This window comes from Paenibacillus sp. VTT E-133280 (assembly GCF_002264385.1).
GTDB classification, from domain to species: Bacteria; Bacillota; Bacilli; order Paenibacillales; family Paenibacillaceae; genus Paenibacillus_AQ; species Paenibacillus_AQ nitricinens.
On the sequence record NZ_NFUX01000017.1, the window covers coordinates 1 to 57,671 of the forward strand.

A 57,671-nucleotide genomic window follows, 5' to 3' on the forward strand; every position below is an offset into this window, starting at 1 on the left:
AAGTTCGTGTTCCTCAGACCGGAGATTTGCCGCCGGTTTCCTTCAGATTCCACCTCACGGTGGACACCCTTGCCTTAGACTAATGGCTACTACTGCCTTCGCCATTCGGGACTTCAACCCTATAGATAGCGCCCATGCTGGGCGCACATAAAAAAAGAAATGCGCTAAGCGCATTTCTTTATGCCAAACTTTTAAGTTCTTCTGTAAGATTTCGGAAAGCTAATTTATCTCCTGTAGCCAGCGCCGTGTCAATCTCACGGTGCAAGATGTCGGAGCGACGCTTTCGCAGCGCTTCATCCCACACCATTTCTGCCGCAAGTCCTAGCATCACTTCGTACGTAGCCTTCATTTTGTCCATTCGATACACCTCCGCTGTTTAAGAGATCCTTATTGCTTTAATATTTTGATATCCATCAAGATGATTTTGTTTTCGTTTTCAAAAGTGACGGCACCTACTAAATCATATTCAACAATCCTGTCTACGTTCTACATATTTACCCATTCTGATCAATACTTCATTTATTGTCCTATCAACAACCAAAGTACAGTCCACATCTACATATGTAATCCCCATAAGCATTGGCTTGATGCCTCCATACTGCTATAGATGTTTAGACACGGCTATCTCCATCCCCCACGGCGTCATCATCACAGCGAGACCAGTGGTGGTCTCCCCTAATTTTAGCATCCCAAGGTGCACCATCATCCGAATAATTCGTTGCTCCAGAATAGAGGCAGCATTGTCATAATAGAAAGGTTTAATTAACCACCCTATACCATCCACTAATGAAGGTACGCTCACCCAATTCCCAGCACTAATGCTTACCCAATACACCAGTGAAGGCAGGTTTGGTACAGCCCCCTTATATAGTTTTAACCAAAAAGAGAATATCTGCATCAACGAGTCACATTTCCCATCGGCCAACACTGCCTCTCCTGTCGCCGTGAGCCTTAACCGAAAACCTTCTTCAGTGATCCAGCGGCGGTGACGAACATAATCATACAGGAGCGCTAATCTAGGTGGATAATGCTCACATGCCCTACCATAACCAAATCTCCAGCCGCCTTTGCTAAGCAGATCCTCCGGAATATGAAGTGCATTCATCACTCCTTGCTGATACCGCCTATACATTGCCCCTTCCTGATTAAGCTCTGGCTCATTTTCCTTGATATATCTCAGAAGCATAACCAGATCACTTAATAACAATTCTCCTTCATTTCGATACATGGCTGGTTCAGAGCTAACCGTAACCTTATCCTTGATATGTGCGCTCATCGTCTCACGAAAGCGCTCTTTCAAGTCTTTGGGCACTTGGAACAAATATCTCGTTTGCTGGGAAGAACCGCTAAAGAGCCAGCCTCCGCTTTTGAAACGAGAAACCATTTCTCGGAAACCCCCGGTCTTTCCTTCTTGGGTATCAAAAGAAGCTTGCCTAGCTACTGCCAACAAATCTTCCAGACTAAAGTAGCTGCGTTCATCAAAAAGTAATGTATTCAGAAACCGTAGATCCTCCGGAGCACATTCCCGGATATGAGACTCCATAAAACTTCTGCTTCCAAGCATAATCAAAATACTCTGGATCAAGTCATGTTTGGAATTCTGCTTGCATTCACACCGGTAGCGTCCCGCTATGGCGGTCAGCTGTCCAATATCTGCATAAGTGAGCATATCCGCCAGATTCATGTTTTATCGCCTCACCGTTTTACTACCATTATGGGAAATACAGCCCTTTTTATTCCCCTTTGCGCAAAAAAAATAACCCGATGCACGGGTTAACGCTGATTTTGCAGGATATGGCGAGTACAATTATAAAGAATAGGGTTCCATTCCCGTTCTTTCTTCTCCAAAATCGTCAGGGACAAATTCCCAATCCGCTCAGAATACTTATCTTTGTAAAATGCAGTATACAGTTGAGCGAGGAACCCTCCATGAGATATGACTAGTATGTTGCGATTGGGATGCTGCGCAGAAATATCCTCCATAAAGGCAAGTGCACGCGCTTGAAGCTGTTCGTCAGTTTCTTGACCAAGCGAAAGCTGACTCCAATCTTTCCCCCACTTCTCTTCACGCTCAGCGGCAGTAAGTCCTTCAACCTGTCCGTAGGCACGTTCCCGGATCCGATCATCCGGATCAAGTAACGGTACATTTAATTTATCTGCGATAATCCTACCTGTCTCTGCTGCCCGGGAAAGGTTACTTGTAATGCAATAATCCCAGCGATACGGCTCTTGTAATAAGCGGTCAGCAAGCATAGCAGCTTGCATCCGTCCTTCATCATTAAGCGGAATATCACTTTGCCCCTGTATCTTTCCAATTGCGTTCCAGTCCGTCAATCCATGGCGTATCAAGCCGATTAGCATATTGCCTCCCCCTTTTCACCCAAGTATTTGTCTCTTAATGTAACATGGATGAAATAAAAAGTCTTCTTTTATGCGTATTATAATACAAAAAATCCCCTTATCTTTACATAAAGGGACTCCTACATCGTTCTTAACACTATTATATACTGCAATAGCTAAGTCATACATCAATAGACCCTTTATGATCTGCGATATCGATTCAGCCGGGTTAACGAAAACACTGCAAAACCCACGCCAAGCATGGATAACATCATCCAATATTGAGGATGAGTAGGTCCCATATTTACCACAAGCGGTTCAATAATCCCACCTTCAGAGCCTAAAATGGGATAAGTGGATGTCCATTCCATAGAGCCAGCAACGCCTGTCTCTACAATTCCACTTTGAGCCACAGTGATATCAGCAGGTGTTCTAAACATAGTAAAGTAAAGAACACTGGACAAAAATACCGCCAGGAAGCAAGCGATCCAGAGACTAAGCCTATGACGAACAATGGCAGATGTCCCTGCGGATTTCCCATCCCCTGGCATTAACCAAGGACTCTCTAGATAAATCCGCTCCATAACTTTAACATTTATAACTTCTGCACGCTCTTCACTAATCTCTTCTTTCAAATCATGCATAAGCTGGCTACTCTCTTGCCACAGAGACCACTCAGCAGCGCAGTAAGGACAAGTTGCAATATGTTGTTCGAGCAAAATCCGCCTAGGATGTGTGGGGGGAGCGTCCCACAAGAGCGGAATACATTCTTGCGCTTCCCTGCAATTCATTCGCCTTACACCCTCTCAACCTGCTCTTCAACTTCAGGCTCATTGAAATAGGATTCGAGTTGAAGCTTCACACTACTTCTGGCACGAAACAACAATGATTTCACGGAGCTTACACTCTGATCTAAAATTTCTGCAATTTCTTGATAATCCATCTGATCGTATTCACGCAGGATTAGCGCAGAGCGTTGTTTCTCCGGAAGATTATTAATTGCCTCACGAACCAAGTTCATCCGTTCTTTACGCAATGCAGCCTGCTCAGGCGCTACTTCAAACGGTGCAACTGGAGTATATCCACTCTCTTCTAGGGATACATTTCCGGCACGATTCTTACGAAGCTCACTTAGCACGGTATTACGAGCAATAGTGTACAACCACGTTGAAAAGGAAGCATCTACCTCTCGAAAGGAATGCAAGCTACGGAATGCCTTGTAGAAAGTCTCCGAACAAAGGTCCTCTGCAATTAGCTCCATTTGTGAGTTTCTAAGCATATGATATACAAATGCCAATATTTTTCGTTGATAACGACGCATTAATTCTGAATATAATTCTGTGTTACCTTGTTTGATTTCCTGGATCAACTGGGAATCCGTCATGGTGAGATTGGCCCTCCTCGCCCTTGCACGTCTTTTCCCGTCCGGTCCGTACTTATTATACCGGTTTGGGCTTTAAAAGTTGCGCTGGTTTACTGCAACTTTTTAGTTTATTACAAGAAGAAACGATATTGTCGACCTTTTATGTAAGACAAACGTTCCTTGTGGGAATTTTAGGGAAAATATATGACGTGCAACTTATCCGTTCTTCAATTTTGAAATACACCTATGTATATTCAAACACCCAATAATTAAGGCATGATGATTGTGATGAATATAAAAAGAAAAATGGCATATTTCTTAGAGCATATAAATTTTATAACGAATCTAGAAATATACCAGATCTATTGTATCACAGATTCTCATAGGATGACATTAATAGACTTCAGAGCAGTAATCTCGTCAGCAAGACCTGACAACAGATTATAAACGAACATTAACTCCGTCAATAAGACTTTGATCACTGTAATATGACTTTAATCTCTTTTTAATAAACTGTTGACAAAATGTAAACGTATACATATAATAAAAGTACAGTATGGTTTCTCTCCACTCCTATCCAAATACTAGACGGTTCCAATTTATTGTGAACTGTAGCCGCTTACTTTGTAAGCGGTCTTTTTTTGTTCTGAAAGCGCTCTACCTTTTGTTAGATGATCTATAATAGGTTATTTACTATAGCCAGCGAATTAGCTTCCACAAATCCCCACAGTCATCTATTACCCCGTCTGCGTCCACTTGAAGAAGTATGGAAAAGAGTCAAGATAAACAATATACTAGCTATAAAGTTATTTGTTGAGGTGAATATGAAATGAATGAAATCGATGAATCAAAACAACTTGTACTACAAATCGGCGGTGCCTTGAAAAAGTACAGAAAAGAAAAAAACATGAACTTAGATGACTTAGCAGAATTAACGGGCGTAAGTAAACTTACTCTGGGGAATATCGAACGCGGTGAGACAAATCCAACTTTGGCGATTATATGGAAAATTTCAAAAGGCCTATCTTTACCCCTATTAGCTTTGTTCAAATCTGAAGACCCTGTTAGTTTGTATCGAGCAGGCGAAGGTCTTCGGTTTTCTAATGATCAAAAGAATTGGATCATTGAACCCGTCTTTAAAAACGTAAGCAACGATATTGAAATGTGTCGGGCTTACTTACAGCCAAATAGTTCATATCACCCTGAAGGTCATCATGTGAATACAACTGAAATTGCGACAGTAATGACTGGTTCCATTGAAATTCAAGTCAATGGTGAGATGTACATATTGAATCAATATGATACGATCAGTTTTCGTGCTGATCGCCCTCACTCTTATACCAATCATACGAATAGCGAAACAGTGCTCCATATCTCCTTAAAATATGGTTTCTAAAAGCCAAAAATTTTACTTATAAAATGCAACTCTGAGTTTCCATTATTTATGGAAACTCAGAGTTGTTTTTTTTACTAATATAAGCACTTCAAGTGATAGGATACTCTTCATAAAGTTAACTATAAAATACTTATTGTTAATTTTAGTATACTATAATATACTTTCATTGTCCGCGCGGATATTATTTCATAGCTTTCCAATCAGCAGAAAACCAATAGTACACATTAATTCTGGAAGGGGAAATGAAGAATGCCGAATAAAAAAATCTTATCATCATCAATAGGGCTGCTAATACTCGGCATTATTATTATTGCCGCAAATTTACGTGCTCCCTTAACCTCGGTCGGTCCTTTAGTGGGTCTTATAAGGGAAGACGTTCATATCTCCAATACTTTTGCAGGCCTGATAACAACGGTCCCTTTACTTACCTTTGCTTTATTATCGCCTGTAGTACCAAAACTAGGACGCAGGTATGGAGTAGAACTTTTAATTTTGTTTGCCCTGATCTTTTTGACTGTTGGTATTGTAATACGTTCTTTATCTGGCGCTGCAAATCTGTATATTGGAACTGCAATTCTTGGATTTGCAATTGCCGTTTGTAATGTATTAATGCCAAGTTTAATCAAACGTGATTTTCCTAATAAAATCGGTGCCATGACTGGTATCTTTGGAATTTCTATGAGTTTATCTGGAGCGATCGCATCGGGAATTAGTGTACCGCTAGCCGCAAACGTAGGTATAAAATGGCAGGGAGCGTTGGGAATATGGGGGATCCTAAGCTTTGTATCGATCCTCTGCTGGTTGCCTCAATTAAGGAAACATACGAAGCAAACAACCTCGACGAGTCAACAGATGGCCTGCAATAATGTTAATGTTTGGCGTTCCCCTCTCGCCTGGCAAGTAACCTTGTTTATGGGTATGCAGTCCATGATTTTCTATGTGCTGATCGCATGGTTGCCTGAAATTTTAAAGCAGCAAGGCATTGACTCAAGCCAATCAGGATGGTATCTCTCAATAATGCAGTTAGCGCTACTTCCCTTTACCTTTATTGTCCCCGTTATTGCTGGGCGAATGTCAAGTCAACGTTCGTTAGTGGTCATCACAACCCTTTTGCTTTTGACGGGAACGCTCGGACTGCTTTACGGAAGCTCCAATATCATTCTGTTGTGGATCATCATACTCGGAATTGGTGGAGGCTGCGCCTTTAGCTTGTCCATGATGTTTTTCGGTTTACGTACTAAAAATGCGCAGCAAGCGGCGGAACTGTCTGGTATGGCACAATCGATCGGATATCTGCTTGCCGCAATCGGTCCTGCCCTTATAGGATATCTCCATGATGCGACAAATAGTTGGAACCTGCCTCTTTTCATTCTAATTGGAGCTTCGGTCTTTCTCTTTTTAGTCGGTATAGGAGCAGCAAGAAATCGTTTTGTAGATAGCCGAAATAGTTACGACGAAATAAACTCAAGTTACATTGGCTAATACCCCTTTCTTTTCATCGTTGATCCAATAACATTTGGCACGTACGAAGACGCTATCGGACACAGTTGACCTTCAGCGCAGCATTATTCCACTTTTGGGATGTTAACGGACCGCATAGCAATTGGCAAGAAAAACACCCAATATTAACCTCTCCAAATGAAGTAGCGTCAGTGGAGTCCGAAAGACTGCTTCAAAGGTGGTACTGATGACGATACTGACCGCGGCATGTTGAAGCTAGCAACCAACAAGCCAGAATAACAAAACAGCGATTCTCTAATAACATGAGAATCGCTGTTTTTGCTGTTTATTACGATTTGAAAATGACCCGGAGCGAACCTTAATACTACACATATACGGTATAATCGTGCTGCTGCAGAAGCACCTTCGCACGTTCCATATCGTGCTCCTGACGAAAAGATAGGCGCATAATACCCGGCACATCTTCACGACTCTCGATGATTTGTACGTTGCTAAGGTTAATGCCTTGGTCCCCCAGCTCAGTAGCAATACGTCCGATAATCCCCGGATGATCCGGTACATCAATATGTAGGTCAAATAAAGGTGCTATCATGCCTTTACGCCGTTCAGGCAACTGACTGCGGAAGCCATTCGCTTCTTGGAAGGCCTCTTCAATTCCTACGCCATCTTCACTTTCCAGTAGACGAACAAAAGAAGAAACTTCCTCGTTCCAATCCTTCAATAAACGAAGCATTACGGAACGATTGTTCAGCAAAATGTCTCGCCAAATTATAGGATCACTGGAAGCAATCCGAGTGATATCCCGAAAGCCTCCTGCAGCTAGCGTACTATATAAGGAGTCAGTATCGTCATAGGCACGAATTTGATTTACCAAAGCAACAGCAATAATATGCGGTAAATGACTAATGGCACCTACAATCTCATCATGGCGTTCTGGATCAAGGCGTACAATCTGCGCTCTTGTGTGGTGTAGTAAAGACTCCAGTGCATGATAAGCCTCGTCTGGTACGCCTGGAGGAGGCGTCAACACATAATAGGCATTCTCAAATAGCAATGATGAAGCTGCCTCAACACCTGATCGCTCTGATCCTGCCATTGGGTGTCCGCCGATAAAATGTACTCCAGGAATTTCTAAGGAGACCGCACATGCGGCAATACTAGCTTTCGTGCTTCCTACATCTGTAATAATGCAGCCGGGTTTTAGAGGCAATTTACTTAATTGCTGCAGATAATCCTCTAACATCCCTACCGGTACACACAAAAAAATGAAATCAGCATCAAGTGCTGCTTCTTCAACAGAAAGCGTGGCATGGTCTACCACACCTCTGCTTATATATTTACTTACGAATTCAGGACGGTGGGCATGCCCTACGACGGTCAGGCCCTCCTTGCCTTTAAAGCAAAGGGCCAGTGAGCCTCCGATCAGACCGACACCGAATATAGCTATTTTTGTCGTCATGTTCTTTGAACTACCTGCCTTTTTTAGTCTAGTCATGCTGTTTACTACTAGGCGCGCACACCATACTCTATAAGAATTTGTTCCAGAGCGGTTATAAACGCTGTATTCTGCTCTGCCGACCCAACAGTAACACGAATATAAGTAGGGTAAACTTGATGACCTGCTCTTACTATGATTCCTTTACGCATCAAAGCATCGAAAACCTCTGTAGCTGGCTTACGAACATCTACCATAATGAAGTTCCCGTGTGCAGGGAAGGATTCTAGGCCCAGACGTTTGAATTCAGCTTGTAATTGGACAATACCCGCGCTATTAAGGCGACGGCATTCCTCTACGTATTCTTGGTCATTCAAGGCAGCCAGAGCCGCCGCTTGCGCAAGACGAGAGGTATTGAAAGGCTCGCGTACCTTGTTGATCAATGAAATAATTTCAGGACTAGCAACACCATAACCAATACGCAATGCAGCTAAGCCATAAATTTTGGAGAATGTGCGAAGCACAACCAGATTCGCATAACGATTTAATAATTGGATACCGTTTGAGTAAGAAAGATCTGTTACGTACTCACAGTACGCTTCATCAAGGACAACCATTACATGGGAAGGAACAGCATCAAGGAAAGAAATCAAGGCTTCCTCTGGTACAATTGTACCCGTTGGGTTATTTGGATTACAGATCCAGATAACCTTCGTACGGTCCGTAATACGGGCCAGCATCCCATCCAGATCATGTGTACCCTTTACAAGTGGTACCTCGATGGACACGGCACCTTCGATATCTGCGTTACTCTTATAAACAGAGAAGGTTTGATCAGCCATGAGTGTCTCATCACCCGGCAAGAAGAAAGCGCGAGCAATAAGTGCAATAATCTCATCAGAGCCACAGCCAAAAATAATATTATCGCTATTCACACCAAGACGGCTGGCAAGTGCTGCCGTCAACTCAACGGCCGATCCATCTGGATATAGATAAAGATTATCAAGCTCTGCTAGAATAGCTTCTTTAGCACTCGGGGAAGCTCCATACGGGTTCTCATTGGATGCAAGCTTAATAACCTCACTTAAGCCGAGCTCTTTCTTAACTTCGTCTATAGGTTTCCCTGGTTTGTAGACAGGGAGATTAACTATATTCGGTTTTGGATTCATGAATAGTCCTCGCTCTCCATAGTTGATTACTCCACTATACACAGGTCAAAATGACACTGTTATGGTCTTTTTAATTGTGCCACAAATTCTCGAATTTGCAACAGCCCTTCATTCCGTGTAGCGGGATTATCGAGCAACGGAATGACCTCTTCTATTTTGCGAACAATGGCACTACCTACCACCACACCATCGCAAATCTGAGCAAAACGGGCAACCTGTTCGCCAGTTGAGATCCCAAATCCTACAGCTACTGGCAGATCCGTTGCTTGACGCACGGAGTCTATAAATCCCTCTACATCAGCATGGAAAGTGGATCGTTCCCCTGTCACACCTAACGAGGATACACAATAGATAAACCCACTCGCACCTGAGACAATCTTCGCAATACGTTCACTTGAGGTCGGTGCAACTAGTGGAATGAGATTAACGCCAACCTCACTACTGCGGCGGCGCATCTCCTCTGATTCCTCGACAGGAAGATCTGGAATAATAAGTCCACTAATCTCATGAGCATTCAGTTCTGCGAAAAATGTATCCAGCCCCATTTGCAGGATAGGATTGTAATAGGAAAACAAAATAAAGGGCAAGCCGCTTCCGGCTTGACGAGCTTTTAACGCGGTCTCCATACAGGTACGCAGGTGAACCTCCCCCCGCAGAGCTCGTGCAGACGCTCGCTGAATAACAGGACCATCTGCTAGCGGATCAGAGTAAGGTACTCCTAGCTCCAGAATATCTGCACCTGCCGTCTCCAGTTCTGCGATGATGGCAAGCGTAGTCTCCAGATCAGGGTCTCCAACCGTCAGAAAAGGAATTAATGCCGTCCGCTCTTCAGCTTTAAGCTTCCGGAATACCAAATCCATTCGGTTTGTAGTTTCGGTTGTCATTCGTTTCCCTTCCCTTCTGTGTACGCCATGATCGATTCCACATCTTTGTCTCCCCGGCCTGACAGGCAGATAACAACAATATCATCCTTGGTAAGGGTTGGACCCATCTTCACAACATGGGCTATCGCATGTGCAGACTCCAAAGCTGGAATAATACCTTCCGTTACACATAGCAGCTTCAGTGCATCGAGCGCCTCTGCATCCGTAATCGGAACATATTTTGCGCGTTCGATATCTTTTAAATAGGAGTGTTCAGGACCTACACCAGGATAATCCAGACCTGCGGAGATGGAATGAGCCTCTGTTACTTGACCATGCTCATCCTGTAGTAGATAACTCATCGAACCCTGGAATACGCCATGAGTCCCTTTACTCATCGTCGCCGCATGAAATGGTGTATCAATTCCTTTGCCTGCTGCCTCAACACCAATCATACCGACGCCTTTATCCTCTACGAATGGATAGAACATACCGATAGCATTACTGCCGCCACCTACAGCAGCAACAAGCACATCCGGCAGTCTTCCTTCAGCCTCCAGAATCTGGCGCCGCGTTTCATCACCAATAACCCGCTGAAAGTTACGAACCATCATCGGATAAGGATGTGGGCCTACGGCAGAACCGAGAATGTAAAAAGTATCTTCCACATTGCTAACCCAGTAGCGAAGCGCTTCGTTGCCGGCATCTTTTAAGGTGCGCGATCCGGATGTAACCGGAATCACTTCAGCACCAAGCAGCTTCATACGGAATACATTGAGTGCCTGGCGACGAGTATCCTCTTCCCCCATAAACACCTTACATTCCATACCAAGTAGGGCTGCAACCGTAGCCGTAGCTACACCATGCTGACCAGCTCCAGTCTCAGCGATCACCTTGGTTTTACCCATCATTTTAGCCAGAATTCCCTGACCAATGGCATTGTTAATCTTATGAGCACCCGTATGATTCAAATCTTCACGCTTCAAATATATTTTTGCTTCTCCCAGATGTTTACTTAGGCGCTCCGCATAATACAGTGGGGTCTCCCGTCCGGAATATTGCTTTAAAAGATAATCTATTTCTTCTTGAAAAGCAGGGTCTGCCGAATACTTCTCATAGGCTTCCTCCAGCTCAATCAATGCAGTCATCAAAGTTTCGGGCACGAAGCGCCCTCCGAATGAACCGAAACGTCCATGCTGGTCCGGTACTTGTGTCATGATTGCTTCACCCTTTCCACAAAAGCTGTCATTTTAATAATATCTTTAACGCCTTCACTCTCTACTCCACTAGATACGTCTACTCCGTACGGAGAATAAGTATCTAGCAACTCTCCTACGTTATTAGGATGAAGTCCGCCAGCCACAAATAACGGCAAACCATTTCGTAGCGCGATTTCCTGATAATGAGGCAACCTCTCCCAAGCGAACGTGCGCCCTGAGCCGCCGCTCTGCTGAGGATCATAAGTATCTAACAATACAGCATCAACGAAGCCTGCGTATTGTTCCAATGTATATTTGTTATCAGCGTCATCACGCTCTTTATCAGCAACAGACAATGCCTTCCACACCTGAACCTGTGGGAAAGCTTGCCGAACCTTTTGACAAAAGGCTGGACTTTCCTCTCCATGTAGCTGAATGACATCTAGTGACACAACAGAGAGCAGTTCGCTCAGCTCATCCAGCTCTGGATTAACAAAAACCCCAGCAGCTTTAGGTTTTTCACTAGTCTTCCATTGCGGAAGTTCAGCGATCAGTACGGAAGCACGCTCCAGAGTAACCCTGCGACGACTAGGAGCGAATACAAATCCAATATAATCTAGTGGTAAGTGTAACATAGATTTTAGCACTTCAACGTCCTGAAGTCCACAGATTTTTACCAATGTCTCAGCCATGCCGGACACGGTCCTTTCCATTTGGAAGCATTCCTAGCAGTCCATTTACCGCTTCTTCTACATTTGCTTGACGCATTAGATATTCCCCTACGAGTACCCCGTGAGCGCCAGTCGTTCTTAAGTAGTCAATATCACTTGGCCCTGCAATTCCGCTTTCACTGATCACAGGAACCCCTTGAGGTACTAGTGCTGCCAGCTCTGCCGTTGTCTCTAGGGATGTCTCAAAGGTACGCAGATTACGATTATTAATACCCAGCAGAATATTAGGATGTGTTATCTTGTCTGTACTTAATACCACCGCAAGCTCATTCCGGTCATGGACTTCGATTAATACATCCATTCCAAGTCCAGTAGCTATTTCTATGAAATGAGACAGTTTATCCGGTGTCAAAATAGCAACGATTAACAACACCGCATCTGCTCCAAGAATACGCGCTTCATAAATCTGTTTCTCATCGATAATAAAATCTTTACGAAGCAGCGGCAGATTTACAGCTTCCTTCACTTGCTGCAAGTAAGCAGCGCTGCCCTGAAAATAATCCGTATCCGTCAAAACAGATAAACAATCAGCGCCGCCTGCTTCATAACCTTTTGCAATGGAAACAGGATCGAAATCTTCACGAATCAGCCCTTTTGAAGGGGATGCCTTCTTTACCTCTGCAATCAAACCCAAATCCCTGTTCTTCCCTTGGGTCAGAGCCTTACGAAAGCCTCTAGTCTGAGGGAGTGCTGCTATATCACGTTCAGCTTGAGCTAGAGAAAAACTATCACTGAGCGCCTCCACCTCTTTGATCTTTGTAGCGACAATTTTATCAAGATACATAATTAAGCTCCTCCGTCATCACAACAAGCTGTTTCAGCTTGGATAATGCCTTACCCGAATCCACTACTTCTTTAGCTTTCTCGACGCCTTCGGCCATGGTATCTGCCAGACCCGCAACATATATACATGCTCCTGCATTAGCTAACACGATATCTCGGTAGGGATTGATCTCACCTTGGAGCACAGAGGTAATAATTGCTGCGTTCTCAGCTGCGTCTCCACCCAAAATTGCTTCAAGTGGATGTCTGTTAAGACCTAATCCCTCCGGAGTAATTTCATAAGTGGTCACTACACCCTCTTTTAGTTCAGACACTAATGTAGAGGCTGAGATGCTGATCTCGTCCAGACCATCCGAACTGCTTACAACCATTGCACGCTTGGAACCCAGCTCCTTCAGTACATTAGCCACCGTCTCCGTCTTATTCCGGTCATAAATCCCTAGGAGCTGACGGTCAGCTCCAGCGGGGTTCGTAAGAGGACCCAGCATATTGAAGATCGTACGTACACCAAGCTCTTTACGAGGAGCTGCGGCATGCCGCATCGAAGGATGATAAATTTGGGCGAATAAAAAGCAAATCCCGATACGGTCCAGACATTCCCGGGCTTGGTCTGCATTCAGATGAATGTTTACGCCAAGGGCTTCAAGTACATCCGCACTTCCCGCTCTGCCTGAAGCAGAGCGATTTCCATGCTTGGCAACTCTTACAGAAGCCGCTGATGAAATAATCGCTGAGGCGGTTGAAATATTAAATTTATGGATGCCGGAACCGCCCGTACCACAAGTATCTAACAAGCGTGCGCGATCAGTCAGTACGGATGTGCCGAACCCTCTCATAGCTTCTGCAAAACCCGTAATCTCCTCCACGGTTTCTCCTTTAATTCGTAAAGCGGTCAGCAGTGAACCGATTTGCGCTTGTGAAGCATCTCCTTGCATTATAGCACCCATTATATCCCGTGCTTCTGTACGTGTAAGATTCTTGCCTTCGATTAGTCCGGCGATTCCTGATTGAATTAATTTCGCTCTATCCATAATGTTCTTCCTCCCAGCCTTAATGAGTTACTATATAAATCAAACCACTTGTTCAGGGGTATATTCGTACATATAATCTTGGTTGATAACTTGTTTCTCTTTCACTTCGGATGGAAACATAGCTTCTGCCATACGAATAGCTTTCAGCATGCCCTTCGCCTTATTCACCGTTTCTTCATACTCTTTCTCGGGAACCGAATCCCAAACGATACCTGCTCCGGCCTGTACGTACGCACGACCTTTCCGGAAGATGATGGTACGAATGGTGATACATGAATCCATATTTCCTGAGAATCCCAGATAGCCAATAGCCCCAGCGTAAGCACCACGTGCCTCTTGTTCAAGTTCAGCGATAATCTCCATGGCCCGCAGCTTAGGAGCACCTGAGACGGTACCGGCTGGCAGACAGGAGAGGAAAGCATCAAAGAAATCTTTATCCTCACTGAGCGTGCCTGACACATTCGAGACCATGTGCATGACATGGGAGTATCTTTCAATCTCCATAAAGGAATCACATTTTACTGAACCAAATTTGGATACTCTCCCTAGATCATTACGACCCAGATCAACAAGCATCAAATGTTCCGCACGTTCTTTTTCATCCTCCAAGAGCTCGGCAGCATACGCCCGGTCTGATGCTTCACTGTCACCCCTTGGTCTAGTTCCAGCAATCGGCCTTGTTTCCACACGATTTCCATCCACCTTTACGAGCGCTTCAGGTGATGTGCCAACAATAATCTCCTCGTCCATTTTCAAATAGTACATATAAGGAGAGGGGTTAAGAGTTCTGAGCATCCGGTATACATGCAATGGAGAAACTTCCGTTTCAATATGCAACCGCTGTGACAATACCACTTGAAAAATATCGCCTGAGCGAATATATTCTTTCGCCTGTTCTACATTGTTGATGTACTGCTCTTTAGTGAGGTTAGAATGAATCTCTCCAAGCTCGATATCCTGCGGAATGCTGCGGCGATTCACATTTTCCTTAGGGCCTTCTTTTTGCAGATCTTCGGCCATTGCCTCCAGCTTACGACTCAGGCTTTCATAATTGGATCGGATATCCGAATCTGTATCTCCGTCTTTTACATGCAGGTTACCAACAAGCAGAATCTGTTGCTTCACATGGTCAAAAACAATGATCCGATCGCAAAACATAAATCTTATATCATCCATTTGGAGATCATCCACAGGATGCTGAGGTAACTTCTCATAATACTGAAGCAGATCATATCCGAAAAATCCGATAGCCCCTCCAGTAAATGGAGGCATTTCGTCAAGCTTAGGACTACGGTATGAACGGAGTAACGCTTTAAGCTCCTCAATCGGCTTTCCGTATAGTTGCTTCTTCTCTCCGCCGACTTCTACGTTAATTGCACCCTTTTTACCGGATATCATCAAAAAGGGATCGCTACCGATGAACGAATACCGTGCCCATTGTTTTCCACCCTCTACACTTTCAAGCAAGAACGCGCGATCACGTTCAGCGAAACGTTGGAATAACCGGATAGGTGTTTCCATATCCGCGAGCAGTCGCTTTACAACAGGAATCAGATTATAATCCCGCGACAGCTTTACCACCTCTTGAACACTTGGATTCGTCATTGTTAGATGCCCCCTTAGATATATGAATGGTTCCGAAATACAAAAAAACCCTCTACCGAAGTAGAGGGTTTGTGTTAGTAAGTATATGTTTTTGAGCATTGATCAGCATTATTATGTAGTGTCTACAGACTTATCCCTAAATAAGATATTTCACTGATGATAAATGACTTCAGTGCATATCAAAATAAAGACTCTGCTTACACGGTACATGCTAATCTAAAAAAACTTCTCGCACTCTGCTCAACTATACTCATCTCAACTAAACTAAACTCTTCTATACTCGGCTAACTACACTATACATGATGACAAGGGTCATTGACAACCCACAACTACAATTTAAGACTTACTCTCTGATAAATCCGGACGTAGCTTCTGAGCCTCATTCAGATAAACGTGGCGAATCTCACGCTGCAATTTATCTGTATTAATCTGTACCATCAACCGGATACACATCGGCAAGCTTCCTTTAACCGGGATTTCCGTTGAACACATAAGTGGAACCATTTCCCAGCCCTCAATCTCACGAATCGCTCTTGCAGGAAATGTAGCATCCAGATCATTGGTCATCGTAATCCAGACATTGCTTATATTCTCAGCGATAACATCATTACGTTCTACGATCTCCCGCAGCAGTATAACGGTCTCACGTAAAATCTCTGCCTCTTCGTTCTTAGTCACGGTTGTTGCTCCGCGAATTCCTCGGTTTACCACGGTCTTCCCTCCTTCTTAAGCTCTGCGAGAACCTCTCGCACAAGCGACTCCTGCACATCGTTCACAATGCTTACAGAGCCTATGGCATCAGGCACGATAAAGGTCATCTTGCCTTCCTTGAATTTCTTATCATGCATCATAGCGTCCATCAGTTCATCTTCATCATACTCGGAAGGAAGCCGTACAGGCAGTGACAACGCGGTCAGCATAGATACAGTATCCTCATAAATAGAAGCATCCCGCCCAAGCTTCGCAGCCAATAGCGCTGAACCCGCCATCCCAATCGCAATCGCTTCTCCATGCAGAAACACACCGTACCCACCAACGGCTTCAATGGCATGTCCGATCGTATGTCCAAGGTTCAATATCGCCCGAAGTCCATGCTCACGCTCATCATTCGCCACTACATCTGCCTTAATTGCACAGCCACGCTCTAAAGCATAACCTAAGGCTTCGACATTCAGCGCTAGCAGCTCTTCGGCATGATCACGACACCAATAGGCGAACTCTTTGTCCACGAGGAGACCGTGCTTTACCACTTCAGCCAGACCAGATGAAACTTGCCGTGCTGGAAGAGTACGTAGTGTGTCCAAATCGTAGAGTACCATTGACGGTTGATAGAAGGCCCCTATCATATTTTTGGCTAATGGATGATTGACAGCCACTTTACCACCCACACTACTATCATGAGCTAGAATCGTCGTCGGAATTTGCAAAAAACCGATTCCACGCATATAGGTTGCTGCTACAAATCCTGCTAAATCGCCAACCACTCCGCCGCCTAAAGCTAAAACCGCTGAATTGCGGTCTAATCCAGCTTGAATCGCGGTTGTCATAACTTCTTCATACACGGCTAATGATTTAGAGGCTTCACCTGCCGTCATTATGTGACTAACCACTGTATAACCGTGAGAACGCAAAGCTTCCTCAAGAGCTGGCAGGTACCTTGGTGCTACTTCAGTATCACTCACTACTAACAGTGGACTACGCTCCGAAAATCCAGCCTCAGCACAATAATGGGCAATGTCCTTTAGTAATCCACTACCGATAAGAATAGGATACGAACGGTCACCTAAATCTACATTAATTGTACGCATAATTAGTAACTCTCCAGCTGTGATAGGTAATTTTCATAGTTCGCTTTAATTTCTTCCAGGGAGTCGCCACCGAACTTATCAAGGAATGCTTTTGCGATTTCCCAAGCCACTACGTTCTCCAGAACAACACATGCCGCTGGAACCGCACAAGCGTCCGAACGCTCGACTTGCGCTGTAAATGGTTCTTTGGTGTCGATATCCACACTTTGAAGCGGTTTATAAAGGGTAGGGATCGGCTTCATGACACCGCGAACTACAACAGGCATGCCGTTAGTCATACCACCTTCAAAACCACCTAAGCGATTACTTGCACGGTAGTATCCTTTAGAAGCTTCATACATAATTTCATCATGGACTTGCGATCCACGCAATTTGCCAGCTTCAAACCCAATGCCAATTTCAACGCCTTTGAATGCATTAATCGACATTACCGCCCCAGCGATTGCTCCGTCAAGCTTCCGGTCAGACTGTACATAACTGCCTAGTCCGACAGGAAGTCCTTCGACGATACATTCAACGATTCCACCGATGGAGTCGCCCTCTTCCTTAATCTGATCTATGTAAGCCTCCATCTTCTGTTCCGTTTCTTTGTCGACAACTCTGACAGAGGACTGTTCTGTCCGCTCAATCAGCTCATCGATAGGCAGATCGTTAGCAGGCGCTTCAATTTCACCGATACGAATAACTTGCCCTGCTACCTTCACGCCAAAAGCTGCAAGTAGCTGTCTCGCTACAGCGCCACATGCGACTCTGGCTGCTGTTTCGCGAGCACTGGAGCGTTCCAGTACGTTACGAAGATCCGTATGGTTGTACTTCAATCCGCCATTCAGGTCTGCATGGCCAGGACGCGGCCGATTTACGCGGCGTTTTTCTTCGTCACTGCCAGGAATAGGCTCGATATTCATGATGTTCTTCCAGTGAGTCCAGTCTTTATTCTCTACTATCAAGGCTACTGGAGCACCTGTAGTATAGCCATGACGCACTCCACCTACAATTTGTGCCGTATCTTTCTCAATCTGCATGCGACGTCCGCGTCCATAACCCTTTTGTCGACGCTGTAATTGAAAATTAAGCTCTTCAAAATCCAATGTCAAATTACTTGGCAATCCCTCAATAATGGCCGTAAGCTGGGGGCCGTGCGTTTCCCCCGCTGTTAAATAGCGCAAACTCATGCTGCGTTCCCCCTTTTATACTTTTAAACTGTAAACCGCTAAAATCCTAATGATCTTTGCTCATTATAGTATAGGCAATCCTCTTTGACAAGAAAGGGATCTTCCCAAAATGACTCCATCCGCGGCAAAATGAATGCGCTTTGACTTAAAGAAAAAGCGCCATTCATACTCAATAGAGTATAAATGGCGCTCCTCGGCACGGTCCGGCATTTGTTAGCTTCCGATCCGCTGACTTGTTGAAGGAAATGTAGACTTACGCTCTTCCAGTTGCAGAAGGCGCTTCAATTGCATTTCTTCTACACCGAGAATTTGCCCGCACTCACGAACGGTAATAAAGCCTCGTTTGTACGCGGCAATGACCTTGCTTTTGTCCATCAGTTTAACGATCCTTTCGCTTAGCTTACAGATTCTACTACCCAGTATCACTGAACGATAGCGAAAGTATACCTAAAAAAGTACACAGATGAAGGAGCAAGAAGTATTTATTTTTTACGATAGAAAAAGGTTTCCGTCGATTCAAAGCCATATTGCGCTGGCGTAAAGATCTGCTCTGTACTGCCTACAAACAAATACCCGCCTGGACGTAAACTAGCCGAAAACTTATGGTAGAGCTTATTCTTCGCCTCTTCAGTAAAATAGATCATTACATTGCGACAAATGATAAGATCAAAACCCTCATCGAACTTGTCCAGCAGTAGGTTCTGTTTACGGAAATCTATGTTTTTCTTAAGTGTGTCGCTAACCTTGAATAATGGACCCTCGGGTTTAAAATAACGCGCAGCAACATCATTAGGCACATCCTTCAAAGAACGTTCCAGATACAAACCTTGCTTTGCTTTAGAAAGCGCACCGTCGTCAATATCCGTAGCCAGAATGCCAGTCTGTCCCAATAAATTCTTATCCGATAAAATCATAGCCAGCGTATAGGGCTCTTCTCCAGTGGAACATGCAGCGCTCCACAGTTTCAATCTGCGGCCAGATTGTTGCAAATCAGGAAGAATGATATCTCGCAGTACTTCCCACCGATTCGGATTCCGCCAAAACTCGGAAACATTAATCGTCATTCGGTCCAAAAATTCATAAAATAATTCCTTGTCCTTCATCATTGCGGCAAAAAAATCACTAAAGGTTTGATATCCATTCTTCACACGAAGAGTCGTTAAACGCCGCTTCATCTGCGCTTCTTTATACTGAGCCAGATCAATTCCGGTGCTTTGCTTAACATGATGAATAAACCCGATGTAATCTGAATCTGCTGTTAATGCTGCAACATTACGATCAGACATGTTAATCCCCCGCCTCCCGCTTGGCTCCTACATCCAGACTGCGATCTCTTTGTTATAAAGATTCAATTCATCTGGAGTAAAGAAATTAGCAATTTCTCGTTCTGCACTTTCAGGCGAGTCAGATCCATGAATTAAATTAAGCGGTGTATGGCTGGCAAAGTCGCCTCGAATCGTACCCGGCAAGGCTTCTCCTACCTTCGTCTTACCAATGAGCGTACGGGATAATGCTACAACATCATCACCTTCCCACACCATTGCAAATACAGGACCTGAAGTTATAAAAGAAACCAACTCTGCAAAAAAGTCCTTGCCAGCATGCTCCGCATAATGTCTTTTTGCTTGGTCTTCACTGACTGTAATCAGCTTTGCAGCGACCAGCTTAAAGCCCTTATCTTCAAAGCGTGAGACAATACGCCCAATTAATCCACGTTGTACTCCATCCGGTTTGACCATCAGATACGTCTTTTCCATAGAGGCACTCTCCAATTTCCCATTAGCTGGGTTGTTTTGACGCTATCTTAACAGAAACCGCGCTTTCTGGAAACGTTTAATTTCACGATCACCAAAATACTAATAAGCTCTGCCTGTTACAAAAAAGGCAATATCGCGCAGATTACGCTTAGTCTTGTTGTTAGGCAACTGATCTAGCGCAGCAAGTGCCTTCGCGATATAACGCGAAGCCAACTCCTCAGAACGGGCAATTCCGTCTCCAGAAAGAATAAGATCAATAGCACGCCCTACTGTGCTGTGCCCTTCACGGATAGACTTCAACTCCTCAAGAAGCGGAGCTCGCAATCTTTCATCTTCCAGGCTATAAATGACAGGAAGGGTGATGTTCCCTTGCCGCATATCACTACCTGGAGGTTTACCGATTTGCTTCTCGGTGCCTGAGAGGTCAAGTAAATCATCCCGAATCTGGAAGGCCATCCCTACATTATATCCATAATTATAAAGTAGACGAGCCACCTCTGGTTCAGCTTCAGCAGCAAGTGCACCCAATTGGCAGCTGACTGCAATCAACAGCGCTGTTTTGCGGCGAATCCGCCGCAGGTAATGACGCACACTTTGCTCACTGTTGAAGAAGTCACGAATCTGCTCCATCTCTCCGATCGACATTTCAATCATGGCCTTGGACAAAATCTGATGAATTCGCAGATTCTTCAGCTCCGTCGTCATCACCAGTGCTTTCGCATATATGTAGTCACCGGTGTACATGGCAATTTTATCGCCCCATTTGGCCTTAACAGTAAGTTCACCTCGGCGCAGTTCTGCATCGTCAATGACATCATCGTGAACTAGTGAAGCGCTATGAATGAGTTCTAGCGGTATCGCCACACGTTTCAGCTTCTCAAGATCATACTTACCAAATTTCCCACCCATCAAAACGAATACGGGACGCAATCTTTTACCGCCAGCTTTTAATAAATGCAGAGAAGTCTCAGTTAGTAGGTCGTCATCACCCTGTACGCTACGGTACAAATCTTTTTCAATCTGATCCATGTCTCTGTTCAGTAATCCGAATATTTGCAGTCGTTTCATTCTTTCACCCGTGTCAACAGTTTATGACTCCAAATCTCCATCTTCACTGCCTGCGGCAGCAGACCCATCTCATAGGCATAGCGGAAATAGAGGTTCAGACCTTTCTGCTGCCTTTCTCCAAAATCATAGCATAAATTGCGAAAGTACCCTTCCCAATAAGACTTAGTCCCTCCAATTGTCGTACAGGCTGCAAGTACTATAGGATCTAAATCACTTAGCCCCCGCAGTTTACTCTCAGCAAAAGCTTCTGCAATCTCCGCAATGGCTTCCGGTTTATCATTCGCAGCTTTTCGATTCACTGCCCAGACTGCAAAGGTCATCCCTAAGCCCGTCCATTCTTTCCAAAGCTCCGCCAGATCCGTAACGATATACCCTTGATCCTGCCAAGAGGCTTTAATCGCATGATCACCAATGAGTAAGCAGGCATCTGCTTGATGCATCATGGCATCCAAATCAGGATTAGCACTAATATATTCTGGTTTATTGCCAAAAGCCTTTTCCATTAAAATTTTCAGCAAATTTACCGATGTTGCAGAAGTGTTCGTAACAGCAATCGTACCGGAACCTATCTGTGCAAGAGGCACCCGAGAAAAAAGAAATATTGACCTCACAGGACCGTCCGCACTTACCGATAAATCAGGTAACAGCAATAACTTATCGCTGGCTTCAGCATACGCAAAAGAGGATAATGCACCCACATGAATCGTTCCACGACTCATCCCCTGATTAAGAATGGCAGGTACCTCACTCACCATCTCTGCCGGATATTTCAGTGCAGAGGGATGAAAATTGTGAAATACCGGCCATGAGTTAGTATAGCTGATTTTGCCTATGATGGTGTGGCTGTTATTCTCCATCCTTTCAATCCCCCCATCTGCGAAATAATTGATGTTCAATATTAAAGCTGTCAAGCACTTTACCCACCATGAAATTAATCAGATCATCCATACTTTGTGGCCCAAAGTAAAACGCCGGCATTGCCGGAATGATCCGAACCCCCAGACGGGAAAGCTTCAACATATTCTCAAGATGAATAGCATGCAGAGGTGTCTCACGAGGAACAAGGACCAGCGGACGTCCTTCCTTAAGCATAACATCAGCAGCACGAGTCATCAGATTGTCGGAGGTTCCATTAGCAACCGCAGACAATGTTCCCATGGAACAAGGCATAATAATCATCCCTTCCACACGAAACGAACCGCTTGCAATAGATGCACCGATATCAGCGACAGGATGATAAAGTAGAGAACCGGGATAGCCTTTGAACTTTTCGTTCAAAAAGCCTTCCCGGTCTGATGCGATATAACCTAGTTCTTCTTTAAAAACGCGCCAGCCCGCATTACTTACGACCAAATGAACGGAGTAGCCCAGCGATAGCAACGTTTCGATCAGACGAATACCATAGATAGCACCGCTTGCCCCTGTAATTCCAACCACGAAGTTTTTCGGTTTAGTAAGCGTCATTTTTTGAAATGCACCACCAAGTCAATCAAAGTGAAAGAGAACACCACGATGCTCAGCACGCCGTTCATAGTGAAAAAAGCTGTCTGTAACCGACTGAGATCACTCGGAGATACGATATAATGCTCATAAAAAAGAATAATATAAGCGAGGATCATACCTGCTACATACCACCAGCTTAAATCCGTCAAAAACAACAGCGATACGAATCCAATCGCCGTGAGAATGTGAAACACGCGAGCAATAACTAGCGCGCCCTGGACCCCAAACCGCACCGGAATGGATTTCAAGCCCTCTTTAAGATCAAACTCAACATCCTGACAAGAGTATATAACATCAAAACCAGCGGTCCAAAACACTATTGTGAAGTAAAATACCATTGAAGTCCAATTCACACTACCGGTCACAGCTACCCAGCCGCCCAGCGGTGCAAGCGCAATGGTGAGGCCGAGGATAAGATGGCATGCCCATGTAAAGCGCTTAGTGAATGAATAGATAACAAGAAGGAATACAGCGATAGGTAACAGTTTAGCTGACAAAGGATTTAATTTAAAGGCTGCCCAAAAGAGCAAGAAAAACGAAATGCCTATAAAAATGACAACTTCACCGATCTTAAGTAACCCTGCAGGAATCGCTCTTCCCGCTGTGCGTGGATTCTTGGCATCACTGATTCGGTCTATCAATCGATTCAATCCCATAGCTGCACTGCGTGCTCCAAACATAGCGATTACAATCCAGCCAATTTGACTCCAGGATGGGAGGCTATCATTCATGACAACGGATCCCAGTAAAGCACCCATAAAGGCAAAGGGTAAAGCAAATACCGTATGTTCAAACTTAATCATTTGTAAAAAGATACCGATTTTCTTAAACATTCCCGTTCTCCTTGAGCCCAATATGTAATGCCGCGATGCCTCCGGTCAAGGGGAAGGATTCCACTTTTTGAAGTCCGGTTTCACGGAAAATAGTGGCCAGTTGCTCCCGGTCTGGGAACATTGCCAACGATTCTGGCAGCCATTTGTATTGCTCGTACCTTTTCGCGAATAACTTACCAAGCAATGGAAGCACACGCTGGAAATAAAAGAAATATACACCTTTAAACGGCTGTTTCATCGGCTTGGATAGCTCCAAACATACAACCATTCCACCAGGTTTTACTACCCGCTTCATTTCGTTAAGCACTTGAACAGGATCTGGCACATTGCGTAGTCCGAATCCAATCGTTGCATAATCAAATGCATTGTCTTCAAAAGGCAGTTCCATAGCATTGCCCTGCACCAAGGAAATACGATCCTGAAGCTTGCGCTCTTCCACTTTGCGGCGACCTACTTCAAGCATACCTGCGCTGAAATCCAGTCCGATTACATTGCCAGTCTGCGAGGCTTCCGCCAAAGCGATGCTCCAATCACAGGTTCCACAACATAGGTCAACGGCCGAATCCCCGCGCTTCATCCCCATCTTCTTCATCGTGAATTTACGCCATGCCTTGTGGCGGCGAAAGCTTAGGATGTCATTCATCAAATCGTATTTTCCAGCAATACTCTCAAATACGGAATGTACAAACTGCTCTTTTGGTTTGCTGTTGTCACCTACAGCAGTTGTCGTTTTTTCCATAGTCATCCCTTAACCCTCCACGGCTGCTTGTCCTGTGACCTTCATCTGCAGGAGAAAACGATCCAGCGCGATCTCTAGCTCTCTAAGTAAACTCTCGTCATTAACGCTTTGCAATAGTCCCTGAATAGACTGAAGCGATTGATGAAGCTTGTCCGTCAGTTGCGAATCACATTTATATTTCATTTTCAGCATCTTCCATTCCTTCTGATCAAGGTTCAGGTCTTGAAGTTGCTTGCGTTCTTCCTCCGTTGCAGTCTCCATCATCTTCCAGTAGCAATAACCATTCCCTGCATTCGCAGGATTATCACTACGAAGAAGCTCAATAGCAACGGTCTCACACTGACTGAATTCTGCCAGCAGTTTCTCCCACAACTCCACTAAGGAGTTCTCAATCATAGGCGTAAAAGAAAGGAACAGCCGCATATTCAGCTGTACCATGTGCCGCAAGTATTGTTCAGCCGAAAGACGTATGCCTCTCATCTTCACGTAGAGATTCGCTTTCAAGACATTGAAATCTGCAATCGCCTTACTCAAGATTCCAATCATCTCGATCTGATCACTCTTTGCAAGCAAATGGTAAAACCAGCTACTGAAGTAATCGCCAGCCAGTACCTTCAATTGACGGGAACGCATAGGGTCTCCCCCCCGTCTATCATTCGAACGGTCAATGACCTCATGCGTATCCAGACCTAGTTGAACAAGCGCTGTCACAAGCGTGTACAACTCTCCGGCACTTCCTTTTGCAGAAGAAGCATGATTTAGAAAAATATATAACAAATGACCCCGGCCATCAGAAAACGGCGGCAAATCCGTATGCTTCTGAATCATGTCGTAGTCGGTGTAGGGTTTAGCCAGTTGCGGTATGCAGTACGGTTTCATTTCAGCCTCCGAAGCCATTGACATAATAATAATTCGTTTGTTCACAATCTTGTCTATTATATCACATGTTTTTTTGTCACGCACTGTGGTACGCCTGAGTTTCTTTTAATCCATTCAAGGATAAATGAACTGTTTCTTCCAGAGCTCGGTTTCACTAATGCGGAAGCCCGTTTTGAGACGATCCGATATAGGATGATTACCCGCAGACTGAAGTTCATCTTGCAGCGTATAAGACCACTCAGAACGTCTGATATCCCCGGCTAACAGCAGCCGGCGGCTACCAAGCCATTTATCTTCTACCACAATGCGAAGTAGAAGTTGATCCACATTCGAGGTTTCTTGAATGGCAAAGGATATAGCCTGAGCCATATTTTGATAGAGTTCCTCAGGTTCATGATCGTTCCCGCTCACTTTCAGATCCAGTGACAGAACATGATCTTCCCAGCCTACGCTATCTATGGGTAAGGTCAACGGAAGAGCGCCCAGAACATCAACAAGATTGTCGTTGTCAAGCACTGTGTTATGGTTGCCGGTAAAAGTCTCCACTGTCCCATTTCTCTGCTGTACGGATGAGTCTAAGTCTGCCAGTTTCGGCAAAATAATAGCAGAGGTCGCAGTCAAGAGTAATACGGCACCAATCAACCAGGCTTTGTTCATGGACACGCCCCCCTTATCCATAGTACCCACTTTTTTGTGGATATGATCATTCACCCTTACTATATTTTGAAAAAAAGCAGGCTATGCCTGCTTTTCAGCTTTCGCTTTCCAATTGTCCGTGTTTCGTTAAAATCTCAGCTTTTCCGCGAATTTTCATTGCTGAGGTATGATCGGTAAACTGGGCAATCAACACCTCACCCTTGTCTAGCTTCTCTGTATGATGAAAGCGCGTATCCGTACCTCTAGTTAGCCCAATGACTTGAACGCCATTTTCTTTAGCCTTCACCACAATATAGTCGCTACCTGTCGGAAGCGGATTTTCGCTCGTATTTTTATCCGTCATCGCTGATCCTCCTCTAAACCTAATGTACAGCCCATGCTATTCCAAAAAACAAATGCCGCCTTGGAGGGCGGCATAGTTGTTACTTAAAAAGACTATGGGATTGATATGTAGAAATCTTTATTTGATTCCGTCTTTCAGCGCTTTACCAGGTTTGAATGCCGGTACCTTGCTTGCAGGAATTTCGATTTCTTCACCAGTTTGTGGGTTACGGCCTTTACGTGCGGAACGTTCGCGCACTTCAAAGTTTCCGAATCCAACCAGTTGTACTTTATCACCGCTTTGCAGCGCTTCTGTAATTGCTTCGAAAACCGCATCTACAGCTTTAGTAGCATCCTTCTTGGGAAGTTCAGTTGCTTCTGTAACTACATTGATCAAATCAGATTTATTCATGTTTTCTCACCTCCCTGAGTAAATTTCCGGTATCATACACTGTTTCCGTTTAAACGTAAAATATACGTGATAATCCCGTTTATTACTGAACACTGGCGCCCATAGACCTTGAAGCGCAACAAACTTATAGTAATACAGCCCATCCATAAATTCAAGCAGTTAGACAAAAAAGGAGTAGAAATTATCATCTACACTTGCATAAACATCCAATTGCTATCTAATTTTATAGACCTATAAGACCAGGTTAATTCTTCTTTTCAGAAATAAATTGAGTCAGATTCACCGTTATTATAGGAACTAGGAATCAAGTTTCATTATTTTTACGCATAAAAAGAGTGGGATCTCTCCCACTCTTCCAATCTGCTTAAATTTAAGTTAGAGAATAATTGCAATAAGCCCGCCTGAGCCTTCATTGATGATCCGGCCAAGCGTTTCTTGCAATTTGTAGCGTGCATTATCCGGCATCATCGCGATCTTGCCTTGTATACCTTCCCTCACAATGGAATGCAAGGAGCGCCCAAAAATATCGGATTCCCAAATCTTAATCGGGTCGTTCTCGAAATCCTGCATCAGATAACGAACCAACTCTTCACTTTGTTTCTCTGTACCAATGATTGGTGAGAATTCAGATTCAACATCAACACGAATCATATGAATTGATGGCGCGGTGGCCTTTAAGCGAACCCCGAAGCGAGAGCCTTGACGAATCAGCTCTGGTTCATCTAGCGCCATTTCAGCTAGCGAAGGAGCAGCAATACCATAACCGGTAGTCTTGACCATTTCTAAAGCTTCCGAGAAACGGTCGTACTCTCTTTTCGCGTGTGAGAATTCCTGCATCAGCTGGAGCAAGTGATCCTTACCGCGGATTTCAACCCCTACTACCTCCATCAGAACCTGATCATACAGCTCTTCTGGGGCATACAGATCGATCTCTGCTACACCCTGACCCATGTTCATACCACTTAGGCCAGCTTTATCGATAAAGTCATACTCTGTGAACTGAGATACGAGCCGGTCAACATCCCGCAAGCGGCGAATGTCTTTTACCGTATCGCGAACGGAGTTTTCATAGCTACTACGCAGCCAATGATTCTCTCCAAGCACCATGACCCAGCTCGGCAAGTTCACATTCACTTCATGAACAGGGAATTCGTATAATACTTCACGAAGTACACCGGTTACGTCCTCTTCAGTCATGTTTGCTGCGCTGAGCGTCATGACAGGGATATCGTATTTGATGGCTAGCTCACTGCGGAGCTGCTGTGCTTCCTCACTGCGTGGCCGAGTCGAGTTAATGACCAGCACAAATGGCTTACCCACTTCCTTCAGCTCTGCAATGACGCGTTCTTCAGAGTCCACGTACGAGTTCCGCGGAATTTCTGCAATCGTACCATCTGTTGTTACTACAACACCAAGCGTTGAATGCTCCTGGATGACCTTACGGGTCCCGATCTCTGCCGCTTCCTGAAAAGGAATTGGCTCCTCAAACCAAGGTGTAGAGATCATTCTTGGTCCATTCTCATCCTCGTAGCCTTTAGCGCCTTCTACAGCGTAACCCACACAGTCTACCAGTCGAACATTAACCTCAAGCCCTTCCGCAACCTTGATTTGGACTGCGCTGTTAGGCACGAACTTAGGTTCAGTGGTCATAATTGTTTTGCCTGCTGCGCTTTGCGGAAGCTCATCCACAGCTCTTACCCGATCTGCCTCATTCGTGATGTTAGGCAGGACAATTGTTTCCATGAAGCGCTTGATAAATGTCGATTTCCCCGTGCGAACCGCGCCGACGACGCCAAGATAAATGTCTCCGCCGGTACGCTCGGCAATGTCCTTGAAAATATCCACTTTTTCCAAAAGAGATCCCCTCCTCATATTACTCCGAAGAAAAAATGCCTGAAGAGCATCGACTTCGCGTTCCGCCGGTAATCTGACCCTTGCAGGACATCCACCGGACTTATCGTATGCCCGCCCGAAGCCTAGCTGCTTTCGACCGGGACGTACTGGCCCCGCGCTAAACTCCGAATGCTCGGACATGCATTTGGACTAGTATCATCATATGTATCCGGAACGAATTTATGACCCATAATCGCGCATTTTGCAATGTAATTTCTAAAAATCAGTTGTGCGCGCCGCAAGGCGTCTGACGCCCGGAAGCTTACTCATTCATCATATGAGGTAGGATTCATTGATAGAACTATTTTAGTGGATATGCATGAAGAAAATTATAGAATATTTGGAAGCTTAGAATGCTTTCATTCTACTCACTATTTCACTAGGGCAATACCAAAAGAAGATCCGGCATTCCCGGCAAATACAATATAGCCCTTCTCAGGCAGTACAACTTCATTTTTACTGCTTATGACCGTGTTATTTACGAGGGCTCCCGTTTCATCGTATACCATAAAAGCCCCTTTTGCCGGCATCTTGACTACCATTTTCTTTCCAGCTGCTGTTTCAGGAACGCTGAACCATCTAGCATAACCATCCGCCTGTATCGTAGTTATCGACGATTTGCCTTTATACAGCGGCATCACGCCGTCTTCACTCATATACAAGGTTCCAGCCGCATTAAAGAACTCTATGCCTTCTTTTGCATAGAAAAGAATATCCAATGTATCCCGGCCCGCGATGCCAGGAATTTCGTGCTGGCCCTGAGCCGTATTTGGACCTGTTATCTTCATATCTCTGAAGTAACCTTCGCTTGTCTGTATTGTTGGCCTAATCATGTTCATATAGGTGATGGAACTGAATTTCTCGCTGACTGGATAGTATGACTTACCTTCTCTTTTTGCCCACGCATCTGCGGTTTCTTTATTCAATGCTGCAACTTCCAATTTCTCCGCCTTGTATTCAGAAAATGCAAGCTGGCCTAATTCAGGAACCGAAATATACTGACTCATCCACAAATAAGTCCGTCCGTTACTTTCCTTAACAAAATTAACCTTTGTGCTGCCTTCCTCATCAACAAAAGTTCCATCTGTGGTGTAAATAAATTTTTGTTCCGGGGCAGTCGTTCCTGATAAAAAGAGTTCCCCGCCTTTAATAGTTACCTTCCATTGGCTGCTAAGCGCACTGTAATAACCTGCGAACTTCACAAGGTCTTTTGGCATGTCAGCCTTAACTGGCTTGCCAAATGATTTATCTGGCTTGATTTCTTTAATTACGCCCTTCTCTTTCATCGCCTGAAGGAGCAGTTCACTTGCCAGCAGCTGATTAATTACGGAGCTCCCCCCCGAGGAAATGACTGCTGCAGCCATATTCTGTTCTGGAAGCACGACAAGGGAGGAATGATACATCTGTGTGTCTCCTCCTTTAACAAGGGCTTTTATACCATAATCGTTAAAAGGGAATAATCGTACACTGTCCCAACCAAGTCCGTAGTCAGCAGAATTATCCCCGTCATCTTTGGGCCAAAATCCCTTTCTATACTCTTCTTGCTCCATGGCCTGTACTGATTTGGTTGAGAGTACATCTGCTCGCTTCCCAGTAAAGATTTCCGAGAATCGGACTAAATCCTCAGCAGTAGAGTAGATTCCGCCTGTACCAATAGCATTGGTCGTCTCCGTCGGGAGCTGGCCCTCGAAGGCAGGAGAGTAAAGACCTGCAAATTTGCTTGAATCTACCTTGTCTTGTGGCGTCATGGTATGGTTCATACCCATAGGTACAGCAAAATTATGATGAATGAATTCCGTGAAAGTCATTTTACTGACTCTTTCTACAAGAATTTCTGCGAGCGTAAACCCATCATTGCAATACACTGAAAAAGCTCCCGGTTCTGCCTTTAATTTCTGTGTAGACAAGTGCTCTAGCAGCGTATCGTGTACGTACGTATCTGGATCATCAAATAGAAATGCACTAGCTAAAGTCGAACCTTGAAAACCTGATGAATGATTCAACAACATGCGCGGAGTAATCTTTTTGTAACGATCATCTTCCATCATGAAATCCGTAATATATTGTACAACGGGTGTATCGAGATTGATTTTACCTTCATCCACTAATTTCATGACTGCTGAGGCGGTAAACATTTTGCTCGTAGAGCCAATACCATAGATGGTTTCCTTCGTTAAAGGGATTTTTCCTTCTATGTCGTTAATTCCTGATTGTCCCGATACTTTGATCACTCCATTGTCGATCAAGGCATACTGCACGCTGGTTATCCCATATTGTTCAGTTAGAAGCGCTGCTTTCTCAGAAGCGAGCTTCTCTAGCGGTTTAGAAGAAACCGCAACTACGCTGCTGGAAGCCATCGCGCCTATTGGAATAAGCGGGGTCAGGAGTAATGCCGCTGAAAGCGTCCATATGAATCTTTTTTTCATGTCATCAACATCCTTTTTCACTAATTTTGAATGATTACGAATTTTTCATGATTGATCTCTAGCCTGAACTGAATCTCCTTTCTTACCTTCATTCTAGCATTCGAGTCTTACCTGCTATTGAACTTAGCCTTAATTCCATCTGCGATTTATAACAGACCGTTAAGCTTCTGTTAAGACACAAAAAAACGCCTAATACTTCGGAAAATATCCGAAGTATTAGGCGTTCTTTAACTTTAGCTAGGAGGCTGCGGAACCGGCTGATTGTTAATCCATAGATACGGTAAAGACTTCACGGGCACGTAATACGAAGCTTCCTCCAAATCCAGTCGCAGGTCCTTTTTCTCGTCATGTTCTCCACCATTCTTTTCGATGGCAGCTATAATATCAAAGACATAATCTACGTAGACCGTTCCAGCCTTATCCATAATGAAATCAAGATTCTGACCGGAATAGACGCTAGTTAATGATATAGAGCTTGTACCTGCCTTCTTATGATCAATGGTGTAAACTCCTGGATATAGCTCATCAAGTACGGGCAAAGAGCCGTCATGAGCTGATTTATAACGATTTATCTGACGCTGCACATCATTCACCTTCTGGACGGTAACAAGATCCATAACCTTAACAACAGGATCGCTTTCCTCATTCAATATAAGAAAATAAGCACTTCCGCCCTGTTCAAAAGCCGTAGCCGGAATATCATCCAAATATCCCTTATTGTTCAGCTTGCCTAGGTCTATCCGGAACTTCTCATATCTTGGAGTGGCTTCATCCGCATTAAGGATCGGAAGCACACCTTCCTCCTGTTGAAAATCATCAACGGCGGCTTGTATCCGCTTAACACTTTCTCGATAATTAACGCTAGCACGCTTTTCTTCTCCGGGATACAGACATCCCGAAAGAGTAAGAGTGATTGACACCACTACTAGAAAAAGTCTTGCTCCTGCCTTTAGTTTCTTCTTTCTGCGTATAAACTCCAACCGAGTCCCTCCCACGGTGACAATCTAACACTACCACAGCTCATCTTCTTCCCCACGCCGCGCAGCTTCAAGCTTACGGCGTACAGCAGCCTTAAGTGGATCTTCTGGCACCTGAACGGTCACATCGCTCCATACGGCAGCCTGACAGGCCAGACGCACTCCTTCTTCTAACGTAGTTCCAAGCTTACGTCGTTCAATATCTCCTGGCGGTCTCAGCGCTGTGGCCTCTTCATTCGCAATTTTAACCTTGCACATCAGACAGCCTGCTTTTCCTCCACAGCGTGTGGTTATTGTCACTCCGGCTTTACGAGCTGCTTCCAGTAACGAGATACCGCGATTTACCACAGCTTTACGACCTTCAGGTTGAAATATAACGGTGACGCCATTTTGCGATTTCATGATGTTACTTCCTTCCTTAACATTATGTAACTGCTTACATAATCGAAACAACTCCGCCCAATAGGCCAACTAACATGATGATAAACGCAAGGATAGACAGCAGTGCTTTAAGCAGTCCCTTTGTTTTGCTCCGAGCAAAAGTTATTAGAAATACAGACAGTCCCATAATCAGCATTGCAATCAGGGACAACCACATTTTTGTCATCGGATCCAAGGTCAAAGCCCCCATTCGCCTGTAATATATTAGGGATTATTATATCATGACCTTATCCTATTCTGTAAAAAAACATCATTTTTTATATATTATTATTAAGATATTTTAGCTGTGAGAGTTTACCAATAAATAAAAAAAGAGCAAAAGATAACAGAATCTCATGGATTCTGAATCTTTTGCTCACCCAACCTAAAGCTATTTTTTAAGCATCATTTTCATTAAAGACTCCATTGTGCCGGAACCTGCGCCGCCTTTTTTGACGGCATTAACAATTTCCTGCACAGTAGCTTCACTGACCGGCACTTTCGCCATCGATGACACCTGCTTAATTAACTGGCGGAGCTGGGCTTCATTCTGCGTAGTTCCTGGTTTGACCGTACTGGCTAGCTTTTTGACGGCACTTTCCGTAATGTTCTTGCCCGCCTTTTTGTTAATGGCGTTCAATGCATCCTTGGAAAAATCTCTGCTCACTTTTCATCCCTCCTCCGTCAATCCCCAATACAACATATGAGAATTTGCGGAAAAAGGTGAACAGGATCAGGAATGCCACTGCTCCCAAGTTTCCTGAGAAATCGCCTCAAGCTCAGGTTTACGATCACGGCCCATCAGAGCTTCAACAGCACTACGTGGACTTCTACCTTTAAAAAGAACATGATAAATTTGATCTGTAATAGGCATTTGGACCCCTAGCTTGATGGAAATGGCATAAGCAGCCTCCGTGGTACGAATACCTTCGACAACCATTCCCATCGACTCCAGCACCTCATCCAGTGGTTTTCCTTGCCCGAGCATAAAGCCAGCACGCCAGTTACGGCTGTGCTGGCTCGTAGCAGTCACTACAAGATCGCCAACACCTGCAAGCCCTGCAAAGGTCAATGGATTCGCTCCAAGCTCGACTCCTACCCGGGAAATCTCGGCCAGACCACGTGTCAGAAGCGCCGCCTTAGCGTTATCCCCAAACCCAAGACCATCGGATAGACCTGCACCGAGTGCAATAATATTCTTTAGTGCGCCGGCAAGCTCTACTCCTACCTGATCACGGTTCGTATATACACGAAAATCATTGTTTATGAACAATTCCTGTGCTTCAGCAGTACGCTTATCATCAGGTGAAGCCACAACAACTGTAGTAGGACACAGGCGAACTACTTCCTCTGCATGACTCGGTCCGGAGAGAACGACAATCTGCCCTTCGTCACAGCCGAGTTCTTCAGCAATAACGATCGACATCCGTTTCTTGCTTTCAGTCTCAAAGCCCTTCGTAGCATGAACGCATAGCATTTCATCCTTCCAGAACGGCTTCAGACTGCGAGCAACCTGTCGCATACCTGAAGATGGGGCTACAATTACAACCGCTTTAGAACCGGAAACTGCGGTCTCCATATCGGTGGTTGCAATGATGTTTGCGGGCAGGGAAATCCCAGGTAAATACTTATTATTGATATGAGAACCATTGATCTCGGCAGCTTGATCAGAGTTACGTGTCCACAGATAAACTTCCGAGTGATTCGCAGCCAGCACACTTGCCAGCGCAGTTCCCCAGCTCCCCGCTACTAGTACGGTTACTTTATCAGACAACACGATTCCCTCCTTTTACTTTTGAGCCTATCTTGTTCTCACGGCCCTCTACAATCTTAACAATGTTCGTCCGGTGCCGCCAGAAGGCAAAAACCGCGATGATAATACTGGTCCAGAGCACAGGCTGTGTAAATCCTGTCAACAATAGAAAGACTGGTGTCAGCGCGACAAAAATCAACGAGCCAAGTGATACGTAACGAGTGATAAAGATAGATCCTATGGCGATAGCACCAGCGAGCAGTGCAGGCCATAAACACAGTGTGGCCATAACACCGATCGTAGTAGCGATGCCCTTTCCCCCACGGAAACGAAAGTAAAGCGGCCAGTTATGTCCGACAATGGCAGCGATTCCGCAAAGAGCAGCAACCCAGGTTCCCCAGCCGCCTACCCAAGTTCCTAACCAAACTGCGGCAACACCCTTCAGTACATCCAGAACTAGCACAGCTATCGCAGGGCCTTTTCCCAGTACACGCAGTGTATTGGTAGCCCCCGCATTGCCGCTCCCATATTGACGGATATCAATTCCCTTTAGCAGCTTGGCGAACAGCACACTAAAGCTGACAGAACCAAGCAAATAGCTTACAACGATAACCAGAAGTTCAAGCGCCACACTTCTTCTCCCCTAACCTTCGTTTTCGGATTTGCGCCGTGTAAAGAGACGGATTGGCGTTCCCTCGAAATTAAACGCCGCGCGGATTTTATTCTCCAAGTAACGTTCATAGGAGAAGTGCATCAGCGATGGGTCATTTACGAACACCACGATCGTCGGTGGCTTCACCGCAACCTGCGTTACGTAGTTAATACGTAAGCGACGGCCTTTGTCAGTTGGAGGAGGGTTAATTGCAATAGCATCCGATACAACATCGTTCACCAGATGCGTAGTAATGCGTAGTGCATGTTGTTGAGATACATGCTGAACCACTGGAAGCAGTTTTTGCAGGCGCTGTTTAGTTAAAGCCGACAAGAAGACAACCGGTGCGTAACTCATAAACAAGAAATGGTCACGAATCTTAGACTCGAAGTTCTGCATAGTCTTGTCGTCTTTCTCAATGGCATCCCATTTATTCACAACAAAAATAGATGCTTTACCAGCTTCATGTGCATAACCAGCAATATGCTTGTCCTGGTCGATAATGCCCTCTTCACCGTTAATTACAACGAGAACCACATCAGCCCGTTCAATCGCCCGCATAGCACGCATAACACTGTATTTCTCAATGTTCTCATATACCTTGCCTTTTTTGCGCATACCTGCAGTATCGATAAGCACATAACGTTGTCCATCACGTTCAAAAGGTGTATCAATAGCATCTCGAGTAGTACCTGCAATATCACTAACAATAACGCGTTCTTCACCCAGAATTGCGTTAACTAAAGAGGATTTACCTACATTCGGACGGCCAATCAAAGCTACACGAATGACATCGTCATCATACTCATCATCTATTTTTTCCGGCAGACGTTCTACAACAGCGTCCAATAAGTCACCGAGTCCTGTACCATGACTACCGGAAATTCCGATTGGATCTCCAAAGCCCAGGCTATAGAACTCATAAATATCATCTGCACGCTTCATATTATCCACTTTATTGATGGCAAGAACGATCGGTTTACCTGAACGGAACAGAATCTGAGCTACCTCTTCATCTGAATTCGTCACACCACTCTTCGCCTCACACATAAATACAATAACATCTGCTTCTTCAATCGCCAGCTCCGCTTGAACGCGGATGGATTTCAGAATCGTGTCATCTCCATCAATTTCAATACCTCCGGTATCAATCACACTGAACGACTTACCGTTCCAATCTGAAATACCATAAATCCGGTCACGTGTAATCCCCGGTTTATCTTCTACAATGGCCAATCTATCGCCAATCAGCCGATTAAAAATCGTCGATTTCCCGACGTTAGGCCTCCCAACGATTGCCACAACGGGTCTTGCCATATTCATTCCTCCTGTCATCCTTACGATACTCATCATAGCAAAAAACATTAAAATTGGCTAACACTCATGTTAGTTCCAATAAATCTTTCTGTCGCTGGAAAAAGAGAATCGGCGAACCCCCGTATCGAGGGCTCGCCGATTACTTTACCCGTATATTCAAAAAGCAGGATTAGTTATTACCTTTGAATTTGTCTAACTTGTCTCCAAAACGTTCAGCAAGCGTAAAGCTAAGGCCTTCGTTACTTAGAGAAACGTTAGGGTTATTCAATACTTCTTTAGGAGCTCTGTCTCTGCTGTTGCTGCGTTCAGGTCTAGCAGTAGGTGCTGGAGCTTCTTCAGTTTCTTTGATGCTCAGGCTAACACGTTTCTCGGATGGATTGAAGTCCAGTACTTTCACTTGTACTTCTTGTCCTTCTTTCAATACTTCGTGTGGAGTAGCAATGTGTTTGTGGGAGATTTGTGAAATGTGCACAAGACCTTCCACACCTGGAAGCAATTCAACGAATGCTCCGAAGTTCACAAGACGTTTTACAACGCCTGTTACAACATCACCGATGTTGATTTCGCCAGCAGCAGAGTCCCAAGGACCTGGAGCAGCAGCTTTAATGCTCAGGCTGATTTTTCCTTTTTCAGGATCAACCTTAAGTACTTTAACACGTACTTTATCTCCTTCAGAAACTACATCAGAAGGCTTCTCTACGTGATTCCAAGCGATTTCGGATACGTGCACAAGACCGTCAACTCCGCCAACATCAACAAATGCGCCGAATTGGGTCAGACGTTGTACAGTACCTTCAATGATTTGACCTTCAGACAGTTCAGCCATAATTTTAAGCTTGTTAGCTTCGAACTCTTCTTCGAGAACTTCTTTAGCGGACAAGATTACTTTGCTGTTCTCACGGTCAAGTTCTTTCACTTTAACGCGAAGGGTACGGCCTTTGTAATCGCTGAAATCTTCAACGAAGTGACGCTCAACCATGGAAGCTGGAATAAATCCACGTGCTCCAACATCAGCTACTAGACCGCCTTTAACAACGTCAGCCACAGTAACTTCGAAAGCTTCTTGGGAAGCAAAGTACTTCTCAAGATCTTCCCATGATTTTTCGCTGTCAATAGCACGTTTGGAAAGAACAAGGCTTTCCTTGTTGTCGTTGATGCTAACAACTTTACATTCTACTTCCTGTCCAACTTCTACTGCTGCAGCAGCGTTGTCCAGTTGTACTGCGGACAATTCGCGAATTGGAATCACACCGTCGTATTTATATCCAATGCTTACATAAGCTTGGTTATCTTCGATTTTGACGATTGTTCCTTTCACGGTATCGCCTTTTTTCAAAGAAATGATTTCCAAGTCAGCTTGATTAGTCACTTCTTCTTCGTTAACGGCAGCAACTTCTTCTACAGCTCCGTTATTTTCTGTCACAGCGGATTCCACCGCTTCTACGGTTTCATTACTCTCCGTAGCTTCCTGATTTTTAATTTCTTCAGACATGTGATTAGCCTCCTCGATTCAAAACCCCATTTATTTAAACCTGCGTATAGCAGAGTTCAAAACAAGCATTGCTTGGTATTACAAATTACACTTGATGATAGTATGTTCCAAAAAATAGCGACTATGCCGTTATTTAATCATAGCACAGGACGAAATTTGTGATTCCGTTTATCCCTTAACCAACGGTTGGTATACCCGACTTCTTCATCTCATTGATGCGTTCCATAATGACATCGGTAACAGCCTCGAGAGATTCACTTCCTGCACCGGCAAATTGACTGAGATCTATAGGAGCCCCATAGACTACAACCATCCGTCGAAAGGGTTTGTACTCACCGACAATTGCGGCTGGAACAACTGCAGCACCGCTTCGAAGTGCAAAGCTTGCAGCACCTTTCTTGGCAACTCCGGCATCAGAGTTCCGCGTACCCTCCGGGAAGATACCCATGACATTACCACCACGAAGTGTGTTAAGGGCCGTTTTAATGGATTCTTTGCTTACGCCACCACGTTTAACCGGAAAAGCACCCAATTTGTTAATGAGCCAGCCAAGCACAGGAACCTTAAAAAGTTCTGCCTTAGCCATATACTTTACCTGACGGTCTAACTTAATCCCGATAGTCATCGGATCCAGCAAACTAATATGGTTGGCACAGAGCAGCACCCCGCCCTCCTTTGGCACATTCTCTTCCCCCACAATCTTAAGCGGGAAAACAATTGCGTAAATCAAGCGAAGCAATCCTCGGCAAAATACATAAATCATAAATGATTTCTCTCCCCGTCAACATGAGATCTACAATGGGATACAATGGCCTCCACAACTTGATCGATATCCATAAAGGTCGTGTCCAGAAGAATTGCATCTTCCGCACGGCGCAGCGGTGAAATTTCCCGTCCTTCATCCAGACGATCCCGCTGTGCAATATCATGTTCAAGCTGCTGAAGCGTCACCGATTCCGCGCCTCTCAATTCCTTATAACGACGGAGAGCTCTTTCTTCCACACTTGCCGTCATAAAAATCTTTACTTCGGCATCGGGCAGCACGGTCGTACCGATATCGCGGCCATCCATTACAACGCCTTTGCGAAACGCCATCTGACGCTGCAAATGACTCAGTCTGGACCTTACACCTTCGATCTTCGAATACTGCGACACAAGGCCGCTAACCTGAAGACTCCGAATATGCGGCGTTACGTCTTCCCCATTAATCAGCACCTTCTGGATGTCTTTTTCCGGAATAAGCTCAATAACCATATCGTGAACTTTCTGGTTCACTTGATTCTGATCTTCCGGTTCTATGCCTTCTCGGATCATATACCAGGTGATTGCCCGGTACATTGCGCCTGTATCGACATAAATATAAGACAACTTCTGGGCTACCAATCGGGCTACAGTACTCTTGCCTGCCCCGGCAGGTCCGTCGATGGCGACGTTAATTCTGTCGTAAGTATGTGTACCCTGCCTATCCAACGGGGCATTCCTCCTCAAACACTCTTTCATAAGAAAAGCATCTAGCGATGTCAAGTTCGTTCCTGCAATATCAAGGAGCACATACAAATGGATATGCTTGATGATATTATCAAGAAAAAAGCAGGCATTGCCTGCGACTTATAAAATTATACCACAGTTTATACTTCAGTGCAAAATCAGAACGCTTAATAGAGCTAAGAAAAATGCCTATCGGTTGCGGAAATCAAACTGCCGTTCAAAGCAGTAACGTATTATTTTCTGACGCTCATTATCCGTAATAGCCACAAATTTCAGCATGGCCAATTGGCGCCCGTTTTCAAGCTTTTTAATCCGAACTATTTCACCTTCAAAGTCCACATGCTCAATACTACCATTTCGATAAGGTACTAGAACCCAGCAGGATAATTTCGCTCCCACCTCGAGCTTCACTTGGTGATCCACCAAGAAAGACGTTCCTCCGCCACCGATATCATCTGTACGTACAAGGAATCTTTTTCCAAAGTTATCCTTCACAGCTAATTCAAGATCTGCATTTACCCGAAAAAAGCTTCGTCTCTGAATTTTGAAAATAGAATCCGCCTCTGGTTTTTGTATCCGGACCATACGAATTACATCTTCTTTAAACCCCAGAACATGTGTATTAAAGTAATTTTTAATGCCACCCTCAGTAATAAAATAAACCGAAAGCTCGTCCCCCATAAAAAGTCGTTTCAGACGACCGTTACTCTCCAACATAGGAATTTCAATGAGGAATGCGTCGTCCTCCGTCTCTGCAATTCTCGATCTATATTCAACTTCTGCTTCAGCAGCGTCACTGGAAGCAACCTGTATGTATAGATATTCATTAATTTTAGGATACAAAGATGTCACCGCCAAATCAGTATAGTTAACAATGATTATAGCATGGGAATATCACCCAATGAGATAAATATTATTTTGAATTTTAAAAAGCAAACAGGGCGCATCCAAATAATGGATGCGCCCTGTTTGCTCATTTTTGTTCTATGCCTGAAGAAGGCCTGATTTCTTCCACGGACTCTTCGATGCCATCGTCCGCATTAAGATAAATACGATACTGAGTACCATTTACCTCTCCGCCAAATTCGTAAGTCAAGACTTCTACGGAGTCATCATTTTTAATCCAAGCCATGCGATGGTAATTCTCATTGAAATCCGAATTCAGAAATTTCTTCGCTTCTGCAAGGGTTAGCTTTGGCTTTGGAATCTTGCGATTGTCCTTATGCTCATTGACATATTCGCTAGCCTCAAATCCAACCGCTGTCCCAGTATCAAGTCCAATACGGATCGTCATTTTCTCAGGATAAATCAAGACATCATTTTGGCTCGTTACAAAGATTAAATTCCCGATATTATCATAACGGTCAGCATTAACCGCAGTCATATGAGGATATCCTTTTTTCTTAAGAAACTGCTCCGCCTTGGTAACTGCTTCTTCTAGGGTTACCTTAGCAGGTCCTATCTCTCGGTTATCGTAATAAGAGATCAGTAAACCACCATTTTTAGTGAAATCCATACTGGTCATCTGCTTATTATTCGAACCACTGACTGTAGCCGTATAAGAAGGCCACTTCGTATTTTTGCCGTTTTCTTTAACGTCTACCTTAGCATTCGAGCCTGCGTTAGCAAACTTAATGGCTTTACGTTTAATATCTTCAACTGAAACAGGGGTACCTCCGAGCATTTTTACAGAGCGTTTATCGTAAATGCTAGCAACTGAAGGACCCCAATCCAGGTCAGGGTAACCTTCGACACGTTTGTCCACCGACTTGAAGCCGTCAATAATCGAATTATCTTCTGCCTTATTCTCTGTAGCCAATGCGGTTTCAACATCCATCCAGCGCAAGCGGCTACCAATCACTTTATTCTGAACATCTTGCAAATCTTTTGAAATTTCTCCAGAGCTCTTATACAATGCTTTTAAATTGCTCAATTCACCATCTGTCAAAGGCTTCTTAGTGAAATCACGAATCCCAGCTTTATAAGAAAAGTTTGAGATTTTGGACAGAAACTCCTCCGTTTTGCTAAAAGGCAGTAATGTGAGTGGCAACTGATTAATTTCATTTTGTGCCTCACTGGTCATCCGCCACACATTAACAAGTCCTTTGCGGTGCATCCCGTTAGAAGCGGAGTTAACAGCTAGTGTGTTTCCCAGCTCTCCATGAAGACGCTCCACGTGGTAAGACAAATCATGAAAGGCACGCTGATATTGGTTCTCCGCCTTAATTAAGATCGCATTCTTCTCCTGATTCTCCTGATAACCCCACACGAGCGCTCCAATTAACAGCAGCGCAGTCAGCGGGAACATTACAGCACTTAATCTTTTGTACATAGGGCTACAAGACTCCTTTCGATAGCTTATTGGCGTTAGTTTGACAATAAACTAGGAGTCTTATGCACCCTTCTGTAACAGAATATGATCAAAGTGTTTGGATAGAGGGATTTCACTCCAAATTTGCATAGCATAGCGCTTATGCTCTCTCTTCAATTTCAAAGCCACTGCTATTACTACAAAGGCATTGCTTAAAGCCGGTTTGAATCACACCCTGCTCTTTTATCCCTCTTAATATGTAGGTCTCACCGCATTGTTTGCAAAGTATACGGACTTTTATACGCAAAAAAAGACACCTCTCTCCTCTCTGGAATCTCCCGCTAAGGAACAATCCTTTGAATATAAGTGTGTCCATCTCGATTATAGGTTAACCTCTTCTTCTCGTTTCAGAAAGCGGAAAGGGGAGCGGCTATTCGCCCTATCCACTTTCCCCATCCCTCCGTACCATAGAATAGCCATCAGAGGAACAATAAACCATATCCAGTAGTTAGCTGTCGTACTCAAAATAAAGTCATAAATCCCATGCCACAACCATGGCAGCAAGATAGAGATTAACAGAATCCCTTTTGTTTTAGCTCCTTTTGAGAACTTGGCTCTCCCTAAATGATAGCCCATGATTACACCAAACATAGCGTGTCCAGAAACCGGAAGCAAGGCTCTCAGGAACATGGAACCGATTGATGCATTGCTATACCAAGCGTACATTATATTTTCTATTGTTGCGAAGCCGAGCGAAATCGCTACGGCGTATAGTATCCCATCATATGGCTCGTCAAATTCGGTGTGATTGTAAATCATATGGTAAAGCACAAACCATTTTAAACATTCTTCCACGCCAGCAGATATGAGAAACGACTCCACATAAGGACCGCCATTCAGTCCCAGCATTAGTCCTCTCTGAATGATCATAACAGGGAATACAATCAGAAGGCCTAGCAGGAACACCTTAATAACGATATGAAGCGGTTCTTGATCATACTTATCTTTCAAATAAAAAAAGGTCAGCAGAGCAAGTCCCGGCGCTACTGCCGACGAAATAACCGATAACACGAGCACCGAATAACCTCCCTATATCCCTAGCGCCTTATTCTGCTGATTACAGCAAGGCAGATTACAGCTTTAATTCAAGAATGACCGCCATACCATCAAGAACAAGAATAGGGCTAAACAGCTAAAATAATGCATATCAGCCCTATCATGTTATTTAATCCTGACGCTTAAAATGAGTGCACAATAACTGGACTGCATTCTCCGGCATTACTGTCTTCCCGTATTCATCGAGAACAGCTTCAGTAACCGGCGAGGAATCTCCAAACTCAGCTAGTACGCCAACAAGACCTGACAACGCCGTTTCTTCAAATTCCTTAGGATCGAAATACAGATACCATTTATTGTTATAAGAATACAGTTTCCCCTGGGAAGTAATATTACCAATGAGCACATGAGCCGCTTCAACAAGAACCTCGAAATCGCGGAATGCATATACAATGGAGTCGCTTTGTTCAAGAGTAACTTCCATTTCGTAAATCTCTTCTGGCAATTCTTCTTCCCCGGACGCACCGTACTGATGGTGATCATATTTTCCTCGGGTCACTATAACGACCATGCCTTGGGCGGGCAATGCGAAAACTTCTACGGCAAGCGGACCGGTAGCATCAAAACCTAGTTCACTATATGCTTGGTCCATCATCTCCGTAAACAGGTCATGAACCTTGGGAACTTCCTGCCACATGTCTTCCTTCTGGATGCCCCGCTCGCTCAGGTCGTCAAAAGTGAGGAAAATCCGTATCTTATCTTGACTTAATCGCTCTATTCTCATGACAGGATCCTCCTTTTGCAAGCTCATTTATTATAATGTATGATGAGTCCCGAGTAATGAGCCAAAAATGGTTACTATGTATGTATGTTATCATTTTGCAGAGATAAATGCACGAAAATAAATATATAAAATCCTCTTAAAGCATTGCTCCTACTGAAGAGCTTATTCTAATTCATAAACCATTTTCAAGCCCTTGAATATAAAAAAGAATCATTCTGCGGAATATTTCATCCTCAAAATGATTCTGAAGGAGTCCTTTACGGTTACAATCCCGGTATGGCAGTATGCGTTTCTTTAAGAATTTGCTCCACTTCGCTCTTCACTTCAGGATTGTTACGAATGAAATCCTTCAGTAATTTGAGATTGGATTCTTTTGATTTAACCGGTGATTCCGATTTATGCTCAGAGGTTCCGCTGTTCGAACCATTACTTTGAGCATTGCTGCTTGTATTACTGCTTGCATTGCTGCTTGAAGCAGCAGTGTTTCCAAACCCTGTCGTAGCCATACCAATTATTTTTTCTTTTGCTTTATCTGCAGCTCCACTCATGGAACCGCCCGATTGCCCCAGCGAAGACATTAGAGAATTCCGCTTTTTGGACATAATCATACTGGCTGCAACGCCCATCAGCACCCCACATAAAAATGACGAAGTATTCATATTTCCAGCCTCCTTGTATGGTAAAATCATGTTTAGTGTTCGCGGAAAGATTGCCGCTCATGCAACCTAATAAGAAGAAAGTGAGTTGAAAAAAGTGGGTAAAATGACATCAGTGCTCCTACTGGCTACCTTACTGCTGACAGCCTGTGGCAACAGCGGTGCAAATGGAAAGACAGCCGAGGATACAAACACCACAAAGAATACGCCTACGGCGGCAGCTACACAGAGCGCAGCAACTACAGCGCCTTCGCCTGAGGTTACAGCCAGCCCTACCCCTGAAGCATCAGCAGATGGAGGAACTACAGGTAGTGATAATACAGCCAGTAAGGATGAAGCCTCCGCTAAAATCCCACTGCTGTACCATATGAACAAAAATTACGACATTGTCCCAAATGAGGAAACTACAAATAAAAAAGTCGTGTTGCTCACTTTTGATGACGGTCCCAAAGATGCGGATATGATCAATCCGTTAATGGATGTTCTGGACAAACATCAGGCCAAAGCGATCTTCTTCGTAAATGGATACCGCGTTAAAGCCCATCCCGAGCTTCTAGAGTTAATTCATAACCGCGGAGGAATTATCGGTAACCATAGCTGGGATCATATTGTGTTGAAGGACAAGTCTTACACTGAGGTCAAAAAGCAAATCGAAGACGTTCAAAATGCGGTCAAGGAGATTATCGGTGAAGTCCCTCAGTTTTTCCGTCCCCCACATGGTGCTGGCGGAGATGTAGGCAAGAAGATTTCCGCTGAGAATGGGATGTTGTATATGACCTGGTCCAATGGATCACTGGACTGGGAAATGAAAGAGAAAGAAACCGGAAAAACAGATAAGTTAATCAAAAATGTGACGGATCAATTGCATTCTGGCAGTAATATTCTGATGCATGAACTACCTTGGACAGTTGAAGCGTTGGATAAACTGCTTACTACTCTTGAAGGCAAGGGCTATAGCTTCGTAGACCCTCGCAGTATCGAGCTTAAGATGCGCTAATTCCTATTTAGGATAAATAAAAACAGGTAATCCCCTTGATGCAAAGGAGATTACCTGTTTTTTTGTCCACCCATTCAAATGTAGAAGGACAGCTTTCTAATGTTTCTCTTTACGGAGCGTTAGAATGTGCATCTCAGCAGGACTTCCCCAGCGGATTGGCAAGTGAGAGGTTCCAAACCCTCTGCTAATCAGCAGCTTCGCATCCCTTCCTGTCCCATCTCTTCTTGGCCAATGAAACATTCCTGCATCATATTTATGATAAAAATTTTCCACATGCCTTTGTCCCAAAAAAGGAAGAATGACCTGCCCTCCATGCGTGTGACCTGCTAATATCAGATCTGCTGGCACACTTTGGCGTTTGGACAACCAGAGCGGATCGTGAACAAGAATGATACGACAAGTGTTATTTATTGAAGAAGCACGTGACGTTAATCCTGGTAATGGACGATAAGAAGTGTTGCCACCCTTTTTCGGAAAATCCACTCCCGTTAACCAAAGAGAAGCCCCCTCACGTTCAATACGCACATTCTCATCCATTAACAGCTTTGCACCACTGCTCCGAATAATCTGATCAACTAGCGAAATATCAGCTCGATAATCATGATTGCCATGTACTACATAGGTTGGAGCAATAGAAGTAACTAAAGTCATATTATCAGTCAGTCGATCCAGAGGACTGTTTTTTTCCGTCAGATCACCGCCTAATAAAACAGCACCCACCTTTCCCTTTAACGGAGTCAGCAGTGCTGTTGGAAGGCGGCGGCGATGGATGTCGGTTATAAATAAGAGACGAAATCCATCAAACTCATCTGGGAGTGACTTCAAAAATATTTCCTCGGTAATAATTCTATTTCGAAAGGCGTTACTCAACATAATCACTGCAATGATTAGCGTAATCAAAAGCACAACCACAACTAATCCACAAATCCAAAAAATCACCATAAAGTACTCAAAGGCGGCGCCCCTTCGATTCCCCACCATAGGAGCGCTACCAGCAATATTACAAAAATGAAAATCAGAGAGTTAACAAACATTTTACTAAGCCGAACACGTTCTGATGAATACGTATTCGAACGTGATGGAACAGATTCTTCCTGCTCATTGTTTCCAGCGTTAGATCCTTTTGCAGAAGCTGCCGGACGGCGCGCTTTCCTTGATAAAGTTGCCGTTGTTGTCTGGGATGGATTGCTCTTTCTAGGAGCCCCCTCCGATCGCGGATTCGTTTTTTTACTTTTGCCAGAAGTTTTGCCTTCGCCACTGCGCTTTTTCTGACGAGACTTCAACCGGCTCAATTCCTCACTCATGATTCCCTCCTGTAGCGGATCACCAGACCAGAGAAAAGGTCGATGAAGAAATGACATAGTATAGGTGCCCATAGGCTTCCTGATTGAATGTATATATACCCAAGACCATAGCTGCTTAAGAAAACCCATCCGGTAGGTACAAAGTGGCGCAAATAGCGAACATGAATAAGAGCAAACAAAATACTCGTCCAATAAGGACCAATGGAATACTGTATGGCTCCTCTGAACAGAAGCTCTTCACAGATTGATACCATAGCTGCAATTACAACAATGTGCCATACGGGCCTATTTCGAAATAATAGGTCGTTTATTCCCCCGTCATCCATACTTTCTTCAGGTACAATATGAGTCAATAAATAATCAACTACCAGCATTACAGCGGCAAGTCCAAGACCCCATGCCACAAAATGTACGTTTTCTGGAAAAATTAATAGCTGAAAAGGATTTCTTTTCTGAAATAATATCCATATCAAACCGATAATTAATGTAAGCCCCTGAGTAATGTAGAGATTGAGGAGCAGAAGACGGTCTGTTAACTGACCTGGCTCTACTTTTTTTATCTTAATCTCGCCAAATTTGAATTTTTTCATCGTGACCTGCCTGTTCTTTAATTTTTTGGGGCAGCTCCGAAAGAGAAACCGTCCATAATGTTGCTATCAATACATAATACATAGGATAATTCCCCCAGAAAAAGGAGCACTTATTATGAGCCAACGTAACTCCCGTACACAAATGTTGTACACTCTATTTTTTTTGTTTTTCCTTATTTGCGCCTTCGCCGCATTTTTCACAGGCGTCAAGGTTGGCGCAGACAAAACGGAAGCTAAATATGAGCAACAAAAGAGCAGTAATGGATATGGATTAGAAGAATTCACGGGCTCTTACCAACAGAAGGATCTTGTTACTTTCTATCATAACGTATTTTTGCCTTATCGGGAATTCAAGCAGAATTGGAACACTCAAGTGGACAAGCTGGCACGCAGTACAGATGCCCGTGTAAATGCAGCAGCTATGAAGAATCTTAGCCTTTTAGCAGATAAACAATATGAAAGAGTTAACCAGGACTCTATCTTTTCTGACTCTCCCTTATTACATCAATCACAGCTAAACATACTCAAAAGCTTAACCTTATTCTCAAAAGCTTCTGGTGAAGTAAGTGCAAGTGCATCTGGTGCAGAGACGGCAAAATTGCTGAAAAATGATCCTTATACTGCCGGTGCGGTTAAATTCGGATTGCTCGCTCAAAAGAACTTTTATGATTCTATGCTAAAGTGGGGCTCTAAGACAAACCAGAAAATTCCTTCTGATGCTGGTGAGCTTAAGACCATGTCCTTTATACAGTGGAAAAAAATGCCTCTTCTTCAAAAGAACGCATCCATTGCAGATATGATGTTAAATCGCGGAATTTTTGCAGCCTATGATCCTCAGGACATTACCGCAAAAATAGACGATTTGATTCATTCTGGTACAGCCAGTTCATTGAATCTTACAGATGTTCAGTCCTCAGTAACCCTGCTTATTTCCACAGGTGCTATACAGGTAGAGGATTTTATGAAGTGGCGAGAGCAGTACTACAGCAAGGAGACGATTCCACAGCTCCCGTTTTTTTATGAATAGAACCAGTCATTGAATCATAACGAAAAATGAAGTTCACTTCAAGAAAGCTTACTTTCAAAGCCTATTGACACATCTACATTACCGTGTTACATTATGAAAAAATTAATCAATCAAAAACGATGATGGAACAAAGATTCTGGAAGTCTTCAGAGAGCCGGTGGTTGGTGCAAACCGGTGACACACAGATGTCTTTAGCGCTCCTGAGATATTGTATCGAACCTTAAAGTAGGTGCAATCGGATCAACTCCGTTACCAGTGTGGCCTTTGCAGGCCAATGAGGCTGCTTCTTCCAAGTTGCAGTGAATTAGGGTGGTACCACGAAGATAACTCTCGTCCCTTACTACGGCAGTAGTATGGGGGTCGGGAGTTTTTTTAATTTCTAAATACCTAATCTATACTATCCTTTTGCCCAAAGTTACCGATTCCGCGGCACTTCTGCACACAACTTCTTTTATGCGACACCGCGTTGATCTACTATTATCACATGTTTTTTCTCTACTAGTTCGTGAATCTTCAGGTATTGTGGATTGCCCAAAAAGGCGTCCTCGACATATAAAGCTTTTCAACTTTAAGGGGGATAAGAAACCATGTTTAAAGTATTAGTATCGGATCCAATCAGTGATTTGGGCATTCAGCAATTGATGGACGCAGAAGATGTAGTTGTTGACAAAAAAACAGGACTCAGCGAAGACGAACTCATTGCAATTATCGGTGAATACGATGGCCTCCTTGTCCGCAGTCAAACTACTGTAACAGACAAAATCATCGAAGCAGGAAAAAACCTAAAAGTAATTGGTCGTGCAGGTGTTGGTGTAGATAATATCAAACTGGATGCTGCAACAAAACGTGGTATTGTTGTAATCAATGCTCCTGATGGAAATACAATTACGACTTGTGAGCATGCTTTCGCAATGATGATGGCTCTAGCCCGTCATATTCCACAAGCTTATGCAAAAACAATTGGCGGAACCTGGGATAGAAAAACATTCGTTGGTGTAGAGCTTCGCGGCAAAACTTTAGGTGTACTCGGAATGGGCAGAATTGGTAGTGAAGTGGCTAAACGTGCTAAAGCATTCGGTATGGAAATTCTTGCTTTTGATCCTTTCCTAACAGCTGAACGTGCTGAAAAGATGGAAGTGAAATTGGCTTCCGTAGACGATGTTGTTCGCGGAGCAGACTTCATTACTGTGCACACTCCACTTACTCCGGAAACACGCCATATGATTTCTCGCCCACAATTCGAGGTGATGAAAAAGGGCATGCGCATCATCAACTGTGCCCGTGGTGGTGTAATTGATGAAATGGCGTTAGTAGAAGCTATAGATAGCGGTATCGTTGCTGGCGCCGCGTTTGATGTATTCGAAAAAGAGCCGCCACAAGCGGATCACCCCTTCTTATCTCATCCAAAAATCATCGTGACGCCTCACCTTGGCGCTTCTACGATTGAGGCTCAAGAAAATGTGGCGATCGATGTTTCAGAACAAGTATTGCATATTCTGCGTAATGAACCGTTCATTAACGCGGTAAACATTCCTCCAGTGGCTCCAAGTGTAATGAATAAGCTTCAACCTTACTTCACGCTTGGGGAAAAACTGGGTAGCTTTGTTACCCAAATTGCTGCTGCTGCTATCCGTGAGATCCATGTGGAATACGCCGGTGATCTTTCGGATGTAGATACCCAACCACTAACCCGCTACATTGTAAAAGGCGTGCTCTCCCGCCACTTTGCAGAGGACGTTAATATTGTAAATTCCATGCATTTAGCGAAAACACGAGATGTGAACGTAGTAATAACTAAAGCTTCTAAAACAAAAGGCTTTACCAATCTGATTACTGTTACTCTAAAAGCTGATCGTGACCAAGAGTATCTTGTTGCCGGTACCCTGCTGCAAGGCTATGGAGAACGAATTGTTCAAGTGAATAAGTTCCCTGTTGATATTGCTCCTGAAGGTCATCAAATCTTTGTATCCCATAACGACAAAGTAGGGATTATCGGACTCGTGGGTACATTGCTTGGCGAGAATGATGTAAATATCGCATCCATGCAAGTAGGACGTAAAATTGTTGGAGGTGCTGCAATCATGCTGCTGACCGTTGACAAAGCTGTTCCTAAGCATGTCCTTGTGAAACTCGCTGGATTACCAGAAATTAATACTGCTGAAGAAATCATCCTTCTTTAATCTATAATATAGAAAGGCCATTCCAGAACGTACTGGAGTGGCCTTTCTTTAATTTAACGAATCTTTTTCTTCCTATATTATGAACGAAGGGATTATCCTTCCATCAATATCAGTAAAGCCATACTTTTCAGCAAGCTTTCCAACCACCTGCGGCTCACCGGACATAGAGATAACCTCTGGATCAGCGGCTAGTGCAGTCACTGCTCGACCAATATATCTCGTCGATTCACTCATTTTCAGTTCCTCAACTTCTTGCCAATGTTCCTCATCTGTATTCATGGCTTCTAGAACCGCTTCTGTTCTCATCCATCCAGGTGAAAGTGGAATAACCGCAATACCGTCATCCTTTAACTCCTTCGACAATCCGAAAGCCATACGTAAAAGTGCATTTTTAGAAAGATCATAATAAAAGTTGCCTAAATATTTATAATGATCCCAGAAGGTTGTATGGATAATTAGACCACCAGTTTTTGCCTTGCGCATGAAGGGGATTGCGTAATAATTTGTGATCATTTGTGCTCTCACACCGGCATTAAACATATTGTCCCAATGAGCTGTAGGTAACTCCCAAAAAGGCTTCTGCTCAATAGTTAAATCATTGCCTCCCCATACATTGTTAACTAAGATATCGAGTCGCCCCTTCTCTTCAGCGATTTGACGGATCACTGCTTCTGTTTCCTGATCCTTCGTATGGTCACATCGTATTACCGCACCAGAACCCCCACTCTCTTTTATTTCTCTAAGTACACTATCTATACTCCCCTTAGTATGTTCTGTGGCGGATATATCTGTGGTCCTCCCTGTAATATAGACAAAAGCGCCTCTTCTTGCTAATTCTAAAGCGATTCCCCTCCCTGCACCTCTGCTGCTCCCGGTAACCAAAGCGACTTTCCCTTTCAATGTCATAGCCCTCAACCCTTTCCACATAAATTCGGATTTCAATATTCTGTGATCATTCCTTACGTTTTATAAGTATAGCCCGTATATATGACATCAACTGACATATATAATATAATCATGATTTAGAAAAGATTAATGGTGATCGTCCAATAATTAATTCGAGGAGGCACAATAGCCTAATGAGAGCCGACCGTTTGTTATCTATATTGCTTCTGTTACAAAATCGCGGAAAAATGACTTCTAGAGAACTGGCCCAAATACTCGAGATATCAGAACGAACTGTGTTTCGTGATATGGAAGCATTAAGTGCTTCAGGGATACCCATTTTAGCTGAACGTGGCCGTGAAGGAGGCTGGATGCTTACTGAAGGGTACCGAACCTCCCTAACGGGAATGAAGCCACAAGAGATTGGTTCACTGCTTCTGTCCACTGACGCATCTATATTGAAGGATCTGGGGATACAAGACGATTTCTCTTCCGCTGTTCTCAAACTAGAAGCTGCATCCTCACACCGAACTAGTAACCCAGCACATCACCTAAGCGAGCGTATTCATATTGATGGTGCTAGTTGGCATCCTTCAGATGAGACTTATCCGTTCCTTTCTGTACTGCAGGGAGCACTTTGGGAGGACCGTAAAGTTAAAATCACTTATCTCCGGAGTAATGAGACTACAGTCCGTTTCATTGATCCTCTTGGGTTGGTTGCAAAACGCGGTGTATGGTATGTCGTAGCCAAAAGCGAGGATGAACTAAGAACCTTTCGTGTGTCCAGATTAGTTAACGTTGTGGAGACTCATGAGGGGTTTAAAAGACCTGATGACTTTGATTTAAAACAGTACTGGGAAGAGTCCACCATGGCCTTTAAAGCAGCACTGCCAAAGTATCAAGTAAAGCTAAGGGTTAGAACATCTGTCTTAAAAGAATTACAGCGAGAAAGATTCGTCTCTGTCCAATTGATAGAGCCAACCAGCAATGCAGAGTGGGTGAACGTAGATGCCGAATTTAATACGATCGAGTCTGCCTGCCGGATAATCCTTTCTTTTAGTCCCTCAGTTATTGTACTTTCACCACAAGAACTTTTAGAGATGGTAAAGTCTGCTATCACAAAAATTTCCGCTATTTATGAGGATTTTTGACACGAAATCTAAAGAACTACTCCTAAAAGAAGATTTATGTCAGTTCTTACTATAGACCAATCACCTTTAAATCCCATATAATAACACCAATACATAATATTAATAAGGAGGACATTATACCAATGAACTGGATGCATAAACTTCCGTTAAAACAAAGAATTGTTGCCGGATGTTATCTCATTGCCGCACTATTTGCCATTCCTGTTTTAGTTACTTTTATGATCTTAGGCAACATTATTTTGGGTATTGTTCTAATCGTTGTTCTTGCTGCTTTAACTTTACCCGTGGCCCGCTTTATCGAGAGAACGCTTACATCTTCTTTTGATGACATCGCGAATGTATCTCATAGTATTTCTAAAGGGGATTTTACTAGTAGAGCTGACGAGAACGGGTCTATGGGGGACGTAAGTCGTTCCTTTAATACTATGATTGACAAGCTCAAGAAGATTTTGACAGAAGCATCGCAGATCACGCGCCAGGTTATGGATGCAAGCCGTGGAATCGAAGATAAGAATCAGAACTTGAAAATTGTCATGGCACAGGTAGCCTCTTCGTCAAATGAGCTAGCTCTTGGGGCAAATGAAATATCTACGGATATCGCTGAAATGACAGAATCTATTAAAGATATTGAGAATAAAGTCTCCAATTATACGAACTCAACGAAAGAAATGAACAGACGTTCAATACATACATTAGAACTAGTTGAACAAGGGCGCCAATCCGTAGATACTCAAGCTGAAGGCATGCGCAAAAACATCCAGGCTACTCAAAAAGTAGCGGATACTATCGAGGCCTTGTCTCATAATGCTCGCGGAATAACGATGATCACAAAGACCATCACTGAGATCGCTGAACAGACTAACCTGTTATCGCTGAATGCCTCCATCGAAGCAGCACGTGCCGGAGAACATGGTCGAGGATTTGCAGTAGTCGCACAGGAGGTCCGTAAGCTTGCCGAAGAATCAACGGCTTCAACAAAGGAAGTCTTTGGTTTAGTTCGGAGCATTGAAACTGATATTAAACAAGCGATTGACAATATCGCTATCAACGAAGAAGTCGTACAGGTACAGAATGAGATGATCACTCAATCTGCTCATATCTTTGCTCAAATTGTACAAAGTGTGCAGTATATTACCGAGCAGATCTCTTCCTTCTCTTCTGAAAGTGATCTTATGCTGGAAAGTGCCTTGAAAATCTCAGGTGCAATAGAAAATATATCTGCAATCACTCAGGAAACTGCTGCTGGCACCGAAGAAGTATCGGCTGCAATGAATGAACAAATTAATGCCCTGCAGTCCGTCGCAGAAGAAACTGAGAAAATGACACAGGCCGTATTTAATCTACAGAAAACGATCCATATCTTCAAGTTTTAAACAACTTGCATAACGAATAAACCAAGCCATAAACCGTCCTCTAAGTTTGTCTTAGGGGACGGTTTATTTTCTATTATTTCATAGGTTTGACAAGACTTTCGTCAAAATTCGAGTTAATTTGCGATAATATATTGACAAAGGATGATCCCAAGGAATATATTGTAAAGGAAAATTCTTCTTATAAATTTTAAATTAATATAGGCAAAATCTTCGAAAGAGGATGACGCAAAACCATGGATCTACAGCCTCATTTTTACTCTGAGGCCATGATTGCCAGGTTGCTAAGGACCCGGGACGGCTGAACTATTGTTCAGTCTTTACGGCGATTTACGCCACCAACCTGTGCCCTTTTTCGGAGCACAGGTTTTCTATTTTTGAGTTTATTGATCAATCAGAACACTTCGAAAGATCAATAACATAATAAATATTAATCAACTTGTGAGGTGTATCTTTTGAAGACAGTCGCAGATTATATGGCGGAAGCACTACGTAACCTCGGAGTGACCCATTCTTTTGGGATCATTGGTAAATCGATTTGTCCCGTAGTTCTTAAGATGGTAGACTATGGTATTGAATTTATTCCAGGGAGACATGAATCCAGCTCCGGATTCGCAGCAGCTGGATACGCGCTGAAAACTGGTAATCTAGGCGTAGCATTTGGTACTTCTGGTCCAGGCGGAACTAACCTACTTACAGCAGCAGCACATGCGAAAGCCAACAACTTGCCAGTGCTGTTTATTACGGGCCACCAATCTATTAAAGAGCTTGGAATCCCCCAATGTCAGGACTCTTCCTCTTACTTAGCTGATTTAGCGGAGATGTTCAGACCTGCCACCTTGTTCAGTAAACTTATTGAACGCGGTGATCACTTTAGTACTATTTTTAATCATGCGATTTCAATTGCTCTTAACCAACGTGGGCCTGTTCATCTTTGTGTGCCGTTTGATGTACAGACAGAAGGATTGGAAGAGTGCAATATTGTAATTCCCGAACGCGAATCTCTAGTAAGTCTAGCGAATATCGACAGAGTAGTTGATGCTATCAATGCCTCAAAGAATCCTTTGATTATTGCGGGTAAAGGGGTCAATCGATCTGGGGCGCATAGCCAGCTTATTCAGCTCGCTGAAACTTTTAATATACCAGTAGTAACATCACCTGGTGGTAAAGGGGCTATGGTTTGGGATCACCCACTCTATCATGGTCCTATTGGTGTTGGAGGTTGCACCCACGGGGATGACCTGTTGAATAAAAGTGATCTATTTATAGTTCTAGGATCACGATTAAGTGATATGACCGTCTGTAACCTAAAACGGGAGAATCACCCGACAACATTAATTCAATTTGATATTGATCCGACCTTTGTTGGAAAAATCTTGTTCTCCAAAACGATACCAGTCACTGGTGATCTACGTGATAACCTAGTGTGCTACCTAAATCATATTGATCCTAATCATATTACTAAACGTGAAGCTATCCCTTATGTAGATTATTCAGAAGAGCTTCCCAGTCTGAAGAATCTTTCCCTTGCGTCTATTATGAGCACGATGAGTGATCTGATTCCTGACAATAATACAGTATTTGTTGATGACGGCAGTCATGGATTCAATGCTGCTAAATGGTACAAGGTTAAGAAACCAGGCAGTTTTGTATTTGATGCTTATTTTGCTTGCATGGGTAATTCTATCGGTATGGCTATTGGTGCAAAGGTTGCAGCTCCTGAAGAAACTGTCTTCTGTATTACAGGTGATGGCTGTTTTATGATGCTAGGTACAGAAATAAACACCGCCGTCTGCAAAGATATCCCTGTCATCTTTATCGTAGTAAATAATAAGCAACTCGATATGGCGCTTAAAGGGATGGAAAAAACTACTGGCCGTATTGATGGAACGATATACGAAGTCCCAATGGACGTTGTGAAATTTGCCGAGTCTCTAGGAGCGACAGGCTACAAGTGTGAGACTGCGGAACAATTCTCGACTGCAATTAAGGACGCCGTTGCTCTTAACCGTGTTGCAGTTATTGAATTATTAACAGACCGTGATGAAGTCCCTCCGACTGCACACCGTACTTTGAACCTAAATTAGGAGGCTCACTATGAAAGATAATGTTAACAGTGGTCTGAACCACTTCACGAATCTCTCAGGAGACTATGGCGCTAAAGCACTAGCTCCGATTAAGGAACATTTCCCTGACTTGGCAGAATTCATCATGGGTAATGCGTATGGAGATATTTTTCAACGCAATACCATTGAAGCTGACTGGAAGGAAGTCTCTGTTATTTCTGCTCTAATTGCAATGGGCCAGTTCGATCAATTAGGAGTTCATTATGTTATGGCTCTTCGTGTAGGAGTTACTGTAGAACAGCTCAAAGGGATTCTACTACACTTAGTACCCGCTATAGGGGCACCTAGAATCATCACAGCCTTTAATATTCTTCTTGAAACCATAGAAGAGATCCAATAAATAATAATTCGACATAAATATACACATTTCGTCTTTATTATTGTGATTTAAGAAGATAGATTACTATAGGAAAGATCGAACGTGGAGATAAAGTTCTGTCCTGGACAGTGGGCGCTGGATGGAAAAACGTAACATTTGTTATTGAATATCAAGCGTTACAACATAAAAAGCGGCAGGCCAAGGATTAACCTTATGGTATTCTCCCCTCATGGTTGACAGTGAAAAAAGAGCACATGGTATCATGTGTTTAACACAGTCGACCGGAGGGGATTTTTCATGGCTAAAAAAGGGCAGACGTTTACGAAGTATTCAGAAGAGTTGAAGAACGAGGCGGTTCGACTTCACTTAGAGGAACATATGAGCTATTCACAGATTCTAGAAAAACTCGACATCAAGAGTGATGCTCAGTTGGTGAGGTGGATACGTAAATTTAAAAGTGGGGAGACCTTCGAGGACCGACGCGGAAAAGGTGGAAGGAAACATTTTGACAGTAAAGATGAAGAAATCGCGTATTTGAAGGCACAGGTCGAATACTTAAAAAAGCTCAATCCCAATCTACATGGGGAGGGAAGTTGGATACAAATACCCGGTGCCAATCCATTCAAGAAATGAGCGAGCGATACCCCATTGTTTGGTTGTGCAAACTGGCTGGATTGTCCCGGGCTGCATACTACAAATGGAAAAAGACCTCTGACCTGCGGGAAGCACGCCAAGAGAAGGATGCGAACCTTAAGGAACATATCTTAGCCATTCATCGGCTACGTCCTGCCTATGGCTATAAGCGAATGCGTACAGCGCTTCGCAAAGAGGGGTTTCCCGTAAACCATAAGAAAGTTCGCAGGTTGATGAGAGAGCTAGGCATCCAATCGGTGATACGCAAGAAACGCCCGTTTGCCGGGCGTAAGCCTTCTGTCTTATTTCCAAACGTACTCAACCAGGAATTCACAGCCCACGCTCTTCAGCAAAAGTTAGTCACGGATATTACCTATATCCGTACAGGCCACGAATTTGTCTACTTATCTGTAGTGATGGATCTGTACAACAACGAGGTTGTGGCTTGGAGAATCTCTGTCCGTAATGACTTGAAGCTAGTGGTAGATACTGTGAAATCTCTTCAAGACTCAAAGGCTCTGCTGCACTCTGACCAGGGCTTTCAGTACACGACTCGGACGTATGCCCAGGTTTTAGAGGACAAGGGTTTGGTCGGTAGCCACTCCCGCCGGGGGAATTGCTACGACAATGCTTGTATAGAGTCATTCTTCTCTCACCTAAAGACCGAAAAATTGTATTTGGAGAAACCCAAGAATCTTGAAGATGCTGAACATTTGGTTAAGGAGTACATCCTTTATTACAACAAGGAACGCTTCCAGAAAAAACTCGGCGACCTGTCTCCGGAAGAGTACCGGAACCAGATCGCCGCTTAAAAGGCTTCTTTTTTACTGTCTACTTGACGGGGCTATGACCACTTAGCTTGCCGCTTTTTATGTTGATCTGGTCTTTAGGACTCGCTAGCAAAGAATAACCCCTTTTCAGTTAGCGCACACCTTATTTCATCAAGCCCTTTTGGTCCCATCCCATGGAGTGCCCGAAGTGCAGGCTTTGAAAGTCCACTCGGTAGATCAGATTCTGTTCCGTTAACCATGGACATATGCATCTCCCTGATTACTGATATCTTTCATGTTTTTCCCAACCCATGGTACGCGCTACAGCGTCTTTCCAGGCGTTGTAACGTCGTTCACGCTCATCTATACCCATTTCAGGTGAAAAAACCCTCTCAGCTTTGTTAAAGCTTTCTAGTTGTTCTCTTGTCCAGACTCCTGAGGTTAATCCAGCCAGAAGTGCTGCCCCCAGCGCAGTCGTCTCCGCATATGTAGTTCGAGTCACTTCACTCCCGAGGATATCAGACTGGAACTGCATCAGCAAATCATTACGAACAGCTCCCCCATCTACA

General features: G+C 43.9%; 60 protein-coding genes, 1 riboswitch and 1 other annotated feature (1 of these 62 running past the window's edge). Of the genes, 10 read left to right on the forward strand and 50 right to left on the reverse strand.

Annotated elements, in window-relative coordinates; all coding sequences use genetic code 11:
- Positions 1-178: 178 nt before the first annotated feature.
- The 5 genes from CA600_RS09925 to CA600_RS09945 form a co-directional block, all read right to left on the reverse strand.
- A complete protein-coding gene (locus CA600_RS09925; protein WP_042129535.1) occupies positions 179-358 on the reverse strand; it encodes an IDEAL domain-containing protein in 180 nt (59 codons plus the stop codon).
- A 243-nt stretch (positions 359-601) separates the two neighbouring features.
- Entirely contained in the window at positions 602-1,684 is a 1,083-nt protein-coding gene (locus CA600_RS09930) for a hypothetical protein (protein WP_094870046.1), read from the reverse strand.
- Positions 1,685-1,773: 89 nt separating this feature from the next.
- Positions 1,774-2,361, reverse strand: a complete 588-nt coding sequence (locus tag CA600_RS09935; protein WP_094870047.1) for a histidine phosphatase family protein — start codon at positions 2,359-2,361, stop codon at positions 1,774-1,776.
- 179 nt (positions 2,362-2,540) lie between these two features.
- A complete protein-coding gene (locus CA600_RS09940; RefSeq protein ID WP_143812129.1) occupies positions 2,541-3,131 on the reverse strand; it encodes an anti-sigma factor family protein in 591 nt (196 codons plus the stop codon).
- A gap of 5 nt (positions 3,132-3,136) precedes the next feature.
- On the reverse strand, positions 3,137-3,724 hold the full coding sequence (locus CA600_RS09945; RefSeq protein WP_042190156.1) for an RNA polymerase sigma factor: 588 nt from the start codon (positions 3,722-3,724) through the stop codon (positions 3,137-3,139).
- An 808-nt stretch (positions 3,725-4,532) separates the two neighbouring features.
- Here CA600_RS09945 and CA600_RS09950 point away from each other — a divergent pair.
- Together CA600_RS09950 and CA600_RS09955 are read left to right on the forward strand one after the other, a co-directional pair.
- Positions 4,533-5,099 (forward strand): helix-turn-helix domain-containing protein, encoded by a 567-nt coding sequence (locus CA600_RS09950; protein ID WP_094870048.1) that lies wholly within the window; start codon positions 4,533-4,535, stop codon positions 5,097-5,099.
- Positions 5,100-5,348: 249 nt separating this feature from the next.
- Positions 5,349-6,581, forward strand: a complete 1,233-nt coding sequence (locus tag CA600_RS09955) for a CynX/NimT family MFS transporter (RefSeq protein ID WP_094870049.1) — start codon at positions 5,349-5,351, stop codon at positions 6,579-6,581.
- Positions 6,582-6,924: 343 nt separating this feature from the next.
- Here CA600_RS09955 and CA600_RS09960 read toward each other — a convergent pair whose 3' ends face one another.
- The 40 genes from CA600_RS09960 to CA600_RS10155 all read right to left on the reverse strand — a co-directional run bounded on the left by CA600_RS09960 (position 6,925) and on the right by CA600_RS10155 (position 43,753).
- Positions 6,925-8,019, reverse strand: coding sequence for a prephenate dehydrogenase (locus tag CA600_RS09960; protein ID WP_094870050.1), 1,095 nt, complete (start codon positions 8,017-8,019; stop codon positions 6,925-6,927).
- Positions 8,020-8,066: 47 nt separating this feature from the next.
- Entirely contained in the window at positions 8,067-9,164 is a 1,098-nt protein-coding gene (hisC, locus tag CA600_RS09965; RefSeq protein WP_094870051.1) for a histidinol-phosphate transaminase, read from the reverse strand.
- 59 nt (positions 9,165-9,223) lie between these two features.
- Positions 9,224-10,048, reverse strand: a complete 825-nt coding sequence (trpA, locus tag CA600_RS09970; protein ID WP_094870052.1) for a tryptophan synthase subunit alpha — start codon at positions 10,046-10,048, stop codon at positions 9,224-9,226.
- Positions 10,045-11,244 carry a tryptophan synthase subunit beta gene (trpB, locus tag CA600_RS09975; RefSeq protein ID WP_042190170.1) on the reverse strand — a complete coding sequence of 400 codons (1,200 nt, stop codon included), beginning with the start codon at positions 11,242-11,244 and terminating at the stop codon, positions 10,045-10,047. The genes trpA and trpB overlap by 4 nt, the downstream gene beginning before the upstream one ends.
- Complete coding sequence (locus CA600_RS09980) at positions 11,241-11,918, reverse strand: phosphoribosylanthranilate isomerase (protein WP_094870053.1); 678 nt, start codon at positions 11,916-11,918, stop codon at positions 11,241-11,243. The genes trpB and CA600_RS09980 overlap by 4 nt, the downstream gene beginning before the upstream one ends.
- Positions 11,911-12,741 carry an indole-3-glycerol phosphate synthase TrpC gene (gene trpC, locus CA600_RS09985; RefSeq protein WP_094870054.1) on the reverse strand — a complete coding sequence of 277 codons (831 nt, stop codon included), beginning with the start codon at positions 12,739-12,741 and terminating at the stop codon, positions 11,911-11,913. Before trpC ends, CA600_RS09980 begins: the two co-directional genes overlap by 8 nt.
- A complete protein-coding gene (gene trpD, locus CA600_RS09990) occupies positions 12,731-13,771 on the reverse strand; it encodes an anthranilate phosphoribosyltransferase (RefSeq protein WP_094870055.1) in 1,041 nt (346 codons plus the stop codon). The genes trpC and trpD overlap by 11 nt, the downstream gene beginning before the upstream one ends.
- Positions 13,772-13,810: 39 nt before the next feature.
- Positions 13,811-15,376 carry an anthranilate synthase component I gene (gene trpE / locus CA600_RS09995; RefSeq protein ID WP_094870056.1) on the reverse strand — a complete coding sequence of 522 codons (1,566 nt, stop codon included), beginning with the start codon at positions 15,374-15,376 and terminating at the stop codon, positions 13,811-13,813.
- Between the two features lie 336 nt (positions 15,377-15,712).
- A complete protein-coding gene (aroH, locus tag CA600_RS10000; protein WP_094870057.1) occupies positions 15,713-16,087 on the reverse strand; it encodes a chorismate mutase in 375 nt (124 codons plus the stop codon).
- The gene (gene aroB / locus CA600_RS10005; protein WP_094870058.1) at positions 16,081-17,184 is read right to left on the reverse strand and encodes a 3-dehydroquinate synthase; all 1,104 of its coding nucleotides are present in this window, start codon (positions 17,182-17,184) and stop codon (positions 16,081-16,083) included. The genes aroH and aroB overlap by 7 nt, the downstream gene beginning before the upstream one ends.
- Positions 17,185-17,186: 2 nt before the next feature.
- Complete coding sequence (gene aroC / locus CA600_RS10010; protein ID WP_094870059.1) at positions 17,187-18,356, reverse strand: chorismate synthase; 1,170 nt, start codon at positions 18,354-18,356, stop codon at positions 17,187-17,189.
- A gap of 213 nt (positions 18,357-18,569) precedes the next feature.
- Complete coding sequence (locus tag CA600_RS31185; protein ID WP_170880309.1) at positions 18,570-18,731, reverse strand: hypothetical protein; 162 nt, start codon at positions 18,729-18,731, stop codon at positions 18,570-18,572.
- Between the two features lie 107 nt (positions 18,732-18,838).
- Positions 18,839-19,642: a CheR family methyltransferase gene (locus tag CA600_RS10015; protein ID WP_094870060.1), complete on the reverse strand. Its 804-nt coding sequence runs from the start codon at positions 19,640-19,642 to the stop codon at positions 18,839-18,841.
- A 27-nt stretch (positions 19,643-19,669) separates the two neighbouring features.
- Entirely contained in the window at positions 19,670-20,113 is a 444-nt protein-coding gene (gene ndk, locus CA600_RS10020; RefSeq protein WP_094870061.1) for a nucleoside-diphosphate kinase, read from the reverse strand.
- A 99-nt stretch (positions 20,114-20,212) separates the two neighbouring features.
- Entirely contained in the window at positions 20,213-21,181 is a 969-nt protein-coding gene (locus CA600_RS10025) for a polyprenyl synthetase family protein (RefSeq protein ID WP_094870062.1), read from the reverse strand.
- Positions 21,178-22,038, reverse strand: coding sequence for a menaquinone biosynthetic enzyme MqnA/MqnD family protein (locus CA600_RS10030; RefSeq protein WP_094870063.1), 861 nt, complete (start codon positions 22,036-22,038; stop codon positions 21,178-21,180). Before CA600_RS10030 ends, CA600_RS10025 begins: the two co-directional genes overlap by 4 nt.
- Positions 22,039-22,042: 4 nt before the next feature.
- Complete coding sequence (locus tag CA600_RS10035) at positions 22,043-22,645, reverse strand: UbiX family flavin prenyltransferase (RefSeq protein WP_042190195.1); 603 nt, start codon at positions 22,643-22,645, stop codon at positions 22,043-22,045.
- The gene (locus CA600_RS10040) at positions 22,642-23,517 is read right to left on the reverse strand and encodes a UbiA-like polyprenyltransferase (protein ID WP_042190197.1); all 876 of its coding nucleotides are present in this window, start codon (positions 23,515-23,517) and stop codon (positions 22,642-22,644) included. Before CA600_RS10040 ends, CA600_RS10035 begins: the two co-directional genes overlap by 4 nt.
- Positions 23,510-24,262: a demethylmenaquinone methyltransferase gene (locus tag CA600_RS10045; RefSeq protein WP_094870064.1), complete on the reverse strand. Its 753-nt coding sequence runs from the start codon at positions 24,260-24,262 to the stop codon at positions 23,510-23,512. Before CA600_RS10045 ends, CA600_RS10040 begins: the two co-directional genes overlap by 8 nt.
- A gap of 3 nt (positions 24,263-24,265) precedes the next feature.
- Positions 24,266-25,219, reverse strand: a complete 954-nt coding sequence (locus CA600_RS10050) for a heptaprenyl diphosphate synthase component 1 (protein ID WP_256989802.1) — start codon at positions 25,217-25,219, stop codon at positions 24,266-24,268.
- Between the two features lie 30 nt (positions 25,220-25,249).
- Entirely contained in the window at positions 25,250-25,792 is a 543-nt protein-coding gene (locus tag CA600_RS10055) for a hypothetical protein (protein WP_094870066.1), read from the reverse strand.
- Positions 25,793-25,886: 94 nt separating this feature from the next.
- Positions 25,887-26,135, reverse strand: coding sequence for a trp RNA-binding attenuation protein MtrB (gene mtrB / locus CA600_RS10060; RefSeq protein ID WP_042190204.1), 249 nt, complete (start codon positions 26,133-26,135; stop codon positions 25,887-25,889).
- Positions 26,136-26,252: 117 nt separating this feature from the next.
- The gene (locus CA600_RS10065) at positions 26,253-26,525 is read right to left on the reverse strand and encodes an HU family DNA-binding protein (protein WP_036676223.1); all 273 of its coding nucleotides are present in this window, start codon (positions 26,523-26,525) and stop codon (positions 26,253-26,255) included.
- 375 nt (positions 26,526-26,900) lie between these two features.
- Positions 26,901-28,379: a stage IV sporulation protein A gene (spoIVA, locus tag CA600_RS10070; protein WP_094870067.1), complete on the reverse strand. Its 1,479-nt coding sequence runs from the start codon at positions 28,377-28,379 to the stop codon at positions 26,901-26,903.
- A gap of 410 nt (positions 28,380-28,789) precedes the next feature.
- Positions 28,790-30,844, reverse strand: a complete 2,055-nt coding sequence (locus tag CA600_RS10075) for a serine hydrolase domain-containing protein (RefSeq protein ID WP_094870068.1) — start codon at positions 30,842-30,844, stop codon at positions 28,790-28,792.
- A gap of 233 nt (positions 30,845-31,077) precedes the next feature.
- The gene (locus CA600_RS10080) at positions 31,078-31,824 is read right to left on the reverse strand and encodes a hypothetical protein (RefSeq protein WP_256989803.1); all 747 of its coding nucleotides are present in this window, start codon (positions 31,822-31,824) and stop codon (positions 31,078-31,080) included.
- A 30-nt stretch (positions 31,825-31,854) separates the two neighbouring features.
- Positions 31,855-32,223, reverse strand: coding sequence for a 2Fe-2S iron-sulfur cluster-binding protein (locus tag CA600_RS10085; RefSeq protein ID WP_094870069.1), 369 nt, complete (start codon positions 32,221-32,223; stop codon positions 31,855-31,857).
- 34 nt (positions 32,224-32,257) lie between these two features.
- Positions 32,258-32,437, reverse strand: a complete 180-nt coding sequence (locus CA600_RS10090) for a DUF2768 family protein (protein WP_094870070.1) — start codon at positions 32,435-32,437, stop codon at positions 32,258-32,260.
- A gap of 195 nt (positions 32,438-32,632) precedes the next feature.
- On the reverse strand, positions 32,633-32,908 hold the full coding sequence (locus CA600_RS10095) for a stage VI sporulation protein F (RefSeq protein ID WP_076284557.1): 276 nt from the start codon (positions 32,906-32,908) through the stop codon (positions 32,633-32,635).
- Positions 32,909-32,974: 66 nt separating this feature from the next.
- Entirely contained in the window at positions 32,975-34,015 is a 1,041-nt protein-coding gene (locus CA600_RS10100; RefSeq protein WP_094870071.1) for an NAD(P)H-dependent glycerol-3-phosphate dehydrogenase, read from the reverse strand.
- Positions 34,008-34,625, reverse strand: a complete 618-nt coding sequence (gene plsY / locus CA600_RS10105) for a glycerol-3-phosphate 1-O-acyltransferase PlsY (RefSeq protein ID WP_094870072.1) — start codon at positions 34,623-34,625, stop codon at positions 34,008-34,010. The genes CA600_RS10100 and plsY overlap by 8 nt, the downstream gene beginning before the upstream one ends.
- A 12-nt stretch (positions 34,626-34,637) precedes the next feature.
- Positions 34,638-35,963, reverse strand: coding sequence for a ribosome biogenesis GTPase Der (gene der, locus CA600_RS10110; protein ID WP_042190218.1), 1,326 nt, complete (start codon positions 35,961-35,963; stop codon positions 34,638-34,640).
- 169 nt (positions 35,964-36,132) lie between these two features.
- Complete coding sequence (rpsA, locus tag CA600_RS10115; protein WP_179281584.1) at positions 36,133-37,455, reverse strand: 30S ribosomal protein S1; 1,323 nt, start codon at positions 37,453-37,455, stop codon at positions 36,133-36,135.
- Between the two features lie 175 nt (positions 37,456-37,630).
- Positions 37,631-38,218: a lysophospholipid acyltransferase family protein gene (locus CA600_RS10120; protein ID WP_094870073.1), complete on the reverse strand. Its 588-nt coding sequence runs from the start codon at positions 38,216-38,218 to the stop codon at positions 37,631-37,633.
- Positions 38,215-38,925 (reverse strand): (d)CMP kinase, encoded by a 711-nt coding sequence (cmk, locus tag CA600_RS10125; protein WP_256989804.1) that lies wholly within the window; start codon positions 38,923-38,925, stop codon positions 38,215-38,217. Before cmk ends, CA600_RS10120 begins: the two co-directional genes overlap by 4 nt.
- A 207-nt stretch (positions 38,926-39,132) precedes the next feature.
- On the reverse strand, positions 39,133-39,786 hold the full coding sequence (locus tag CA600_RS10130; RefSeq protein ID WP_094870074.1) for a flagellar brake protein: 654 nt from the start codon (positions 39,784-39,786) through the stop codon (positions 39,133-39,135).
- Positions 39,787-39,916: 130 nt separating this feature from the next.
- Complete coding sequence (gene ypeB, locus CA600_RS10135; protein WP_094870075.1) at positions 39,917-41,275, reverse strand: germination protein YpeB; 1,359 nt, start codon at positions 41,273-41,275, stop codon at positions 39,917-39,919.
- A gap of 360 nt (positions 41,276-41,635) precedes the next feature.
- Positions 41,636-42,331, reverse strand: coding sequence for a glutamic-type intramembrane protease PrsW (gene prsW, locus CA600_RS10145; protein WP_042129603.1), 696 nt, complete (start codon positions 42,329-42,331; stop codon positions 41,636-41,638).
- A gap of 148 nt (positions 42,332-42,479) precedes the next feature.
- The gene (locus CA600_RS10150; RefSeq protein ID WP_042190227.1) at positions 42,480-43,094 is read right to left on the reverse strand and encodes a genetic competence negative regulator; all 615 of its coding nucleotides are present in this window, start codon (positions 43,092-43,094) and stop codon (positions 42,480-42,482) included.
- Between the two features lie 263 nt (positions 43,095-43,357).
- Positions 43,358-43,753: a hypothetical protein gene (locus CA600_RS10155; RefSeq protein ID WP_094870076.1), complete on the reverse strand. Its 396-nt coding sequence runs from the start codon at positions 43,751-43,753 to the stop codon at positions 43,358-43,360.
- An 85-nt stretch (positions 43,754-43,838) separates the two neighbouring features.
- Between CA600_RS10155 and CA600_RS10160 the strand changes: the two genes are divergently transcribed.
- Complete coding sequence (locus CA600_RS10160; RefSeq protein ID WP_373455879.1) at positions 43,839-44,747, forward strand: polysaccharide deacetylase family protein; 909 nt, start codon at positions 43,839-43,841, stop codon at positions 44,745-44,747.
- A 96-nt stretch (positions 44,748-44,843) separates the two neighbouring features.
- On the opposite strand, the gene CA600_RS10165 is transcribed toward CA600_RS10160, so the two are convergent.
- Genes CA600_RS10165 through CA600_RS10175 form a run of 3 tightly spaced genes read right to left on the reverse strand, consistent with a single transcriptional unit; the run spans position 44,844 to position 46,641 of the window.
- Positions 44,844-45,728, reverse strand: coding sequence for a metallophosphoesterase (locus CA600_RS10165; RefSeq protein WP_094870077.1), 885 nt, complete (start codon positions 45,726-45,728; stop codon positions 44,844-44,846).
- Positions 45,683-46,051 (reverse strand): hypothetical protein, encoded by a 369-nt coding sequence (locus tag CA600_RS10170; RefSeq protein WP_094870078.1) that lies wholly within the window; start codon positions 46,049-46,051, stop codon positions 45,683-45,685. The genes CA600_RS10165 and CA600_RS10170 overlap by 46 nt, the downstream gene beginning before the upstream one ends.
- The gene (locus CA600_RS10175; protein WP_042190233.1) at positions 46,048-46,641 is read right to left on the reverse strand and encodes a CPBP family intramembrane glutamic endopeptidase; all 594 of its coding nucleotides are present in this window, start codon (positions 46,639-46,641) and stop codon (positions 46,048-46,050) included. Before CA600_RS10175 ends, CA600_RS10170 begins: the two co-directional genes overlap by 4 nt.
- Positions 46,642-46,756: 115 nt before the next feature.
- On the opposite strand from CA600_RS10175, the gene CA600_RS10180 reads away from it, so the two are divergent.
- Both CA600_RS10180 and serA read left to right on the forward strand, forming a co-directional pair.
- Entirely contained in the window at positions 46,757-47,668 is a 912-nt protein-coding gene (locus tag CA600_RS10180) for a hypothetical protein (RefSeq protein WP_094870079.1), read from the forward strand.
- 110 nt (positions 47,669-47,778) lie between these two features.
- Positions 47,779-48,009: a binding site (T-box leader), on the forward strand.
- Positions 48,010-48,255: 246 nt separating this feature from the next.
- Positions 48,256-49,848 carry a phosphoglycerate dehydrogenase gene (serA, locus tag CA600_RS10185; protein ID WP_042190237.1) on the forward strand — a complete coding sequence of 531 codons (1,593 nt, stop codon included), beginning with the start codon at positions 48,256-48,258 and terminating at the stop codon, positions 49,846-49,848.
- Positions 49,849-49,920: 72 nt separating this feature from the next.
- Here the strand turns inward: serA and CA600_RS10190 are convergent, their stop codons facing one another.
- Positions 49,921-50,754, reverse strand: coding sequence for an SDR family NAD(P)-dependent oxidoreductase (locus CA600_RS10190; RefSeq protein WP_094870080.1), 834 nt, complete (start codon positions 50,752-50,754; stop codon positions 49,921-49,923).
- 173 nt (positions 50,755-50,927) lie between these two features.
- Between CA600_RS10190 and CA600_RS10195 the strand changes: the two genes are divergently transcribed.
- The 5 genes from CA600_RS10195 (at position 50,928) to CA600_RS10215 (ending at position 57,144) form a co-directional block, all read left to right on the forward strand.
- Positions 50,928-51,884, forward strand: coding sequence for a helix-turn-helix transcriptional regulator (locus CA600_RS10195; RefSeq protein ID WP_094870081.1), 957 nt, complete (start codon positions 50,928-50,930; stop codon positions 51,882-51,884).
- A gap of 122 nt (positions 51,885-52,006) precedes the next feature.
- Positions 52,007-53,257, forward strand: a complete 1,251-nt coding sequence (locus CA600_RS10200) for a methyl-accepting chemotaxis protein (RefSeq protein ID WP_094870082.1) — start codon at positions 52,007-52,009, stop codon at positions 53,255-53,257.
- A gap of 190 nt (positions 53,258-53,447) precedes the next feature.
- Positions 53,448-53,543, forward strand: a riboswitch (cyclic di-GMP riboswitch).
- Between the two features lie 157 nt (positions 53,544-53,700).
- Complete coding sequence (locus CA600_RS10205) at positions 53,701-55,341, forward strand: thiamine pyrophosphate-binding protein (protein ID WP_094870083.1); 1,641 nt, start codon at positions 53,701-53,703, stop codon at positions 55,339-55,341.
- Between the two features lie 10 nt (positions 55,342-55,351).
- Complete coding sequence (locus tag CA600_RS10210) at positions 55,352-55,720, forward strand: carboxymuconolactone decarboxylase family protein (RefSeq protein WP_094870084.1); 369 nt, start codon at positions 55,352-55,354, stop codon at positions 55,718-55,720.
- Positions 55,721-55,996: 276 nt separating this feature from the next.
- Positions 55,997-57,144, forward strand: a protein-coding gene (locus CA600_RS10215) for an IS3 family transposase (RefSeq protein ID WP_094870085.1) whose coding sequence is annotated in 2 segments (ribosomal slippage) — positions 55,997-56,255 and positions 56,255-57,144 — 1,149 coding nt in all. Because the reading frame shifts where the segments join, the coding sequence is not laid out codon by codon here.
- 238 nt (positions 57,145-57,382) lie between these two features.
- On the opposite strand, the gene glpK is transcribed toward CA600_RS10215, so the two are convergent.
- Positions 57,383-57,671, reverse strand: partial view of a glycerol kinase GlpK gene (gene glpK, locus CA600_RS10220; RefSeq protein ID WP_218832770.1) — the 3' end only. It continues 1,205 nt past the right edge of the window; 289 of the gene's 1,494 nt are visible here — the last part of the coding sequence; the start codon falls outside the window, past its right edge; it ends in the stop codon at positions 57,383-57,385.

Bases quoted from the DNA above. Each gene is read 5' to 3' on its own strand.
- CA600_RS09925 (WP_042129535.1), bottom strand. From the start codon at position 358: ATGGACAAAATGAAGGCTACGTACGAAGTGATGCTAGGACTTGCGGCA.
- CA600_RS09930 (WP_094870046.1), bottom strand. From the start codon at position 1,684: ATGAATCTGGCGGATATGCTCACTTATGCAGATATTGGACAGCTGACC.
- CA600_RS09935 (WP_094870047.1), bottom strand. From the start codon at position 2,361: ATGCTAATCGGCTTGATACGCCATGGATTGACGGACTGGAACGCAATT.
- CA600_RS09940 (WP_143812129.1), bottom strand. From the start codon at position 3,131: ATGAATTGCAGGGAAGCGCAAGAATGTATTCCGCTCTTGTGGGACGCT.
- CA600_RS09945 (WP_042190156.1), bottom strand. From the start codon at position 3,724: ATGACGGATTCCCAGTTGATCCAGGAAATCAAACAAGGTAACACAGAA.
- CA600_RS09950 (WP_094870048.1), top strand. From the start codon at position 4,533: ATGAATGAAATCGATGAATCAAAACAACTTGTACTACAAATCGGCGGT.
- CA600_RS09955 (WP_094870049.1), top strand. From the start codon at position 5,349: ATGCCGAATAAAAAAATCTTATCATCATCAATAGGGCTGCTAATACTC.
- CA600_RS09960 (WP_094870050.1), bottom strand. From the start codon at position 8,019: ATGACGACAAAAATAGCTATATTCGGTGTCGGTCTGATCGGAGGCTCA.
- hisC (WP_094870051.1), bottom strand. From the start codon at position 9,164: ATGAATCCAAAACCGAATATAGTTAATCTCCCTGTCTACAAACCAGGG.
- trpA (WP_094870052.1), bottom strand. From the start codon at position 10,048: ATGACAACCGAAACTACAAACCGAATGGATTTGGTATTCCGGAAGCTT.
- trpB (WP_042190170.1), bottom strand. From the start codon at position 11,244: ATGACACAAGTACCGGACCAGCATGGACGTTTCGGTTCATTCGGAGGG.
- CA600_RS09980 (WP_094870053.1), bottom strand. From the start codon at position 11,918: ATGGCTGAGACATTGGTAAAAATCTGTGGACTTCAGGACGTTGAAGTG.
- trpC (WP_094870054.1), bottom strand. From the start codon at position 12,741: ATGTATCTTGATAAAATTGTCGCTACAAAGATCAAAGAGGTGGAGGCG.
- trpD (WP_094870055.1), bottom strand. From the start codon at position 13,771: ATGGATAGAGCGAAATTAATTCAATCAGGAATCGCCGGACTAATCGAA.
- trpE (WP_094870056.1), bottom strand. From the start codon at position 15,376: ATGACGAATCCAAGTGTTCAAGAGGTGGTAAAGCTGTCGCGGGATTAT.
- aroB (WP_094870058.1), bottom strand. From the start codon at position 17,184: ATGCGTACAATTAATGTAGATTTAGGTGACCGTTCGTATCCTATTCTT.
- aroC (WP_094870059.1), bottom strand. From the start codon at position 18,356: ATGAGTTTGCGCTATTTAACAGCGGGGGAAACGCACGGCCCCCAGCTT.
- CA600_RS31185 (WP_170880309.1), bottom strand. From the start codon at position 18,731: ATGGACAAAAGCAAGGTCATTGCCGCGTACAAACGAGGCTTTATTACC.
- CA600_RS10015 (WP_094870060.1), bottom strand. From the start codon at position 19,642: ATGTCTGATCGTAATGTTGCAGCATTAACAGCAGATTCAGATTACATC.
- ndk (WP_094870061.1), bottom strand. From the start codon at position 20,113: ATGGAAAAGACGTATCTGATGGTCAAACCGGATGGAGTACAACGTGGA.
- CA600_RS10025 (WP_094870062.1), bottom strand. From the start codon at position 21,181: ATGAAACGACTGCAAATATTCGGATTACTGAACAGAGACATGGATCAG.
- CA600_RS10030 (WP_094870063.1), bottom strand. From the start codon at position 22,038: ATGGAGAATAACAGCCACACCATCATAGGCAAAATCAGCTATACTAAC.
- CA600_RS10035 (WP_042190195.1), bottom strand. From the start codon at position 22,645: ATGACGCTTACTAAACCGAAAAACTTCGTGGTTGGAATTACAGGGGCA.
- CA600_RS10040 (WP_042190197.1), bottom strand. From the start codon at position 23,517: ATGTTTAAGAAAATCGGTATCTTTTTACAAATGATTAAGTTTGAACAT.
- CA600_RS10045 (WP_094870064.1), bottom strand. From the start codon at position 24,262: ATGACTATGGAAAAAACGACAACTGCTGTAGGTGACAACAGCAAACCA.
- CA600_RS10055 (WP_094870066.1), bottom strand. From the start codon at position 25,792: ATGAACAAAGCCTGGTTGATTGGTGCCGTATTACTCTTGACTGCGACC.
- mtrB (WP_042190204.1), bottom strand. From the start codon at position 26,135: ATGACGGATAAAAATACGAGCGAAAATCCGCTTCCGACAGGTAGCGAC.
- CA600_RS10065 (WP_036676223.1), bottom strand. From the start codon at position 26,525: ATGAATAAATCTGATTTGATCAATGTAGTTACAGAAGCAACTGAACTT.
- CA600_RS10075 (WP_094870068.1), bottom strand. From the start codon at position 30,844: ATGAAAAAAAGATTCATATGGACGCTTTCAGCGGCATTACTCCTGACC.
- CA600_RS10085 (WP_094870069.1), bottom strand. From the start codon at position 32,223: ATGAAATCGCAAAATGGCGTCACCGTTATATTTCAACCTGAAGGTCGT.
- der (WP_042190218.1), bottom strand. From the start codon at position 35,963: ATGGCAAGACCCGTTGTGGCAATCGTTGGGAGGCCTAACGTCGGGAAA.
- rpsA (WP_179281584.1), bottom strand. From the start codon at position 37,455: ATGTCTGAAGAAATTAAAAATCAGGAAGCTACGGAGAGTAATGAAACC.
- CA600_RS10120 (WP_094870073.1), bottom strand. From the start codon at position 38,218: ATGATTTATGTATTTTGCCGAGGATTGCTTCGCTTGATTTACGCAATT.
- ypeB (WP_094870075.1), bottom strand. From the start codon at position 41,275: ATGTACAAAAGATTAAGTGCTGTAATGTTCCCGCTGACTGCGCTGCTG.
- CA600_RS10150 (WP_042190227.1), bottom strand. From the start codon at position 43,094: ATGAGAATAGAGCGATTAAGTCAAGATAAGATACGGATTTTCCTCACT.
- CA600_RS10155 (WP_094870076.1), bottom strand. From the start codon at position 43,753: ATGAATACTTCGTCATTTTTATGTGGGGTGCTGATGGGCGTTGCAGCC.
- CA600_RS10165 (WP_094870077.1), bottom strand. From the start codon at position 45,728: ATGGTGGGGAATCGAAGGGGCGCCGCCTTTGAGTACTTTATGGTGATT.
- CA600_RS10170 (WP_094870078.1), bottom strand. From the start codon at position 46,051: ATGAGTGAGGAATTGAGCCGGTTGAAGTCTCGTCAGAAAAAGCGCAGT.
- CA600_RS10175 (WP_042190233.1), bottom strand. From the start codon at position 46,641: ATGAAAAAATTCAAATTTGGCGAGATTAAGATAAAAAAAGTAGAGCCA.
- CA600_RS10180 (WP_094870079.1), top strand. From the start codon at position 46,757: ATGAGCCAACGTAACTCCCGTACACAAATGTTGTACACTCTATTTTTT.
- serA (WP_042190237.1), top strand. From the start codon at position 48,256: ATGTTTAAAGTATTAGTATCGGATCCAATCAGTGATTTGGGCATTCAG.
- CA600_RS10190 (WP_094870080.1), bottom strand. From the start codon at position 50,754: ATGACATTGAAAGGGAAAGTCGCTTTGGTTACCGGGAGCAGCAGAGGT.
- CA600_RS10195 (WP_094870081.1), top strand. From the start codon at position 50,928: ATGAGAGCCGACCGTTTGTTATCTATATTGCTTCTGTTACAAAATCGC.
- CA600_RS10200 (WP_094870082.1), top strand. From the start codon at position 52,007: ATGAACTGGATGCATAAACTTCCGTTAAAACAAAGAATTGTTGCCGGA.
- CA600_RS10210 (WP_094870084.1), top strand. From the start codon at position 55,352: ATGAAAGATAATGTTAACAGTGGTCTGAACCACTTCACGAATCTCTCA.